This is a genomic window from Methylobacterium sp. WL69 (genome assembly GCF_008039485.1).
Lineage (GTDB): Bacteria > Pseudomonadota > Alphaproteobacteria > Rhizobiales > Beijerinckiaceae > Methylobacterium.
Genome location: NZ_VRUZ01000037.1, coordinates 1 through 41,615, shown reverse-complemented (window position 1 = coordinate 41,615; position 41,615 = coordinate 1). Strand labels below are relative to the sequence as shown.

Genomic DNA, 41,615 nt, shown 5'->3' with positions numbered 1-41,615 from the left:
CCACAGCGAGGTCCGGCGCCGGCAGCCAGCCCACGACCGCAGCCTTCCCGCCCAGATGGCGTGCCCGCACCCAGCCGAACGGGAGGATGCCGCTGAACTGGGGCCCGCCCCGTCCCCTCCCCGCTGCTCGGCGAAGAGTCCCGCCACGGCGCCGTTCGCCACCACCAGGGTCAGGCTTTCGTAGGTGCCCGTGCGGGCCAACGGCTACGCCGCCGCCCCTCCGCACGCGGCGAGCGGGATGGCGAGACCCGTGCCGGAGAGGCGCGCGCCACGGGGGCGGAACCGCCCTGCCCGCTTGGCCACCCCCATATCAGAGGGTCTTCTCCAGGACCTTCACCGCGGCTTCGACCCGGTCCTTGAAGTCGGCGACGTTGGCGAAGGGCCGCCGGTTCACATCAAGGCCGACCGTCGGCTCGGCCCGGGTGCCCGAGGCGGTCAGCGCCGCCAGGACGGCGGCGTCGAGGGCGTGTCGGCGTGAGATCATGCGGTGGTTCCTCGGTGGGATGTGGCGGTCCCGATTGCGGGCCCGGAGTGACGGTTCGATCGAGCGAAGATGGAGGATCAGCCCATCGCCCCGGAGGCGGCCCGCCGGTTCCGGATCATCGCGGCGACCGCCGCGATGATGGTGGCTGCCAGCGACCCGGCGATCACCAGGAGGGTGATCGTGCGGTTCCAGAGCCGGTCCAGGGCGAGGTCCGTGGTGACGCGGTCGGGCCGGGCCGGATCGGCCATCACCCGGATGTTGTAGTTGCCCACATGTACGCCCGTGAACACGGTGTTCACCCGGCGCGCCACGGTGCCCGTGGGGGTCCGCAGATTGAGCGTCATGTCACAGATGTGGAGGACGATCTTGGCGCTGCACTTGCCGTCGGTCACCCGCGCGTCGGCGACGGGGCGTGCCGTGTCGCGGATCTGCCAGTCCGACAACAGGGGCGGGGCCGTGTAGACGGCGCAGGCAACGAGGAGGGCGCCGAGCGCCACGAGGCCGAACAGCGTCCAGAAGGTGTTGCCCCAGCCCTGGCGGGGCGGCGGCAGGCGCAAGGGCTCGGTGCGGTTCGCGGATGCGGTCATGGGGCGGGCCTCACGTGGCTTGGGCGTCATGGCTCTGAGGACGGGGCGGAGGCGCATCGGTCTCGGCCAGGACCCGGCGCGCCTCCGCCGCGTGGCGGTAGCGGCCGATCAGGTCGGCGAAGTCCTGCACCGACATCTTGCGCGGCAGGCCAGCGGTGATGGTGACGATGCGGTGCGGTGCGTCGAGCTTCACCTTACGACCGCCCGGCACCGCTTTCGGAAACGGTGCCTCCGGCGGCAGCAGCAGGCGGGTGACGACGCCGTTCTGCCGCGTTGCCATGTCGAGGTCGGCGACGCTGTCCCAGGGGATCGATCGGTCGAGGCCGGGCACCGCCAGGGCCTCGGGGCTCAGGATCATGGTGGTGCGCTCGCCCCGCCACAGCCGGACGCCGCCGAACCCCGCCAGGACGGCTCCGCACGCCAGCGCCACCGCCACCACGAGCCATGCCTGGTTGGCGGAGAGGCCCGGCAGGCCGGCGACGAGCCACAGGAGAGCCACCCCGATGAAGAAGCCGCCGGCCACCAGGAGCGCGATGGCACCGGGGCGGGTGTTTTCGCGCAGCACCCGTTCCTCGGTGCCGATTTCCGCCACCGTCGCCTCCAGATGCGCGCGGAACGCCGCGTCGCGCGCCCGCACCGCGCCGAGGAAATCGTCCGTCGCGGCCCGGCAGAGCCCGGTGGGATCGGCGAAATAGGCGGCGAGCTGTCCCAGCGCGTGCGGGGGCGGAACGGCGGCGGCGGCGGCCAGGAGCTCTACGTCGAGGGTCCGGCCGAGGGCCGCCACGCGCTCGCGGGTCGGCGGATGCGTGTCGGTGGGGTGGGCCTGCTCCGCCTCGAGATGCGCGGCCGGGTCGTCGAGGCCGCGCGCGATGGTGCGCTCGAGGCTGGCCGCCACGAGATCGGCGGGGGCCGAGCCGGGCGCCCCGGCGGCGGCATCAAGGGTTTCGGCGATGCGTGGGCCCACGGCACCGGTGCGCAGGAGCGCCCGGGCGGCGGCGTCGACGGAGGTGGGTCCGGCACCCGCCGCGTCCGCCGCGAACTCGCGCGCCCGGCTCCAGTGGCGGACGGCGAGGTGGAACCGCTCCATCACGAACACGCCAAGGCGCAGGGATGGGCTCAGCAATCCGAAGGACCCGGCGTGACCCTCCGCCACCGCGTCGAGGGAGCGCCCGACTCCGGCATAGATCGGCAGGAAGCGCTGGCTGTAGACGGTGTCGCCCCCGGCATAGTGGGCGAGCTCGTGGCCGATGATCGCCGCGACCTCGTCGCCGCGCAGGAGGGCGAGGTAGGGCAGCGGCAGGTAGAGGATCCGGCCCGTCAGCCGCGCCCCACCCGGCTCGACGACGGCCGGGCCGGCACTGACGAAGAAGCCCCCGGTGAGGCCGACGACGACGACCTCGGGTTTGAGCGCGCCGAGGCGCTCGGCCAGCCCCTCGGTCAGCCGCCACAGGCCCGGCGCCTCGGCGGGCGAGACCGTCCGGCCGAAGATCGGGAGCGGATCGGGCTCGAAGGCGGAGAGCGCGCGGCGCAACCCGAGCACGGTGGCGCCCGCCGCGAGGAGGACGGCCCCGACGGCGACGGCGGCGATCAGCAGCATCTTGATCTCGCCGCTGCCGAGCCCGGGCCGGGCGAGCAGGCCGGCCTCGAAGATCACGGCGGCGACGAACCCGGCGGTCGTGAGCAGCACCTGGAGGGCGAGGACCGGAGGCAGCAACCGTCGGACCAGGGAGACCCCCCCGACGAGCACGTCCCGCGAGGCCCGGCCCATCCGTCCGAGGGTCGCACCGGCCAGGAGGACGAGGACGGACAGGGCCGCGGCAAAGCCACCCGCCGCGATGACGACGGGCGGCAGCACCCGGCGCCAGTCCATGACCGCAGTGAGGGTCGCGATCTCGTCGCGCGCCGCGCGGGCCTGGGCGAGGGCGAGGGGGCCGCCGTAGGTCTGGCCGTGGCGGCGGAACTGCATGCGGAAATCGATGCGTCCGTCCGGCGGCGCCCGCGCCTCCAGATCCGCGACGATGCGTGTCAGGTGCCGCCGCTCGGCCTCGAGATCGGCCCAGTCGCCGGCGGCGCGATCCTGCTCCCAGACACCCAGCAGCATGACGGCCAGCGGCAACAGGACGGTGGCGGCGATGAGGCGCGTGAGGGAACGCAGACGCGAGGGCGCGCGCGGGATCGTTGCGTCGGGGATGCCTGCCTCCCGGGATGCCGGCGCGCACCGGATATCGTCCCGGTGTGCGGTCCGCTCTAAAGCTCAGAACGGTCGGGACAGCAAGCCGATCGGTGTATCGGGAGAAATTCCGATTTTGCTGGCAGAAGACGATCCCGGATGATCCATGCGAACACCCGTCGATGCCTTCATTCAGGCGCCCCCATGCCGTCGAGATCTGTTGGCGGATGGTTCGTCCACGGGAAAAGGGCGCGCGAAGGACCGGACGTCGATGCGGAACATGCTGGCCTGTGCACGCGCCGTCAGGTCAGCTGGGGGTGAGGGCGCAGGTGGGCCGGCGCCCGGTCCTCCCGGGGGAACACCAGCCTGACGCAGGCCCCGCTGGACGGTCCGGCGACGACCTCCGCATGACCGCCGTGGAGGCGCATGATCCTCTGAACGAGATCGAGGCCGAGGCCGGCGCCCCGGCCGCCCTGCCTCAGTCGATGGAACGGCTCGAAGATCTGATCACGCTGATTCGGCGCGATGCCGTCACCCTCGTCGCAGACTTCGATCCAGCCGGCCCGGGCCACCCGCACCGTGATCGTTCCGCGCCGACCGCCGTGGTCGATGGCGTTCTGTATGAGGTTCGTCAGGGCGCGTTCGAGGGCGGTCTCGTCGCCCGGAACCGCGACGCGTTCGGTCTCGGGCTCGAACGCCATCTCGTAGCCGGCCGCGAAGGCGAGGGGCGCGAGATCGAGGACCGCACGCTCGGCGAGGGCGACGAGATCGACGGTGGCGAAGGAGACCTGCTGCTGGTCGAGCCGCTGCAGATCGAGGAGCTGACCGGTCAGGATGGTCAAGCGGGTGGTATCTTCGAGAAGACGGGTCTTCTCCGGCCCCGGCGGCAGCGCGGAGATGCGCGTCGTCAGGATGGCGATCGGGGTGCCAAGCTCGTGGGCGGCATCGGCCAGGAAACGCTTGTGGCCCTCGTAGCCCCTGTCGAGCCGGGCCAGGGCGTCGTTGACGGCCCTGACCAGGGGCACGATCTCGACGGGCACCGCGTGCACGCTCAGCCGCGCACCGCTGCGGGTGATGTCGATGTGCTCGGCCTCGTCCGCCGCCCGTCCCAGGCCCGCCAACGCCCGCTGGACGACGAACGGCGTGACCAGGAGCGTCGCCAGCGTCATCAGGCCGATGACGAGCAGCGTCAGGAGCAGCATGGGCACGAACACGCCGACGAGGTGCCGCAGCAGGACGCGGCCCTCGGCGCTCGTAAGCATCTGGACCTCGCCCGCCGCCGTATCCACCCATCGCACCACGGCGGCCGGTGGGACGGCGTTGCCGCCGCCATGACTCAGATTGGCGCTCCCGATCCGATCGAGACCGGGCAGGAGCGGCTCCAGATGGGCGGGCACGCTGCCCTCCGTCAGCCGGTGCCCGCCGTTGTCGCGCACGACGAACCAGAACCCCTCGATCTCCGAGCGCAACCGGTCGAGCTCCGGCGTCGGGCGCAGGATCAGTCGGCCCTCCGCGTCCCGCGCGACCGCCGCGGAGAGGGCTTCGATGGTGCCGAGTTCGTACGCGCCCCCGCTGATCAAGCCCCGCATCCAGAGGGCCCCGACCGCGCCGACCAGGGCGAGGCTGAGCAGGGCGAACACCAGACCCTGGGTCGCGGCGACCCGCGTGACGAGCCGCCATTTGAGGGAGCGCGGATGCCGGATGCTCATGGGGTCTCCCGCAGCAGATAGCCGACGCCGCGCACGCCGTTGATGAGGACGCCGCCCTGCGCATCGACGAGCTTGCGGCGCAACCGCGAGACCTGCGTGTCGAGGGCGTTGGGCTGAACCTCGTCGCCCAGGGCGAAGACCGCCTCCATGAGCATGGACCGTGGCACCATGCGTCCGACGCGTCGAAGCAGGGCTTCCAGGACGAGGGTTTCGCGTCGCGTCAGTTCCAGGACGGTGCCGCCGACGCAGGCCTCCCGGTTCGCCAGATCGAAGGACAGGCGCCCCGCGCGCACGACCTCGGACTGCATGTTCGCCGGGCGGCGCAGGAGGGCCCGCAGGCGCGCCAGCAACTCCTCGAAGGCGAAGGGCTTCGCGAGGTAATCGTCCGCCCCGTGATCCAGTCCCGCGACCCGATCCGCGATCTCGCTGCGGACGGTGAGGACGAGCACGGGGACACGATTGCCGCGGGCCCGCAGCTTCGGGATGAGGGTGAGTCCGTCACCGTCGGGCAGTTGGCGATCCAGGACGAGGACGTCGTGCGCGCAGGCCGAAGCGATCTGGTCGGCCTCAACGAGATCGACCGCGTGGTCGACCACCATGTCGTGACGCGCGAGGACCGCGCGCAGGGCGGAGGCCAGCTCGGGTTCGTCCTCGACCAACAGCACGCGCATCGAAGAGCCTCATGAACTGTCCGTAGCCGAAACTACGATCCTGCGGGCGCGGCACTACCGCACCTGTCTGTCGGCAACCTTGCGGGAAAGGCCGACGGGAGCGGTTTGACACAAATATTTCACCGGCCGGCGGACGACAGGTTGCCGACATCGAAGCATGACATCCCTCTCCTTGCGACGCGCGCAAGACTATTTCCGAGTTATTCGTGTCTGTATTGGAGTAATCGTAATGCTCACGAGAATGATGCCTGTTTCGCGTCCCCGCCCCGCACGCCGGAAGGAGGTCGGCGGGGCCACCATCACCGACCTGATGCCGTTCTTTCGCGCGTGGATGCGCAATCCGCGCAGCGTCGCCGCCGTCGCGCCGTCCGGCCGCGCCCTCGCCTCCCTGATCACCCAGGAGATCTCGGCCCGGACCGGCCCCGTCATCGAACTCGGCCCCGGCACGGGAGCCATCACGCAGGCGCTCCTCGAGCGCGGGGTGCGGGAACAGGATCTGACGCTCGTCGAGTACGGTTCCGACTTCGCGCGGCTGCTTCAGGTGCGGTTCCCCGACGCGCGGGTGCTGTGGATGGATGCGGCCGCGCTGAACAGGCATCTGCTCTTCAACGAGGCCCCGGTCGGCGCCGTGGTATGCGGCCTGGGTCTGTTGAACATGGAACAGAAGAAGATCGCGGAGATCCTCCGGGGGGCGTTCCGCTTCCTGCGGCCGGATGGCGCCTTCTTCCTCTACACCTACGGCAAGCGCTGCTCGGTCCCGGAGATGCTCCTCGACGCGCTGGACCTGGAGGCGACCCGCATCGGCCGCACGTTCCGGAACCTCCCGCCGGCCTCGGTCTACCGGATCGTGCGGCGCCAGACGACGGCCGGGTGACGGCGATGGCATCGCAGGATCTCGTCGCGCTCTTCCTCGGTCTCGGCCTGCCGGGACTGTTCGGGATCGCGTTCGCGGAGAAATTCGTCCCCGTCGTCCCGTCCTACGTCATGCTGATGCTGCTCGGCATGACCGTGCCGGACGCCACCGCGCTCCTGCTGGCGCTCCTCGCGACCGCGGCGGGGTCCCTGTGCGCATCCCTGGTCTGGTACGGGATCGGGCGCGGCCTGGGCGAGCGGCGTGTCGCGACCGCGGTCGTGCGGTTCGGAAAATACGTGTTCTTCAGTCCGCGCGCCTATGCCGGCCTCGCCGCCGCTTACCGCCGGAATCACTTCTGGGTCACGCTGATCGGCCAGACGGTCCCCGTCGCGCGGATCTACCTGGCGCTCCCGGCCGGCGTGCTCGGGCTCCGTCCCGCACCGTTCGCGCGAGCCGCCGCCATCGGCATCGCGGTGTGGAACGCGCCGTTCCTGGCCCTCGGATACGCCCTGCGCGAAACCGGTCACACGCCCGTCGATGTCGGCTTCTGGGTCTCGCTCGCCCTCGTCGCAACGGAGGTCGCCGTCGTCGTGGGGATTCGGCTCCTGACCCGCGGACGCCGCACGGGGCCGAGCCCTGACGATGGCCCGTCGGCCGGTCCCTGCGCCCGGGCGGGCGGACCGGCGAGAACCGGAAGGACGAGGGCGAGACGGAGGAATCGGGGTACTTGGGGGCCTTCGAAGGCGGGCCGGTCGGCTTGAGCAGGTTGCGTGAAAGTGGCCACCGGTTCTGCATTGAAACCTGCTTCCCATCGGAGAACCAAGCAGGACGCCCATCGCGGGGAAGACCGGCCTCGTCGTCTCAGGGCTCCGCCGCCGGCACCACCGCGATGCCGGCTTGCGCCGCCCAGGCGGTCAGATCCTGCTTGCGGATCGCCGCGGCCATCAGGTCGGGGAAGAGGTCCGGCGTGCAGGCGAAGGCGGGCACGCCGAGCGCCGCGAGCCGGGCCGCGAGCGCCCGGTCGTAGGCGGGCGCGCCCTCGTCGGAGAGGGCGAGCAGGGCCATCATCTGAACGCCGGAGGCGACGAGGCGCTGCGCCTGCGCGAGGAGCCCCGCCTCGACCCCACCCTCGTAGAGGTCGGAGATCAACACCATGACGGTGTCCTCGGGCCGGGTGATGCGCGCGGCGCAGTAGCTCACCGCCCGGTTGATGTCGGTGCCGCCGCCGAGCTGGACCGAGAACAGCACCTCGACCGGATCGTCCATCGCGTCGGAGAGGTCGACCACCGCGGTGTCGAACACCACGAGCCGGGTCGAGACCGCCGGGAGCGAGGCCATCACGGCGCCGAAGATGCTCGAATAGACCACGGAATTGGCCATCGAGCCGGACTGGTCGATGCACAGGATCATGTCCTTCAGCGAGCCGCGGCTCCGGCGGCCATGGCCGAGCCGCGTCTCCGGGATGATGGTCCGGTACGCGGCCTGATAATGGCGCAGGTTCGCCCGGATGGTGCGGTTCCAGTCGATCTCGGCGTGGCGCGGGCGCCGGTTGATGCTGACGCGGTCGATGGCCCCGGCCACCGCCTGCCGCAGGGGCTCCTCCAGCCGCTTCATCAGGTCGTCCACGACCCTGCCTACCACGAGGCGGGCCGTCTCCCGCGTGCGCCCGCCGAGCAGGCTGCGCATGGAGATCAGGGTCGAGACGAGGTTCACGTCGGGCTGGACCGCCTCCAGCATTTCGGGTTCGGCCAGCATGCGCTTGAGGTCGAGCCGCTCGAAGGCGTCGCGCTGCATCACCTGAACGACGGAGGCCGGGAAACAGTCGCGGATGTCGCCGAGCCAGCGCGGCACCGAGGGTGCCGAGGCGTCCAAGCTTCCCTTGCGGTCCGAATCGTAGAGGGCGCCCATCGCCCGGTCGAGGCGCAGGTCGCGCTCGGAGAGGCGGACCCGCGTCCCCTCGGCCGCGCCCCCGCCCAGCACCAGGCGCCAGCGGCGCAGGCGCTCCGCCTCGCCCACCCGGCCGGTCGCGGGTTCGGTCTCACTCATGCGGTGTCTCCGTTCTGGCCGGCGGGCTCGGGGCCGAGCAGCAGGCGCAGGATCGGCAGCACCCGGGCGGCCCGCGCCGCGTCGAAGATCTCGGGGCCCACCTCCACCCCGACCCCCGCGCCGTCCGGCCGGGCGAGCGCCGCGCCGATGGCCCGGCGCTCGGGCGCAGCAAGGGTCGCGAAGGTGCGGCGAACCAGGGGCAGGAGTTCGGTGAAGGTCTCGGGCGGCAGGTCGCAGAGCCACGTGTCCACCACGCCGAGCAGGCCCTGGCCGTGAATCAGCACCGTGCCGCTGTCCTCCAGGAACCCCTCGATCCAGGCGGCGGCGGACAGGGCGCCGGCGGCCCGCGACAGGGCGCGCCGCATCCGGTCGCCGGCCTCCGCCGCCTCGATCGCTCGCGCGTCGAACAGGAGGCGCGCGGCGCGGCCGACGACGCGGCCGTGGACGTGCTCCTGATCGGCGAGGGCGCGCAGGGCCTCCTGCCAGAGTGCCGCCAGTTCCGGCTCCTCCAGCAGCGCCACCGCGCCCGAGACCGCGACGATCCGAGCCTTGGCGGCGTCGGCCGCGTCGTCGTCGAGACTCTGGCAGGCGGCCACCAGCCCGGCGGCGGCGCGCGGCACCAGCCCTCGCACTACGGCGAGGACCGGTGCGGTGTCGGAGGCACGGACCGAGCCGTAACGGGCGAGTTCGGCGAGCGCCGGCAACGCCTCCATCAGGTCGAACACGTCGGCCGAGACCGCAGCGCGGTCCTCCAGCGCCCGGATCACGTCCCCTGTCGCCGCCGCCAGGTCGGCGTCGAGCAGCGTACCGATCAGGCCGGACAGGTCGGCGACGCGGGTGGCGCTGCGGGACTGCGCGCGCACCCGTCCGGCGGCGGCTTCGGCGATCGTGCCGCCCTCGGCCGAGGCCGCGACCAGCTCCACCACCCATTCGGGCTTCCAGGCGAGGAACCACGCCTCCTTGAACGTGCCGCGCCCGCGTGCCTGCCGCCGCTCGCCCCACGGAATGCCGAGGAGCCGCAGTCGGTTGAGGAAATGGCTGCGGGCCAGATCCGTCTCCTTGCGCAGGTCGAGGGTGACCTCGCCCGCATCCGTGCCGGGCTTCCAGCGCAGGCGCCGGCACTGGGCGGCGAAATCGGCCTCGACCGGTGTGCCGGGGCTGTCCGGCGGGGTGGCGCCGAGGCGCTCGCCGATGACGAGCTTGCGCCGGATCAGCGCCATCGGGGCGTCGTCGGCGAAGCACAGGGTCGCCCGTGCGGCCTCGTCGAGATCCTCGAGGGAGGGCCGTGCCCGGCCGCGGAAGCCCGCCAGCGCCTCGGCGAGGCGGACCGCCTCGATGACGGAGGCCGGCGAGGCGTCGAGGTCCTCCGCCCGCAGCAGGGCGGCGGCGCGGGCGAGCCAGCGTGCGGCGACCCGGTCGCCGTGATGCCACAGGGTGTCGTACCACTCGGGCGAGAGCACCCCGGCGCGGTAGCCGGAGGCGATGGCGAGCCGTTCGTAGGACCAGGGCGCCCAGGCGGCGGCGACCTTCGTCTTCGGCAGGCCCTTGAGGATCGCGGTGTCGGCGCCCGCCTGGCCGCGTGCGTCGTGGCGGGCGAGTGCCGGCACGTGCCACGCGCCGCAGACCACGGCGACCCGCGCGAAGGCCTGCGCGGTTTTTCGGATGGCGGTGCGCATGTGCGCTTCGCGGGCCTCCTCGCGGAACGCCTCGTCCGGGTCGGGCTCGGCCTCCGCACGGAGCGCCGCCATCGCCTCGGCGATGGCGGCGAAGACGTCGCCGTCCGTGCCCGCCCGGCCCTCGATCAGGGCGTCCCACCAGCGCTCGCCGTCCGGATAGCCGGCGGCCGCAGCGAGTTCGCCCAGGGGATCGCGCCGAATCGCGGCGGGGACCGGGGTCGGCTTTTCCCCGGCGGGCGGTTCCGGCGCGGCCTCCGCCGGCGGCCCCCGGTCCGGCGCGCCGAACCCGTCCGCGAGCCGGATCGCCTGCGGCAGATCGATGAAGCGGACCGTCGTGCCGGCGGCGATGCCGTGGCGCATCGCCACCCATTCGGGCGAGAAGGCCGCAAAGGGGAAGAAGGCGCATGTCCGCGGCTGGTCCGGCCGGTAGACCAGGAGCGCGACCGGGGGCGCCATCCCGTCGTGGGCGGCGAGTCCGATCAGCGCGTCCGCGTCCGGCGGTCCCTCGATCAGCAGGCAGTCCGGCCGGAACGCGTCGAGGGCCGCGGCGAGGGAGCGCGCCGAGCCCGGCCCGTGATGGCGGATGCCGAAGAGGCGGATGTCGGACATCGCGGCGCTCCGTCACGCGCCCGCGCGGGCGGCCTTGTAGAAGTCCTTCCAGCCGTCCCGCTCCTTGACCACGGTCTCCAGGTATTCGCGCCAGACGATGGCGTCCTGCACCGGGTCCTTCACCACCGCCCCGGTGATCCCGGAGACGAGGTCCCGGGCCGAGAGGCGGCCGTCGCCGAAATGCGCCGCGAGCGCTAGCCCGCTGCCGACGACGCTGATCGCCTCCGCCGTCGAGAGGGTGCCGGAGGGCTGCTTCACCCGGGCCTTGCCGTCCGCCGTCACGCCTTCGCGCAACTCCCGGAAGATCGTGACCACGCGGCGGATCTCGTCGGCGCCCGGCGGCTCGGCCGGGATCTCGAAGGCGCGGCCGAGGGCCGCCACCCGGCTCTCCACGATCGCGACCTCGGCCTCGATCGTGGCCGGCGGCGGCAGCACCACGGTGTTGAAGCGGCGCTTGAGCGCGCTCGACAGTTCGTTGACGCCGCGGTCCCGGTTGTTCGCCGTGGCGATGAGGTTGAACCCCTTCCGGGCCGAGACCTCCGCGTTGAGTTCCGGGATCGGCAGCGTCTTCTCCGACAGGACGGTGATGAAGCTGTCCTGCGTCTCGGAGGGGATGCGGGTCAGCTCCTCGACGCGGGCGATGCGGCCCTCCTCCATGGCCCGCATGATCGGCGAGGCGACCACCGCCTCGCGGCTCGGGCCCTTGGCGAGCAGGAGGGCGTAGTTCCAGCCGTAGCGGATCGCCTCCTCGCTCGTGCCCGCCGTGCCCTGCACGATGAGGCGCGAGGTGCCGCAGATGGCGGCCGCCAGATGCTCGCTGACCCAGCTCTTGGCGGTACCGGGCACGCCGAGCAGCAGCAGCGCCCGGTCGGTGGCGAGCGTCGCCACCGCGATCTCCATCAGACGCCGGTCGCCGATGTATTTCGGGGTCACGGCGAAGCCGGAATCGAGGATGCCGCCCATGAGGTAGGTGACGACGCCCTGCGGGGACATCCGCCAATTGGGCGGACGCGGCCGGTCGTCGGCCGCTTTCAGGGCCGCGATTTCCTCCGCGAAGGCATCCTCGGCGGCCTGGCGCATCTGCGCGGTCTTGTCTCCGTTGCGCGACGTCATCCTCGGGTACTCTCCCCTGTGGTGGTCACCGGCTGAAAATCGCGTCGCATCGCGGCGCGCAGCGCCAGCGTCTCGGCGAGCGTCGTGAGTTGATTGTGCAGGCGCTCGCCCTCCGCCTCGTCCGAGCGCGCCAGGATGGCGGCGGCGGCGGACGCGGCGGCGTCGCTCGGCGCGAGCCGCTCGGCGAGGCGTTCGACGATCCAGCCCTTGGCGAGATCCTTGCGCAGGCTGTCCGAGCCGCGGCTCACGAGGGCGAGCCAGTCGAGGAGCGCGGCGCTGAACGGCGCGGAGAAGTGCTCCGGCCCGCGGGCGAGCAGGGCCAGCACCGTCTCGATCCGGCGATCCCGGATCTGATCGGCGACCCGCGCTTCCCACTCCGCGCCGGGCAGGAGGTCGAGGGCCTGTGCCCAGAGGCCCAGGAGCGGGTTGGTTCGGCGCACGCCCTTGATCTTCTCGGCATAGGCCTCGGCCAGTACGTCGGCGGCGGCGTGCGTCCAGGCGGGGTCGCGCGTGCGCTGGATCGTCGAGAACAGCCCGTCGACGATGGGCTCCGACCACTCGCTGCGCAGGGCCAGCTCGATCCAGAGGCGTGGCGGATGCTCGGCGAAGGCGTGGAGCGGCGCGCGCGCCAGGATACCCCGCAGCAGGGCCGCCCGGGTGCCGCCGCCGCGGCTTTCCCAGGTGTTCGCCGCCACGCCGTCGCGGGCGAGGTCGGAGCTTTCCTCCGGCAGGGTGACGACGAGGGTGTCCGTCGTACCGCCGAGGAGCCGGCGCTTGCCCTCGATGCGCAGCGCCGCCCGCGCCCGCTCCGCCATGCGGGCGGCGTAGCGCGAACCGGCCAGGCGCGGCAGCAGGCGCTGCGCCGCCAGCCGGACGCCGCCGCCGCGGTCGTCGAGGCAGGCTTCGAGGAAGAGCTCGTCGGCCTGGGACAGCCGGGTCTCCAGGGCTTCCACCAGAGCCTCGCGCAAGTCGGCCTTCTCCTTGCGGAAGTCGGGCTCCAGGGCGGCGCGCGCGGCCTCCGGGTCGTGGGCGCGGAAGGCCGCGAAGGCGGCGCGGCGCTCGCCCAGGGTGCCCTCGGTCCAGTCCGCGGGCCCCTCGGTGGCCTCGGCGGCGCCCTCGCCGCAGGCGCGGGCGAGCCAGGCGAGTTCCGGGCCGGCGACCCGGTCGACCGCCTCGGGCAGGGTGTCGCGGTGTGGGGCCAGGGCCTGAAGCAGCCAGACCGGCGCGCGCATCCCGGCCGCTGCGGCCAGTGCGCACCATTCTTCCAGGCGCCTGCGGGCGGCGTGGCCGCCGACGAGAAAACCGTAGAGCCGCGTTGCGGCGGCGAACGGGCATTCGGGGCCGAAGGCCTCCCGCGGCTCCGTTGTCACCAGCGCCTCCGGTCTCAGTCCCGCCCCGGCGCGGTGGAGGGCGCCGTGCGCCGCGAGCCGCGCCAGCAGGGCGCCGCCCGCATCGGCCTCGGCGATGAAATCCGCCAGGGGCCCGGGCGCGGCGGGCGGTGCGCGCTCGGCCCCGAGCAGGGCGGCGGCGAGCACCGGCTCCCAGCCGTCGCCGGCGGTCAGGGGCGCGGCCTCCGTCATCAGGCCACCGGCAGCAGGATCGGCTGCGGGTCCTGCGCCGGCACCGCGTAGAGCCGGCGCTCCGCCACGAGGGCGAGGGGAACGAGCCCGTCGCCGTCGTAAAGGCCGAACAGGTCGACCGGGCGACCCGCCGCCACGGCGATGAGGCTCGGCAGGCGCGGATCGCCCCGGAGCGCGAGGCAGCCGGTTGCGTCCCCCGCCCCGAAGGCCGTGGTCCCTCCCTGGCTCGCGGAGAGGCGCCCGAGCCGCACGCCCGCGAGCCGGACCGGCCAGCGCTCGGTCCAGGGTGCCCGTGCCAGCACCGCCGCGAAGGCCTCGCGCGCCGCCGCGACGGTTCCCCCGCCCGGCAGGCTCGCCCATGCCGCCGGCCCGGCCCGGCCGTCGCGGAACGTCGCGCGCAGGGGCGGATCGCCCGGCTGGAAGGCGAGCGCACCGGAGAAGTCCTGGCCGGCAGCGGGGGCAGCCGGCAGGGGCGAGCCCGTGGTGCCATGATCGAGCACCTGCGCCAGGGCGCCGGTACCGCGGCCGGCGAGCCAGACCGAGCGGGCGGTGAGCTGGTCTTCCTCCTCGACGCTGTGGGCGAGCACCGCCCAGGCGTCGGCCTGGTCCGGCCGGCCCGCCATCTCCTCGGCGGTGACCGGATAGCCGACCGCCGCACGAACCCCCGCCGCCTGCTCGGGGTCGAGGGCGTCGAGGCGGCGCGCGGCCCGAACCAGCAGGGCGAGCCGGCCGAGGCCGAGGCCGAGAGCCGCCTCGGGTCGCGGCGCTCCGGGCTGGGCCGCGGCGGCGGGGAGGCCCGGCAGGGTCCGAACCCGACGGGCGAGGCCCGGCGCCTGCCCATCCACGAGGCGGCCGGCCATACGGTCCCAGAAGGTGTACGGCTCGCCCCGCGCGCTTGCGAGGCCACGCCGCATCAGGTCACGCAGCCAGAGGTCGAGTTCATCGAGGGCCGCCGCGACCCGGTCTTCGCGGGCCTGCCGGCGCCGGGCCTGGGCCCGCGCGTCGACGGGCTTGGTGGGCCCCTGCGCCCGCGTCTCGGCGGCAGCGCGGCTCTCCCGGCCCTTCGCCCAGGCCTCGACCCAATCGGGCGGGGCGGCCTCGGCGAGCGGGGCGGACGCATCCGCCAGCATCAGCCCGAGGGCGTGCTTGCACGGGAACTTGCGGCTCGGGCAGGTGCATTTCGAGGCCGGCCCGGCGAGGTCCGCCACCGTGCGGTAGGGGCTCGCGCCGCTGCCCTTGATCTCGCCCCAGATCACCATCCCGGCTCGGCCGAGGCCGCTCCACCTGGTCGGCTTCGCCTGATCCTGACCTGCCTTGCGGCTGGACGCGTCGGGGGCGAGATCGAGAATCTGGGCGGCTGTCAAAGTCATGCGTCAGGGCGGCCGATAAGTCATCGATCGAATCTGCAGGTGGCCCAAGCTAGCGACTTTTGCTGGCTGGGCAAGATTGACGACAGGGGATTTATTGGTCCTCCTTATCAATCCCGATTCGGCATGATCATACCGTTCTGTATAGTCATCCTGAGCGAACTTGCTCCTAGCCTCGCGCGTCGGGTCTGATCCTCTCGGTCGATCTCACCTCCGTCAATCTCACTTGGCCTCAATTCACTTTCGGCTCGCTGGGCGGAACAGGTCCGATATTCGGTTGGCAGGAGCGAGGCGGGTGATGTCGCAGTCCGTCCGGCCCAGGGAGGGCATCGCCTTCGTGGCGCCAGCCTGCTTGCGAGAGGCCCCGGCGGCGTATCGACTGCTACGAAAGGCGGCCACGACCGCCTCGTCCTCCGGTGACGGCACCGGCAAACGCGAGCCCGTCGAATCGGTGCGCCGGGCGGCGACCGAGGTGCGCTGCCTGCACCTGCGGGAGCTTGTGCGATACGAAGTTCTTCAAATGCACGCACACGAATAATCCCCGTTTGTCCTACGGGAATCATTCAAGACAAAATCGAAAGCAATGCCGGAGAAGCCGAGCTCTCAGCCGATAAAATCCGGCGTCAGCCGCTCCGAGAGATATCGGCTGATCTTCTTCAAATAGAGCTCCAGGCTCCGCGTCCGGGTTTCTGCCGCTTCCGCTCGGGCGTGAGCACGCTGCGTAGCGAGCTCGGCCTCGCGGCGACTGAGCTCGGCCTCGCGGAGGCGCAGGTTCGCCTTGGCGAACGCCGCCATCGCATCCTCGGCCTGCCGTTGGAAGCTTGCCGCTTCCTCACGCGCACGCCTCAGCTCGGCCTGCATCTGAAGCCGCTCGCGCTGGGTCAGATGGATCAGGTCGAGGGACTGGGCCGAGATGTAGTCCGCGCGGGCGCGCAACGCCCGCATGGAGTCCACGGCGCGCTCGACGAGCTGCAGGGTCCGGGCGCCGTCGCATTCCTGGACATCCTCGAATCCGTAGAGAACCAGCGCCGTCGACGCGTCCGTCTCGCGGATGTCCGGAAGATGGAGGATGGTGCTCTTTTCGGGGATGCTCGGCAAGGCGCGGAGGGCCATGGCGCGGACTATGCGACGGAGGATTGGGTTGGGTCGGGCTGACCGGGCTCCCGCGTCGCCCGTGTGAAGCCCGCCACCACGGCCTCATGCAGGCGGGCGAGCCATTCCTCGGCCTCGCTTGCCCTTTTCTCCGCCAGTTCCGCGCGCGTTTCGGACTTGGCGAGTTTGCCTTCGAGGACCTGCTCCCGCTCGATGGCCTGAGCGACCGTCACGCGCAATTCCTTCTCCAACTCACTCGACCGCTCCTCGCTGATTCGGATCGCGGCGGTGGCCTCGTGGATGAGGTCGAGGGTCGAGGACCAGTTGCGGCGATCGGGGGCTGCCGCCTCGTCGACCTGAGGTGCGTCGGGAACGGGCTTCAAAGGGACCAGGTTCTCAACCGGCACCAGGACGGCGTCCGCCCGTCCCCGCATGAGCCAAGCGGCCGCGGACGTCGTCGGATGATCGCGCAGAGCGTTCTCGGTCATGGCCTTCCTTCCTCAAAATTTCGGTCCCCTGCCCATCCGTGGGATGGGCGGATCCTCTCGACCCGGCGTGAAGCTCAGGTGGTTTTCTCGGCCGGCATGAAGGGTCTGACGTTGCTCGGCTCGGGCGACGGAGCGACCGGTGCCTCGGCCCGAAGGGTCGCCTCGTCGCTCGAGAATGAACGTGCCGTGCGCTTCAGCGCCTCGTGCTGCTTCTGAAGCGAGACGCGGCTCTCCCGTGCGATGTCGAGGGCGCCCTGAGCCATCTTGCGCTCGGATCGCTCGTGCTGGAGTTCCTCGACGAGGCGATGATTGACCGTCTCGAAATCCGCCCGCTCGATCTCCTGCCGGTGGAGGAGTTGCTCAATCCGGTCCGACAGACTGGCGACCCGCCCCGTGGCCTGTTCGAGGGCCGCGTCCTTGGCGGCAATAGCCTTGGAGAACATCTCGCAGCGATGATCCAGTTCCGAGCGCGCGCGCTGCATCTCGAGGAACCGCTCCGTCTGACGAGCGAGGTCGGCCTGCACGCCTTCCAGGCGACGCTCGAGGGTCACCCGCTCGATGGAGGCTTCCTTGAAGCCCCGCTCCGCAGCCCGCCCCGCCTCGTCGCGCTCACGCAGCTGGTTGCGCAGCTGTTGCAGCATCTGGTCCGTTGCCAGGAGCCGTCCCGTGGCCGCCTCGAGCCGCATGGCGAGGCTGGCGCGCTCCGTCCGGTGCGCCACCATCTCCACCTCGGACTGGGCTTCGGCTTTCTGAGCGGCCGAGACGGTGTTCGCCAGTTGCTGCTCGAGGCTCCTCGCCAGGCTGCGGGCCGTATCCGCCTGAGTTTCGTGATCCTGCGAACGGGCCGTCAGCTCCGAGAGCTTGACCGCTTGTTCTTCGCTGAGGATCTGGAGGCGGTGATTGTCCTGCTCCAGAAGACCGCGTGCCTCTCGGACGTCCTGAAGCTCGCTCTCGGACCGAGCCAACGCCTGATCGAGGGACTTCGCCTCGATCCGAAGGGCCTTGCTCTCGCCGAGCAACGCACGGCTCTGCTCCGTCTCGGCAAAGAGCTGTCGTTCGAGATTTTCAGCGACCAGGGTCTTGTCGCGCAGACTGACGCGCAATTCCTCACCGGTCGCATCCCGGTCCTTCAGACTGGCTTCCAGGTGGTGAAGCTGGAGCGTTGTCGCCGAGTAGTCGTTCGAGACCTCTGCCAGGCGCTTCGAGATGTCCGCGAGTTCACGCCGCATGTTGGCGGCGCCTGCCTGCTCCAGGGTCAAAAGCGTCTCGACCTCGGATATCCGAATCTTCGCCTTGGGCAGTTCGTCTGTGATCGCAATGATCGGCTCGATTACGGAGGAGAAATCGCTCTGTAGCGATTTGAGATCCTCCAATCGATCGAGCATTTCGGAGATCCGAAAACGGACGATCTCATTCTGCTGACCAATGGTATCGAGTGAAAAATCTTTGATGCCAGAACTAGTACGAGAGTCGCCGCTGCTTTTGGAGATCAGATCCACAGGCATCGAATCATCGCTCGACGGGGTTCTGTTGGTCATGTCGTAATTCGAAGATTGAAGGCTTTTGGCTTCTTCGGTGGGCCTTGACCTAGTGAAATTAATCCAAGCCATTACACGAATGCCCATCGCTGCAGGTGATAGCAGCACTTCTCATCATCAGGTAATTGCAACGCAGCCATTGCGTCAACATCGATCGGCATTGAAATGCACGAAATCTTAAGCTTTTGTCATTTCGGCATCACCCGTCCTGGCGAGGAGCGCAAAGGGGCAATAACATTTTCGTGATTTGGGGTGTGAGAATCCTTGAATACGCAAGGGCGACATTTTCTGCCGTGCCGCCCGCCCCTGATTCACATGACGCTGCGAGGAAGAGTCTCTCGATCCTTGGTGTCATGTCTTCTGGCCTGCTCCGATCGGGAATTTCACTCCATGGAAGTGCTTCTCGCCGTTGGTCCAGCGGTGACGCGGCTCGGTCGGTCGATGCGCGATATCATTGCGGGCCCCGGCCGATGCCGGACGGTGCAGCGACGAGCACGTCAGGTGCGGGATGGTAGATCTGTGGCACGTAAGGGCCGTCGTCGAGCGGTAGGAGCGTGTGACGCCGCCTGCATCGCCTTCCGCTGACGGGATCGTCGAACCCGGATACTTTCAGCCCATGCGCTGATCGGCGGCCGTGGTCCGCTGCCCGACCTTGGCGACAGTCTTCGGATTGATCCCGTGGCACTTCGAGAGCGCCCTCCAGGCTCGCTTACCTATGTTGGATCGCTTGACGGACCGGTTCAATCTTCGCGGCGCTGCCACGAAGAATTTGGCCCCCAACGCGTCCCTCCCCTCGAACGAAGGGATCGCGGGCCATCAAGCTCTGAAATCAAACATCGAACAAAAAGAAAATTCTTAAGTCTGGAGGTCAGGCGTGGCGCTCCGGACCACCGATCCGGTCTCACGAGAGCGTGTACCGGCAGCGATACGCGCTGCCGATGGCGCTGGCGCCGCCCCATCCCGCGGAAGGATTGGTGAGGTAGAGGTGCGTTCCGCCGAGGGCGGCCGTACGCCGGCGAAGGGCATCCTGGAAATCCTGGTAACCCGAATCCAGCCGGTAGCCGGGCGTGAAGGGGGGAGGCCCGACGGGAGCGACGAACGCGCAGGCTGCCACCGCTGCGAGGTCCGTCACGATGGCCACGGGCGGGGGCTGGTTCTGGCCGGACACGCACCCTCCCAGGACGAAACCGAGGCAGGCAAGGGCCGGACGGCTCAGGCGGCAGTGGGTGGGCTGAGTGGCGAGCATGGTGCGGCGCACGGGGTCTAGCGGAGGGGCGTGTCGCCAGCGCGGGGCGGCGCATCGGACGGGGGAGCGGATGCCATGACGGACGGGCCGGACTCTGTAGGGGTCGCCGGCGAGGACGGCAGCTCGAGCTGCGTGTATTGGGTCGGCGGGGCCGGCGCGGCCAGTTCGGCCTTCGCGCCCACCACGGGGGCGCCCCGATAGCGGTCGATCAGGCTGGTGGAGCTGGCGCTGTTCTTGAACTTCCACAGCTTGCGCTCGGCGCCCTCGATGACCAGCGAGTAGACGGCGAGTTCGATCGCCTCGCGGACGGCGAGCTGCGTCGGCTCGTTGCGCGAGAAGCCGGTCTCGCCTTCGAGGATGCGGTCGAGGGCCACGAATTTGTAGATGTTACCCGACAGCAGGACCGAGTAGATCGTCTTCGTCGTGGTGACGCTGAGCAGAACTTGCCCGCTCTGGACCGAGACCACGCGCATGGCCACGGTGACCATGTCGCGGCGGTACTTGGTGTCGAGGCCGATGCCGAGGTAGCGCGCGCCCAGGCCCCCCGTCACCGTATTGGCATCGTAGGCCAGGATGCCGCCCTCGACGATGAGGCCGGCGAAGCGCAGGGGCGGCAGCGGCTTGGCGTTGGTGCCCTCGAACTCCGTTCGCGTGGCGCGGATGAGCTGGCGCTCCTGAAGCAGCGACTGCAGGCCGCCGCGCTCGACCACGTTGAACCACTTGCCGCCGCCGGCCCTGCGCAGGGCATCGACCGCGAAGGCCGACCCGCCCTGGGTCACCGCACGCGAATACTCGGCGAAGTTGTCGCTCGGCTTGTTCTGACCGGTAAGGTCGGGGAACGCGTAGATGGCGACGTCGATGGCCCGCTCCGGCGGCGGCAAGGTCTCCAGGCCGATGCCGGTGGGCGAGGCGGGCGTGAGGATCGGCGCTTCCGCCAGGGTTTCGCGCTGCCCCAGGGTCGTCTCGCACCCGGCCAGAACCAGGCAGGCCAGACCGGCGGCGAACAGGCGCTGTGGAAACAGGATCATCCGAGGAAACACCGGGAGATTCTTGAGGGGCGGCAGGCCGCTCGGATGGGATCGCGCCGGAGGCCCCACGCGGTCCTACGCTACGACGAGAAGGCGGAATGGCCGGAAAGCCGGGTTTCGCGCGGGTTGGTCCCTTAGAACCCGAGGGGCACCGTCACGGTGGAGACGGTCGCGCCGTCATTGACCGTGATCTGGACGTTGGGACCCGCCTGCTGGAACTGGATCGTCGTGCCCTGGACGACGAAGGTGCCGCTCTGCTGCGCGTTCTCGCCGAAGATCGCGTTGGTGATGCGGTCGGCGACGGCCGCCAGCAGGCGCGCATTGATCACGGCGGCGAAGTTCGAGGCGGTCGAGGGGGTGTTGTTCGCCTGCTGTTGCTGCTGCGCGATCTGCTGGGCCACCGTGTCCGCGAGCTGGCGCTTGCGCACGAAGATGTTCTGCGCCGTCGCCTGCGACTGGAGCCAGTTGCCGTTGAGCGGAGAGCCCCCGAACGACGGATTCACCGGCTGGTAGTTGAGCGGGCTCGCCGAGACGGGCATCGCCAGAGCGCTCAAGCCAAGCAAAGCAAGTGAAGACGGACGCAAAGGCATCGTAACCCCCTCGGACGACCCGCAACGATGACACCGACAGCAGAACTGCCAGCGTTATCGAGCGGACCGTCCTGAGCTTACACTGCTGATCGAAGGCGACAACCCGTTCACAGCCTGTCCCTGGACTGATCCATTACCTATCTGATTAACAGTGATATTTTTATCACCAGCATTCGTGGACGAGACGGTCAGGCCGTAAGAGAGATTCGATCCCGTCTGAGTGTTCGTGATGACGTATCCCGATCCGATCACGGAAATGTTTGCGTCGTTGCTGAAGCCGGATTGCGCGTTGGTGAGCGAATTGCGATCGCCGAGGATTCCGAGGGCCGATCGATTGGACGATCCGTCCTGCGTCTGGGCCGTGATATTGCCGGTGCCCGCGATGGTGGTGCGTGCGTCGTTGCCGCCCCCCGTCTGGACGATCCTGCTTTCGTTGGAGGATCCAAGCTGATTGATCACCGCGATGTTCTGGGTCTGCCCCGGCGTCAGCGTGCCGGACTGGCCGGAGGCGGTGACGATGGCGGACAGGCTGTTGGCGGCGGGCCCGGCGACGGGCAACCCCGTCACGGCCGGGTTTGTGGTGACGAGGAGGGGCTCGACGGAGTTCTGGTTGGTGCTGCGCCGCGGGGGCGCCGCTGCCGTCGGGTCGACTTGCCCGATATAGACGCTCTGCTGGGCGGCGGCGGGGGCCGCCAGGCTGAGCGCGAGGGGCAGGATCGGCAGGATCCGGAAGTGTGTGGAACGGAGAACGATCATGGCTCGGATCCTCACAAGGGGGTCGAGGGGGCGACGCTGGCCTCGCAGCCGATCCGGCGGCCATCGACCTCGAGCGTCAGGGTAGCCTCGAAGCCGGCCTGCGGCTCCAGGCTGAGACGGATTTCGCCAAGTCCGGTCCGGGCGCCGGCCACGGCCTGGAAGCGTCCGCCCTGCTGGAGGCGCGACGTCCCGCCGGGGCCGGTCTTGACCACCAGCAGCGAGTAGGTCCCCGCCGCGTCCGCCCGCGCCAGGGCGATGCCCCGGAGGGTCGTCATCGCACCCGCGGTCTCCCGCTCGATGCGGCAGCGCAAGTCGGCTTCGGCGGAGGTTTCGGGACCCGGCTCCATGCTGATCGCTCCGGTTGCGAGGAGGGGAAGGACGAGGCAGGCAAGCCCTCCGACGCGGCCCATGGCGAGACGACCCATGGCGAGACGGCTCATGACGCCGGGGCTCAGGGCAGGATGGCGACCCGGGTCAGCAGGGCGACGAGCTCGGCCTGCCGCCGGGTCTGCGTCTTGGTGAACACCGCCGACAACTGGGTGCGGAGCGTCGCGTTGCTGAGGCCCATCTTGACGGACGTTTCCGACAACGTCCGGCCCCCGGCGATCTCGATGGCCAGGCGTGCCTCGGCTGGCGTCAGGTCGAACAGCTTCTGCAGGACGCTCGGCGTCGGGCGCGGGCTGTACCGCAGGTCGACCAGGATGATGACCGTGTTCGGCGCGGACGATCCCGGCTCTCCGAGGGGGATCGTATGCAGGACCAGGGGCGCGCCGCACGCGCGCGGGACGGTCACCCAGGATTCGCCGCCGATCCGCAGGCCCTGGCCCGCCTGCGCCAGCAGCCGGCGCAGGGCGCGCCAGTTCTCGATCTGCGGCGGCATCCCGTGGGTTCCGAACCCCTGGTGCTCGCCGTCCTGCCGACCGAGAATGCCGGAGGCCGTGGTATTCAAATCGAACGGCGCCCCGCTTGCGTCGATCATGACGGCACCGCAGCTCATCCTGTCGAGCAATTGCAGCAGGGGATGGCCTGAACTCACGATGACACCACTGCGCTTCCGGAATGCTAAGCATTCCTAGGCAATATCGATTAATTTTTACAACTGCCCCCGAACTGAAATCGCTGCGCCATTCCCGGTGAAAATTGCGGAGACGCTGACGTGCGGACACGATCGATCCGATCACAGCGATCACTTTGCAGTGTAAGCGCCTGAATAACGTCAGGTCGGGGGTCGGAACCTTGCCCATCATGGGGCATCTGCCCAACCGGCCGGGATGCAGTCGCGAATCCAGTCTTCCGCCTCGCCGACGGACGCGAAGATCAGGCCTTCCGCTTCGAATGGGCCAAGCCCGAGCTGCAGGAACCAGCCGCCCTCCGCTTCGACCAGGAGCGCCGCCAGGCGATCGCGGACCCACATGAGATAGGCGCTCTCATGATGACGGCCGGAGGCGGCGCTGATCACTTGAGACGTCACGTGCGGCATGACAGCGGGGCGCCAATCGAGGAGGGCGGGCACGAGCGCCCAATCAAGAATCCACTCGTAGCGCCCAAGGCCTGCGGCGCGCATCATCCATTCGGATGATTAACCCTAATCTGCACAGGCACCGCACGGAATCGATCGAATCTAAACAAATTCTGAATCATCATCCAATTGGATGATGTGATGCTGCCGAGCACTGTGTAGCTAACAAATCGTTAAGGATCGAACGCCCGGCGAGACGGATGCGCAAATCCTTCGACACCAACGGCGGCGCAAGTCCGCTCATCGTCACTTGGGAGGGGGCGCGAGCCTCTACTCCGCACAGGGGTTCAGCCACCATGCACAAGCATCTTCTCGCTCTTTCCATGGGCGTTGCGACGCTCGCTATTTCGACCTCCGCCTACGCGAGAGATTCCTCCTCTTACACAGAGCAGGGTGGAAATTCTAACGAAGTTACCGTCACGCAGACGACCGGCAGTAACAATACGGTCGGCAAAGGAAATGGCACCTCAGCTACGGTTTACTTCCGGCAAGAGAATGGGGCCGGTAGCGGCTCAAACAAGCTTACGATCGAACAGAAGGGCTCGTACAACACCTTTGGTAGCAACGCTAAAGGTCGAGGACAGTCCTATCAATCTGGCACTGCCAATAATGCGACGATTGAGCAGAGTGGATTCAAAAGCAATGTAGATTTGCAGCAGCGTGGGTCAAACAACGGGAGTTTCGGCAGCAACGTTAAGCAGTCAGCCTCCTACAGCGACGTCAACGTTGTCGAGAACGGCAATCAGAACGGCTTCTATGTTGCGCAGAAGGGCGGCAGCTTTTTCGGAGGCAATGCGATCGCCATTACTCAGAATGGCGACAACAATTTCGCTCGGACCTCGCAAGACGGAACCTCTTTGAAGGCAAAATTTGAGCAAACCGGCTACAACAACAACGTCTTTTCTGGCAATGACTACGGAACCGGCCAAACTGGAACTGGTCACATTTTGGACGTGAAGCAGAATAATAACGTCTCGTACTTATCTGGTAGCGTTCTCTACAATACTCAATCCGGCCTAAATCAGTCAGCAACCGTGGATCAGCGCGGCGTTCAGAACAGTGTTACCAACACCCAGTCCGGATTTGAAAACAGCCTCATTGCTACCCAGAACGGCGGCAATTCTTATGGCGGATTTAACAACTCTATTACAAGCACGCAGAAAGGCCTGGGATTCAATTCCGCTGAATTGAATCAGTTTGGCGACAATAACGTCATCACGAGCACTCAGGATGGCTTGCTGCTTAAGGTCGACGCTTTGCAGAACGGCGCATCCAACAAGCTGACCAACAATCAAAGTGGGACCAGGAATGAGATGGTCTCGCGCCAGTATGGCACTGGAAATACGATTTCCAACACACAGTCGGATGGCGGGCTCTTCAGCTTCAATAAAGTCAACTACTACCAGAACGGCACAGGAAACGCGGCAACTGGCGTACAGTCTGACACCAGCAATCAGCTTTCGAGCATCCAGTACGGCAACTCAAACGTAGCTTCTATCACGCAGGCTACCTTCAACAACAGTTCCCTCGTGAGCCAGAACGGCACCGGCAACGTGGCGACGATCAAGCAGTAAGACAAACTTCACGCTGGCCGCATATTAGTGCGGCATCGTCACTCATCGGCTTCGGGGGTTCGCTCCGGAGCCGAACGTGTTTGAAAACGCCAACATATGAATGTTCAGGTATCTAGATCGATGCTGAAGAAGCGGATCGCACCTCCTCGCCGTCCTCGGCAACATCTTGGCCGGTTCGTTGGTAGAGCCGTGCTAGCTGCCCTGCTCAATGCCCCGGCAATCAGCTTCTCTCAGAATTCTGAGCAAAACTCCTTGGCGCCATTGCCGACAACAGCATTGAACGGACCGGATAAACCTCCGATTGCGACCTGTATGGATGATTGCATTCGTGACAACTCGGGTCGAGCAGTCGAATCATGTGCGCCTCGAATTGAGGATGAAGCACCAGGTGACTTCGAATGGCTGCTCAGGCCCTACGGAACGATTTTCCAGGAGGCCAGCCGGCCGGAGGCCAACTCATCCGTGATCCAGTACCGCGGCGACTCTATCCGCTTTCAGAACGCTCAGCGTGAATGGGTCCGCGTCTCTTATGCTTGTGGCTACGATGCTGCGCAGCAGGCCGTTGCGTATGTGCGAGTAAGGCCGGGGCGCCTTAATCAGCCGCAGAAGCCCCCTCCCAGTGCGGGGGTGGGAAGTGCCCAACAAGTCGCGCCAGCGACAGCTCCGCAAAATCCGGCCAAAATCAACACGGTTCAGGCAGCCTCTTCACCTGCTCAGCCAGCCGGCAGCACGAGCAGCAAGCTGAAGATCGGCGAGCCAAGTGACACGGAAGTCCGACAGGTCAGGCCCAAGCCTGGCTCAGTCCAATAAACTGTCCCGAAGCAGATTTTCCTCTACCCATCTGCTGAATCGAATCATTGCATTCATGCAACATTCCGAATGGAAATCGTAGACCTCGACCCGAGATGTGCATTTTCCACGCGTTCAGGTCAGAGCGAGTAGGCTAGCATTATCCTCAAGACGGTTTCGGATACGAGAACGACATCGAACCACCGCTTGGGGTCGGACTAAGTGTCTCTCACAGAACTCCCGCTGCGCTGTCGTGCTCAGGGCGAGAACTGGCGGTGATCGGGAGTTTTGTGAGGCACTCTAAGCGGCAGGCAAGGTGCATCAGTAGGTTTGCCGTGAGATACATGCGTGTGATCGCAGTGGCGTTCGGGATCATAATGGTCGCTGCTGCCGGCTATGCCGCCGAAGGAACGCTATCGGCTCTTGCGATGCGCTCGCCGGCAGCGGCCGCTGAAGCGGACTTGCTCCGGCAGCTTCAGGGGGAACGGACCACGGCACTAGGTTCGCAGTCACTGCGCGTCCAAGAGCCGATCGCGTTCACCACGCCGCCGCTCTTCGCGAAGATGGGCAGAATGTCCTCTGCGCTCCTGGAGTCCCTCACGGAGACCTCCGCCAATCAGCACGGCATCGGGATCGACTTCTTCAAACGCCTGATCCGACAGGAGAGCGGTTACAATCCCAACGCCGTCAGCCGGGCCGGCGCCCAGGGCATCGCCCAGTTCATGCCCGGAACGGCGGCGATGATGGGGCTCGACGATCCGTTCGATCCGGCCAAGGCCCTGCCGAAATCCGCCGAGCTCCTGGCCCTGCTGCACCGGCGCCTCGGCAATCAGGGCCTGGCGGCGGCGGCCTACAATGCCGGCGAGGCCCGGGTGCGGGCCTGGCTGTCGGGCCAAGGCGGGCTGCCCCTCGAGACCCGCAACTACGTCCGGGCGATCACTGGCCGGGACGCCCACGAATGGGCGCCGGCGGGCCTCGCCGCGGCCCTGATGCCCGGCCCGCTCGCGCCGAGCCGCGCCCCCGCCTTCACCGGCCTGTCGGCCCGCATCTCCCCGGAATGGGCCTTCGCCCTGACGATCCTTCCCCGCGCGAGCGGGCCGGCGCCCCTCGCCGCGGCCATCCCCGCCCGGAAGCCCGAGGCCGCCCAGGCGTCGGTGCGCGCGGAGCGGCGCGGCGCGCGTCCACCCTCCGGGGAGAGCAGCCTGTGCGAGAGCATGCGCAGCACGGGTTGTATCGTCGCGGCGGTGTACTGAAGCTGCGATCGGTTCGGCGAAGTCAGGTCGCGTTACGACAAGGGGTTGGAGACGGCCTTAGCGCTGGACCGCCCGCAGGACGTTGCCCTGCCCGACCTGGACGGCGGACATCTGATTGCCGAACCCCGATTGCAGCGCCACGATGGACTGGCCGGATCCGACCTGCTGCAGGGCCAGGCTGTTCTGAGCCCCCTGCATCGTGACCGCGATGCTGTTGGTGTCGCCATCCTGGAGGACCGTGGCACTGTGGCCGCTCCCCTCCTGCAGGAGGGTCAGACGGTTCAGGGAGCCGGTCTGCCGCACGTCGAGCCGATGGGGGTCGACGCCCTGCAACGGGTTCAGCGGACCCGCCAGGCCGGTGACGGACGTCTCCGTCGCGCCGGACTGCGGGGCCGGCGCCGGAACCATGGACGCGTCACCGGCGGGCAGCGCACGACGCGCCGACGGGACCGCGGCGATCTGGCCGACCCAGACGTCGCCCGCCCCGGCCGGGACAGCGCTCCCGAGCAGAAGGGTGATGCCGACGAGGTTACGACGGGCAGAGCGCGAAAAGGTTTGCATTGTCTCCGATCCGGACAGCGCCTAGACTCCGACGATTAAAGACGTCGCTCCCTTTCCGGCGGATTAAGTTCGGCTCGCGATTTGTCCCCATCCCGCATTCGGCGCATGTCCTGACGCGATGACTTTCACATCCCGCTCCCTCTGGCTCGCGGCCGCTGCCCTGGTGCTGCCCTACCCACACGCCTGGGGGCAGGGCGCCGGAAACGTCAACGAGTGCACGCTGATCCAGGACCCGACGGAGCTGCGCAACTGCATCCTGCGCTTCGAAGGGCAGCGCACGCCGTTGCCGACCACCCTGGAAAGCGGGACGGAGGCGAATGGTCAGCCCATTCCCGCTGGCGACGGCACCGCGCCGGCTACCGTCGCATCGCCCCCACCCCCGACAAAAGGCGAGAAGCGACACCCCCTCAAGCTCGCGTCGCCACCGATGAAACCAAGGTCTTCCGACCCTGGCGTGACGCCGAGCAAGGGCGATTCGAGGCGCCCATCGAGTACCGATAGCGTCTGGGTCGAGCAGATCCAGCTTCCCAAGGTCCGTTAGCCGCTGTAGGGCGCGAGAGCGTGGGATTGCAGGATCCCCAACGTTACGCCAGCGGGTGCGCACCGGCTTTGTGCGGACCTTCGACAGGGAAATCCGGATGCGGTGGAGGCGGCGCTTCTATGAAACCACCATGGCTATATGAACTCGCCCGCTCCGGTCGGATGCAACTGCAACAAGTGTGGCCTCAAAGGCGTGACGCCGGCCATGGCAGGATGGTCATGATCGCCGATCTGCGGCAGCTCGATATTCCGGAATTTGGACGAACCCTGCGAGATGAAGACCCGAATTTGCAGCCCCAGAACGAAGAAGCCCCGGATCAGCGATCCAGGGCTTCTCGGCTAAGTCAATCTGTTGACTTAGGAAACTTGGTAGCGAGGGAGAGATTTGAACTCCCGACACAAGGATTATGATTCCTCTGCTCTAACCAACTGAGCTACCCCGCCATGTCGTCGCCGCTGCGGATGGACCGGAGCAGCGGCGAGATCGGCGGAATAAGGAATCCGCCTTGCGGTGTCAACGGGATTTTGGCGGCCGCGGCACCCGAGCTCGTCACTCAGAGCTGCGTGCCGAGGATTTCGGCCACCTGCGGGATGTCCTTGTCGCCCCGGCCCGAGAGGTTGAGCACCATGAGGTGGTCGGCCGGCTTCGTAGGCGCGATCTCGAACACCTTGGCGAGGGCGTGGGCGGGCTCCAGGGCCGGGATGATGCCCTCTAGCAGGGAGCACAGCTTGAACGCCTCCAGGGTCTCCGCATCCGTCGCGGAGAGGTAGGTGACGCGCTTGGCCTCGTGCAGCCAAGCGTGCTCGGGGCCGATGCCCGGATAGTCGAGGCCCGCCGAGATGGAATGGGCGTCGGCGATTTGGCCGTCGCCGTCTTGGAGGAGGTAGGTGCGGTTGCCGTGGAGCACGCCGGGCTTGCCGCCCGACAGGGAGGCGGCATGCAACCCCGAGGCGATGCCGTGGCCGGCGGCCTCGACCCCGTAGATCTCGACGCTCGAATCGTCGAGGAACGGGTGGAACAGACCCATGGCGTTGGAGCCGCCGCCGATGCAGGCGATGAGCGAATCGGGCAGGCGCCCCTCCATCGCCAGCATCTGCTCCTTGGTCTCGCGACCGATGATCGACTGGAAGTCGCGTACCATGGCCGGGTACGGGTGCGGGCCGGCCACGGTGCCGATGCAGTAGAACGTGTCGGCGACGTTGGTGACCCAGTCGCGCAGGGCCTCGTTCATGGCGTCCTTGAGGGTCTTCGTCCCGGACTGGACCGGGATCACCTCGGCGCCGAGCATCTTCATGCGAAACACGTTGGGGGCCTGACGCGCCACGTCGACGGCGCCCATGTAGACCACGCACTTCAGGCCGAACCGGGCGCACAGGGTGGCGGTGGCGACACCGTGCTGGCCGGCGCCCGTCTCGGCGATGATGCGCGGCTTGCCCATGCGGCGCGCCAGCATGATCTGGCCGAGCACGTTGTTCACCTTGTGCGAGCCGGTGTGGTTCAGTTCCTCGCGCTTGAAGAACACCCGGGCGCCGTGGCCGGGGGCCGCCTTGGCGCGCAGGTGCTCGGTGAGGCGCTCGGCCTCGTAGAGCGGGCTCGGGCGGCCGACGTAGTGGGTCAGGTGGCTGTCCATCTCAGCCTGGAAGGCCGGGTCGGCCTTGGCGGCTTCGTAGGCCGCCTCCAGGTCGAGGATCAGCGGCATCAGGGTCTCGGCCACGAAGCGTCCGCCGAAGAGGCCGAAGCGCCCGCGGGCGTCCGGGCCGTTGCGGAACGAGTTCGGAGGGGGAGCGAGGGTCACGGGCGGCGTCCTTGGATGATCTGGCATGCGGCCTGGGGTTGGGCGGCCTGGGCAGATGCGGCGACGGGACGGTCCGCCCTGCGGGGCGGTCTCGGCCATGCCGTTCGCCTGCGGTGAGACAAGGGCCTGATCTAGACCCGCATGCGGGGGGCGACAATGCGGCCAACCCGCCGTTTCCCGAATTCGGGCGTCGGATGTCAGGCCGCCGCCACCGTACGGTTGGCCCGCGCTGCCGCGATGAAGGCGGCGATCCGGCTGGAATCCTTCTCTCCGGGGCGGCTCTCGACACCAGACGACACGTCGACGGCCCGCAGGCCCGTGCGGGCGAGGGCATCGCCGACGGTCTCCGGGGTGAGGCCACCCGACAGCATGGTGCCCTCCGGCAGATCCGCCCCGGCGAGAAGCGCCCAATCGAAGGCGTGGCCGTTACCGCCCGGCAGGGCCGCGCCGGGCGGCGCCTTGGCGTCGAGGAGGATGCGGTCGGCCGCGTGCGCGTAGGCCTGGATCGAGGCGAGGTCGGCCCGTGTCGCGATGCCGAGCGCCTTCAACACCGGACGCCCGATCAGGCGGCGGATGGCGGCGATGCGCTCCGGCGTTTCGCACCCGTGGAGCTGGACCCAGTCGGGGTCGGTGGCGGCGATCACCGATGCGAGGAGGGCGTCGTCGGGATCGACGAGGAGGACGACGCGCCCCGCCCTGCCCCGGGCCTGCTCCGACAGGAGTCCGGCCAAGGGAAGATCGACGTGGCGCGGGCTCTTCGGGAAATGCACGAAGCCGACGAGATCGGCCCCGGCGTCGAGGGCCGCCGCGAGGGTCGGCCCGGTGCTCAGTCCGCAGATCTTGACGGCGATGGCGGACATCGGTGTTTCAGCGCGGGGCCGGCAGGGCGACGCGGTCGGACGGACCGCGCGACAGGCCGTGAAGTCCGTCGCCCGTCGGATTCGGCACGGCGGTGCGCAGGCGGGCGGTCTCGCCCTCGAGGCGGCGGATTTCGCGGCGGCGCTCGGCGCTGGTGCGACGGGTGCCGGACTGGCCGAGCCAAGCGCCGCAGCCACCGAGCAGCACACCGGCGCCGACGGCGATAAACAGGATCGCGTAGAGCGGCAGGGTCACGCTGAAGACCGGAAGGTCGGGCGAGAACGGGTCGAACGACAGGCGCACCGCGTCCCGGTTCGCCACCGCCAGGGCGACGACGACGACCGCCACGGGGAGCAGGACCAAACCCTTGAAGAAGCGGATCATCGAAGCACTCCGATCGAATCTGTGGTCTCGCGGCTCACGAAGCGGCGGCGGTGGCGGTCTCTTCCGCACCGATGCCGGCTTCGTTGAGACGCAGGCGCATCTCCTTGCCGGTCTTGAACACCGGGATGGCCTTCTCGGAAACGGCAACGGCCGCACCCGTGCGCGGGTTGCGCCCGCGCCGCGCATCCCGCCGCTTCACCGAGAAGGCGCCAAAGCCCCGCAACTCGACCCGGTCGCCCCGGGCCAAAGCGTCCGCGATGGTGTCGAGGATCGCGTTGACCAGGGTCTCGACGTCGCGCTGGTAGAGATGGGGGTTCTGCTCGGCGATCCTGAGCACGAGCTCCGACTTGATCATGCTGCGGCCTTCACGACGTCATGAACAGGTTTCAGCGGGTAGCATCGGCGGGACCGGGCCGCCAGACGGCCAGGAGACCGCCCTGAGCCGCGTTCGCCGTCTCGTCGCCGACTTGGCGCAGGCGGACCGCGAGGCCGTCCAGACCCACGAGGTCGGCGCCGAGGCCGAGGGCCGACCAGAGCTGGAAATCGCTCTTGGCTTTCGGCTTCCAGTCGAGGACCGGCAGGTTCTTGGCGACGCCGCGCTCGGATTCGAGCCAAGCGATGGCCTGCCGCTCGCCGCCGACGCCGTCGATGAGCTTGAGGGGCACGCTCTGGCGGCCACTGAACACCCGCCCGTCGGAGACGGTGGCGAGCTCCTTGTCGGTCATCTTGCGGCGCTCGGAGACGAGGCCCTTGAACCAGGCATAGGTGTCGCCGACGACGGCGGCGAGGGCCGCGCGCGCCTCCGGCGAGGTCGGCGTGAAACCCGACGGCTCGGCCTTGAGGGGGGCGGATTTGACCGATTCGACCTTCACCCCGACCTTGTCGAGGAGGCCGGACAGGTCGGGATACTGGAACAGCACGCCGATGGAGCCGACGAGCGCCGTCTCGCGGGCGACGATGTGGTCGGCTGCGATGGCGGCGATGTAGGCACCCGACGCGGCGGTGCCGTCGACGAAGGCCACCATGGGCTTCTTCTCGGCGAGCGCCCTGAGGTTGCGATAGAGCTCTTCGGAGCCCGTAGTGGTACCGCCGGGCGACGAGATCGAGACCACGACACCCTGGACGGCACCGGCGTCGCGGACACGCTCGATGAGCTTGGTGGTAGCCTCGGCGCCGGCGATGAATCCGCCGATGGAGATCCGGGCGATCTGCGGTTTGACCGCCCCGAAGCCGAGGGGCTCGGTGCCGCTGCGGACCCGCAGACCCACGGCGCCGACGGCGAGAACGAGACCGCCGATTCCCACCACCCGCCACAGGGAGAGCTTGCGGCGCAGGCGCCGGCGATCGATCAGGAGTTCGGCGTCAGCGGCCATGCGATGGTTCGCTCCCTCGCGCACCGACCGTTCCCGGCCGTGATGGGTTGTCCGGGCTGCGCGCAGCCCGGCTTCACCGCGGTTCGCGGCGGTTCCCGAACCCTGTGCCACCCGTCGCCGGATGGCCTCAAGCCCTTGCCCCGCCTCACATCCTCGGCGTGGGTGTTCTAGCCTTGCCCGCCGGGGACCGGCAAGGGGGCACGAAGGGGGCAGGCCGGAAGAATTCCCAAGTCTTCGCATCGCAGCGCGACAGTCCTCTGGGGAATGCGGCACTGCAAGACGTGAAAACGCCCGCGTGGGGTGAGTCCCCGCGCGGGCGTTTTCAGTTCTGGCCCTCGGGATCCGTGAAGAATCCCGAGGTCGTTGCGTCGCGAGGATTGTTAGTCCTGGGCGTCGTCCTTGTCGTCGCTGGTGCGGGCCTTCTTGAAGGCCGCGCCCAGGATCTCGCCGAGCGAGGCACCGGAATCGGCGGAGCCGAACTGGGCCATCGCCTCCTTCTCCTCGGCCATTTCGAGGGCCTTGATGGAGAGCTGGACCCGGCGCGCCTTGCGGTCGAACTGGATCACGCGGGCGTCGAACTTCTCGCCGGCGGCGAAGCGCTCGGGGCGCTGGTCGCCACGGTCGCGGGCGAGCTCGGCCCGGCGGATGAAGGTGGTGAGGTCGGTGTCGACGATCTTCACGTCGACGCCCGAATCCTTCACTTCCGTCACTTCGCAGGTCACGATCTGACCCTTCTTGAGCTCGCCGGCCTCCGTGAAGGGGTCGCCGCCGAGCTGCTTCACGCCGAGCGAGATGCGCTCCTTCTCGACATCGACGTCGAGGACCTGGGCGCGCAGCATGTCGCCCTTCTTGAACTCCTCGATGACCTGCTCGCCGGGACGGTTCCAGTCGAGATCCGACAGGTGGACCATGCCGTCGACATCGCCGTCGAGACCGATGAACAGGCCGAACTCGGTCTTGTTCTTGACCTCGCCCTCGACCTCGGAGCCGACCGGATGCTGCTCGGCGAAGGCCTCCCAGGGGTTCTGGAGGGTCTGCTTGAGGCCGAGCGAGATGCGGCGCTTGACGGGATCGACCTCGAGGATCTGCACTTCCACTTCCTGCGAAGTGGAGACGATCTTGCCCGGGTGGACGTTCTTCTTCGTCCAGGACATCTCGGAGACGTGGATCAGGCCCTCGATCCCCGGCTCCAGCTCCACGAAGGCGCCGTAATCGGTGATGTTGGTGACACGGCCCTTGAGCTTGGCGTCGACGGGGTAGCGCTGGGCGATGCCCTCCCACGGATCGGCGAGCAGCTGCTTGATGCCGAGCGAGATGCGGTGGGTCTCGTGGTTGATCTTGATGATCTTGACCTTGACCGTCTGGCCGATGGTCACGACCTCGGACGGATGGTTCACGCGGCGCCACGCCATGTCGGTGACGTGGAGCAGGCCGTCGATGCCGCCGAGATCGACAAAGGCGCCGTACTCGGTGATGTTCTTGACGACGCCGTCGATGACCTGACCCTCTTCGAGGTTGGCCACGAGCTCGGAGCGCTGCTCGGCACGGCTCTCTTCGAGGACGGTGCGGCGCGACACGACGATGTTGCCGCGACGGCGATCCATCTTGAGGATCTGGAACGGCTGGGGCGTGCCGAGCAGGGGCGTGACGTCGCGCACGGGACGGATGTCGACCTGGGAGCGCGGCAGGAACGCCACGGCGCCGTCGAGGTCGACGGTGTAGCCGCCCTTAACCTGGTTGAAGATCGCGCCGGTGACCCGCTCGTTGGCCTCGAAGGCCTTCTCGAGCTTGACCCAGCTCTCTTCGCGGCGCGCCTTGTCGCGCGAGATGACGGCCTCGCCGAGCGCATTCTCGATGCGGTCGACATAAACCTCGACCTCGTCGCCGACGGCGAGATCGCCTTCGCGGCCCGGGCCGTTGAATTCCTTGAGGGCGACACGGCCTTCCGTCTTGGCGCCGATGTCGATGACGGCCACGTCCTTCTCGATCGCGACGACGCGACCCTTGACGACGGAGCCTTCGGTGATCTCGTGCTCGAGGAAGCTTTCCTCGAGGAGAGCCGCGAAATCGTCGCGGCTCGGGTTACGCTGCAGGGCGCTACCAGCGGTCATTCTGTCTCCTGACAGGCCTCATCGGAGGCCGGCGTCGGCGGTTCGTGTGACGGGGCACCCTCGGCGATCGCCGCCCGCGATCCCTTGAGGACCGGACGGGCTCACCCCCCTGGGGAGGGCCGACGCATTCTGAAACAATGGTCGAGGGCCATTCCCCAATGGGCCGAAGCGGTGCGAAAACACGCCCGCGCCTCGTCGATTCCAATCGGAGAACGGCGGTTGCATACCGGATCGCGCCGCTCACGGCAAGACTGAGCGTCCGCAAGATCGGGCATCCGCAAGGCCGAGCGTCCGTCCCGAAGGAGGGTGGCGACGCTCACGTCGGGGCCCGGCCCGGCCGGCGCGTGTTGCGCAGCCAGACGGCGGAGGCCACGGCCAGGGGTTCGAGGGGCAGCATCACCGGTCCGTGCCGCTTGCCGAGCAGTTCGATGCCGGTGAAGCGCACCTCGCGGATGGTGAGCCAGGCTCCGAACGGAAAGGTGGCGTCTGTCCCTTCCAGGGGGCCGAAGCAGTCCTCGAACGCGAGGGGATCGACCATGATCTGGTCGTAGCGCGACAGGTGGTCCGCCATGGAGACCTTGGAGCGGAACAGCACCCGATCCCGGTGGAACGAGGAGAAGCACGGCTCGAATTCGGTCAGGGTCACCCAGAGCTTGCCGCCGATGCGCAGGTAGGGTGGATTCGGGCCGGCGGCCCCGAAGTTCGCCGGGCTCCACCCCGCATCCGCCATCAGGGACTCGGCCAGGGTCAACGGTTCGGAGGCAATGGCATCGGCAGCCGGTCCGGCGTCGTCCGAAGACAGATCGAAACCCGGGATATCGCGCGGATCGGGCGCGGTTCCCATCTCCTGTCCGGTGCCCTGCGCGGTCATCGTATGCCCTGAAAATCCGCCCTCGCCCATCGCGGGGAGGCAATATTGCGCATTTTTTCAAGGTTGGCGACCGCGGATCGAGGGCGATCTTTCACTATCGTGCCGTTCGGCGGCGTCGGAAGGGTAGAAGCGGCAGGGATCGAAACAGAAGATCCGCGCCGAAGCTCCGGCGCGGATCGGGGCGGCCGAGGGAGAGACTCAATCCTCGTCGTCGTCCTCGTCGGTGTTGCGCATGCCCTTGAGCTTGGCGAAGACTGAATCGGCGTTGAGCTTCTCGTCGCGCACGGAGCGGTGATGCTCGTCGGTCTCGGTGTAGTCCGTGGCCGTGGAGACCTCCGTCGGCAGGAGGGTGGCGCCGCCATCGGCGGGAAGCGCGGCGGGCCGGTCCTTGGCCGAGCGCTGGACCTCGAAGTCCAGGTCGATCTGCGTGCAAAGGCCGAGCGTCACCGGGTCCATGGGCTGGAGCGAGGCCGAGTTCCAGTGGGTGCGCTCGCGGATCTGCTGAATCGTCGACTTGGTGGTGCCGACGAGCCGGATGACCTGCGCATCCTTGAGCTCGGGGTGATTGCGCAGGAGCCAGAGGATGGCGTTGGGCCGATCCTGGCGGCGCGACAGCGGGGTGTAGCGCGGGCCCTTCGTGGTCCGCTTGACCTCGGGCAGCTTCACCTTCGAAACGGCGACCTTGAGCTTGTAGTTCGGCACCTTCTGGGCGCGCTCGATCTCGTCGCGGGTGAGCTGGCCCGTGGTGATCGGGTCCAGGCCCTTGATCCCGGCCGCGACCTCGCCGTCGGCAATGCCTTTCACTTCCAGGGGGTGCAGCTTGCAGAACTCGGCGATCTGCTCGAAGGCCAGCGAGGTGTTCTCCACCAGCCAGACGGCGGTGGCCTTCGGCATCAACGGGCCTTGGGTCATCGGGCAACTCCAACGGTTGGGGCGGGACGGGCGTCGGGGCGCCGCCGACGTGGCGCCGCTCGCTCCGGCCTGGGACTGGCCGGCAGCATCCCGTCTCAACGCTGCAATAGGGGAGTTGCGTCTATACAGGCTGCGGAGGGGAATGCGCAATTGCGATCACTCGCCTGGCGCCCCTCCCCGCCCGGTCTTTCAGGTGAACAGGCTCGACACGCTCGATTCGGTCGCCGTCCGGCCTATGGCCTCGCCCAGCAGCGGCGCGATGGTGGCCACCCGGATGTTGCGGGCGAGCTTGACGGCCTGCGTCGGCTGGATCGAGTCGGTGATGACCAGCTCCTTCATCCGCGAGGCGGCGATGCGCGAGACCGCGCCACCCGAGAGTACCCCGTGGGTGATGTAGGCCGAGACGTCCTTGGCGCCGGCATTGAGCAGGGCTTCGGCCGCGTTCACCAGGGTGCCGCCGGAATCGACGATGTCGTCGACGAGGATGCAGGAGCGGCCCTCGACCTCGCCGATGATGTTCATCACCTCCGATTCGCCGGGGCGCTCGCGGCGCTTGTCGACGATGGCGAGCGTCGCGTCGATGCGCTTGGCGATGGCGCGGGCGCGCACAACGCCGCCCACATCCGGCGAGACCACCATCCAGTCCTTGGGGTCGAGCCGTTCCTTGATGTCGCGCACCTTCACGGGGGCGGCGAACAGGTTGTCGGTGGGGATGTCGAAGAAGCCCTGGATCTGGCCGGCGTGGAGATCGAGGGTCATCACCCGGTCGGCGCCGGCCTCGGTGATGAGGTTGGCAACCAGCTTGGCCGAGATCGGGGTCCGGCCGGACGTGCGCCGATCCTGCCTCGCATAGCCGAAATACGGGATCACGGCGGTGATGCGCCGGGCCGACGAGCGCCGGGCCGCGTCGATCATGATGAGCAGTTCCATCAGGTGATCGTTGGCGGGAAACGAGGTCGACTGCACGATGAAGACATCCTCGCCGCGGACGTTCTCCTGCAGTTCGACGAAGATTTCCATGTCGGCGAAGCGCCGGACCATGCACTTGGCCAGCGGCAGTTCGAGATAGGCCGCGATGGCCTCGGCCAGGGGGCGGCTGGCATTGCCGGCAATGATCTTGATCGAGGATTTCATGCCGAGGCCTTCATCTCGCGATCCTTCGCCCACCGAGCCCGTTGAACCAGGGTCACAAACCAAATTGTTGAAATCGGGAGCCGTTTGCTGGCGCGGTCCATACCAGTCGACGGGGGGGCGTCACAATGCCTTCACGCACTCTGCCCCCCACGCCCTGCACAGATCAGGGCTCGAGCAGGCGGTGCAGGTGCACGATGAAGTAGCGCGTCTGGGCGCTGTCGACCGTGGATTGCGCCTTCGATTTCCAGGCGATCTGAGCCGAGGCGTAGTCAGGAAAGATGCCGACGATGTCGAGGCCCTTCACGTCGCGAAAATTCACGCCGTCGAGGCTCTCTAGTTCGCCGCCGAAGACGAGGTGGAGCTTCTGGGGGCTGTCGATCGTCGTGGTCATCGCGGCTCCTTCGCGTCTGGCGACCTGCCTCAGGCATGGGCCGTGCCGCGGTTCGCAAACGCCGCCCGGTTCGTCAACCCACGGGCGGGCATGAGCTCACGGGCGTCCATGACCTCACGGGCGTCCATGACCTCGCGGGTGTGCATGTCCCCGTGGGTGTCCATGGCCGTGTCGCGCCGACGGGCGCCTCATCCCTCGAACAGGGAACCCTGGACGACGGGCTTTACTGCGGGCTTGGCCGCGGGCTTTCGCGGCGCACGCTTGGCGCGCGCCGGGGGCTGAGCGCCCTCCCCGCCGCCCGGCGCGGCGTCGGCGGTCTCGGCCCGTGCCGCCAGGGTGCCGTCGGCGAATTCGAGGGTGAAGCGCCCGGCCCCCGAGGCGGCGGCCATGGAGCGGAGGGCCGCGCCGGACCCATCGCGGACCAGGGCGAAGCCGCGTGCCAGCACGGCACGGTAGCTCAGAGAGCCGAGAAGGCTCGTCAGGGTCGCGAGGCGGTCGCGGCGGCGCTCGGTCAGACGGGCCCCGGCACGGTCCAGGCGATCGCGGAGGGCGACGAGGCGGTCACGCCCCCTCGCCTGCTCCGCACCCGCCCGTGCCAGGGTGGCATCCCGGGCGACGACGAGCCGGCGGCCGAGATAGACCAGGGACTCGGCTTTGCGGGTGGTGCCGTGGCGCAAGGCCGCGCCGGGCCGGTCCCCGAGGCGGGCGAGGCGCCCGCGTGCCGTCGCCAGGGCCAGGGTCGGCGGATGGCGCACGAAGCGCTCCACGAGGCGCGAGACCCGGAGACGGTGGACCCGGGCGTTGCCGGCGAGCGCTGGCCCCAGGCGGGCCTCGGCCAGATCCAGGCGCTGGCGCTTGCCCGCCAGGAAGGCATCGACGCCCGGCATCGCCCTGACAAGGGCGCGCAGGTCGCTGCCCTCCCGATCGAGCTTGCGCTCCACGGCCTCGCGCTGGCGCCGGCCGAGGTCGGCGACTTCGGAGAGAAGGTCGGCGCGGACCGGCACCGCCATCTCGGCGGCCCCCGTGGGGGTGGGGGCCCGGCGGTCGGAGACGAAATCGATGAGGGTGGTGTCGGTCTCGTGGCCCACCGCCGAGATCAAGGGAATCGTCGAAGCGGCGGCGGCGCGCACCACTGCCTCCTCGTTGAAGGTCCACAGGTCCTCGATGGAGCCGCCGCCGCGCGCCACGATGAGCAGGTCGGGGCGCGGGATCGCGCCGCCGGGGGGCAGCGCGTCGAAACCCCGGATGGCGGCGGCGATCTCGTCGGCCGCCCCCTCCCCCTGGACTCGGACGGGCCAGACCAGGACGGGCCTGGGAAACCGGGCGGCGAGGCGGTGGAGGATGTCGCGGATGACGGCGCCCGTGGGCGAGGTCACGATGCCGATCACGCGCGGCAGGTAGGGGATCGGACGCTTGCGCTCGGGCGCGAACAGACCTTCGGCGGCGAGTACGCGCTTGCGCTCCTCCAGCAGCGCCATCCAGGCGCCGATGCCGGCGGGCTCCAGGGTCTCGATGACGATCTGGTACGAGGATTTTCCGGGGAACGTCGTGATCCGGCCGGTTGCGACGACCTCCAGACCCTCCTGCGGCTTCTGACGCAGGCGCGCGAAGGTGCCTTTCCACACCACGGCGTCGATGCGGGCGGTCCCGTCCTTGAGGGAGAAGTAGGCGTGGCCCGATCCGTGCTGACCGCGAAAACCCGAGATCTCGCCGCGCAGACGGACATGCCCGAACGCGTCTTCCAACGTCCGCTTCAAGGCGGAGGCGAGGTCGCCGACGGACCATTCGGGAACGTTCGACACCGGCACGGAGCCGGTCTTCATAGTGGCGGAAGGCGGAGGAGGTACGGCCATGGCGCCGGACGCTAGTGCCGGGCGCCGGGGAGGTAAAGGGCGCGCGGTGAACCGGCCCTACAGCAGGACCGACAGGAGCAGCGCGACGCAAAATGTCGGAAGCGCACCGACCGCCACCGCCCAATACCAAGCTGGTGCGTGGTGCGGTCGGGCATTGTCGTTGCTGGCCCGCATCGGCACGCGCCCGCGGACGACGTACTTCGCGGCGCCGATACCCCGAAGCCCGGGGGAGGCCGCCGAATACGAAACGGATTTGCGACAGCCTGGCATGATCCCGTTGTAACGCGTTGACTGGCGATTTGTTCCCGGGGGTTCGGCATGACACGCACCCCAGCTTCGCGTGGTGCGGCCGTCCCGTGCAAAGCCGGTCGCTGCACCGGATTATGCCTTTTCAAGACCGGTGTTTTGGGGAAGAGCTTGAGCCCATGAACATCCTCCTCATCGGCTCCGGGGGGCGCGAGCATGCCCTCGCCTACGCGCTGACCAAGAGCCCGCTCTGCGACCGCCTGTTTTCCGCGCCGGGCAACCCCGGGACGGCGGCCTTCGGCGAGAATCGGCCGGACCTCCACGTGGCCGACCCTGCGGCGGTCTGTGAGTTCTGCACCGTCCATGCCATCGGCCTCGTGGTGATCGGGCCGGAGGTGCCCCTGGTGGCCGGGCTCGTCGACGAACTCACGGCGACGGGTATCCGCGCGTTCGGGCCGACGAAGGCCGCAGCGCGGCTCGAAGGCTCGAAGGGCTTCACCAAGGACCTGTGCGCCGAGTACGGCATCCCCACCGCCGCCTTTGCGCGCTTCACCGAACTCGCACCGGCCCTGGCCTACCTTGAGGAGCGCGGCGCGCCCATCGTGGTGAAGGCCGACGGCCTGGCCGCCGGCAAGGGCGTGGTGGTGGCCGAGACCCTCGATCAGGCGCGGGCCGCCGTGCGGGCCATGTTGGACGAGCCCGGCGCCGAGATCGTCATCGAGGAATGCCTGTTCGGCGAGGAGGCGAGCTTCTTCGCCCTGTGCGACGGCACCCGCGCGGTGCCCGTGGGCACGGCCCAGGACCACAAGCGCGTGTTCGACGGGGATCGCGGTCCCAACACCGGCGGCATGGGAGCGTATTCGCCGGCCACCATCCTGACCCCGGCCCTGGAGCGGACGGTGATGGAAACCATCATCGCTCCGACGCTCGCCGGCATGCGCGCGCGGGGCACGCCCTTCACCGGCATCCTCTATGCCGGCCTCATGCTCACGGCAGACGGTCCCAAGCTCATCGAATACAACACCCGCTTCGGCGATCCGGAGGCTCAGGTGTTGATGCCGCGTCTGGTCGGCGACCTCGTCCCGGCCCTCATCGCGGCCTGCGACGGCGACGTGTCCGGGGTCGAGATACCGTTCGACGAGGGCCGCGCGGCGCTCACCGTGGTGATGGCGGCGGCGGGCTATCCCAGCGCGGTGATGCGCGGCTCGGTGATCCGGGGCGTCGCCGAGGCGGCCGCCGACGCCGACGTGATCGTGTTCCAGGCCGGCACCCGCGCCGAGAACGGGCAGTTGCTCGCCGATGGCGGCCGGGTGCTCACGGTGACGGCGCTCGGCGCCAGCATGATGGAGGCCCAGGCCCGGGCCTACGCCGCCATCGCCCGGATCGACTGGCCGGAGGGCTTCTGCCGCCGGGACATCGGTCGGCGCGCCGTGGCCCGGGAGGTCGCCGGCGGGGGCATCTAGAGCCGCGCCCGATTCAGCCAATTTCGGGACGGCACGATCTTTCCAGCCAATCGGCGGATGGGCCGAGCGCCGCCGGCCGCGCCCTTGGAATGGCGAACGGGTACGCGGCTTCCGAGTGAGGGGCTTGTTCCGAACGAGCGGCTTGGCGCCCTCCAGACGTGGCGACACCCCGAGGATGTCTCCTCGGGGTGCGCTTCGACGAAAGCGGCCAGGTGATCGGGGCTGGGGACGCTCAGGCCGAACCTAAAAGCCCCGCAGGTCCTAGTACGAGCCGAACTTGTAGTTCAGGCCGGCGCGGACGACGGCGAACTCGGTGTCGCGGACCTGACGGCCACCGCTGGCCAGGACGACGCCCGGGCTGTTGGTGAAGATGGTCGCGCCGGC

Annotated in this window: 39 protein-coding genes, 1 tRNA gene and 1 pseudogene; 6 read left to right on the top strand and 35 right to left on the bottom strand. The window is 68.7% G+C overall.

What is annotated here, in order from left to right; all coding sequences use genetic code 11:
• Nucleotides 1–310: 310 nt before the first annotated feature.
• The 5 genes from FV218_RS22760 to FV218_RS12250 all read right to left on the bottom strand — a co-directional run bounded on the left by FV218_RS22760 (nt 311) and on the right by FV218_RS12250 (nt 5,621).
• Nucleotides 311–484, bottom strand: a complete 174-nt coding sequence (locus FV218_RS22760; protein ID WP_157085550.1) for a hypothetical protein — start codon at nt 482–484, stop codon at nt 311–313.
• 77 nt (nt 485–561) lie between these two features.
• Nucleotides 562–1,071, bottom strand: coding sequence for a hypothetical protein (locus tag FV218_RS12265; RefSeq protein WP_056092003.1), 510 nt, complete (start codon nt 1,069–1,071; stop codon nt 562–564).
• Nucleotides 1,072–1,081: 10 nt separating this feature from the next.
• Nucleotides 1,082–3,172: a M48 family metalloprotease gene (locus FV218_RS12260; RefSeq protein WP_147709919.1), complete on the bottom strand. Its 2,091-nt coding sequence runs from the start codon at nt 3,170–3,172 to the stop codon at nt 1,082–1,084.
• Nucleotides 3,173–3,543: 371 nt separating this feature from the next.
• Entirely contained in the window at nt 3,544–4,950 is a 1,407-nt protein-coding gene (locus FV218_RS12255) for a HAMP domain-containing sensor histidine kinase (RefSeq protein ID WP_147709917.1), read from the bottom strand.
• Nucleotides 4,947–5,621, bottom strand: a complete 675-nt coding sequence (locus FV218_RS12250) for a response regulator transcription factor (RefSeq protein WP_147709916.1) — start codon at nt 5,619–5,621, stop codon at nt 4,947–4,949. The genes FV218_RS12255 and FV218_RS12250 overlap by 4 nt, the downstream gene beginning before the upstream one ends.
• A 244-nt stretch (nt 5,622–5,865) precedes the next feature.
• On the opposite strand from FV218_RS12250, the gene FV218_RS12245 reads away from it, so the two are divergent.
• Both FV218_RS12245 and FV218_RS12240 read left to right on the top strand, forming a co-directional pair.
• The gene (locus FV218_RS12245) at nt 5,866–6,495 is read left to right on the top strand and encodes a methyltransferase domain-containing protein (RefSeq protein ID WP_147709918.1); all 630 of its coding nucleotides are present in this window, start codon (nt 5,866–5,868) and stop codon (nt 6,493–6,495) included.
• 5 nt (nt 6,496–6,500) lie between these two features.
• Nucleotides 6,501–7,235 carry a VTT domain-containing protein gene (locus tag FV218_RS12240; RefSeq protein WP_246685092.1) on the top strand — a complete coding sequence of 245 codons (735 nt, stop codon included), beginning with the start codon at nt 6,501–6,503 and terminating at the stop codon, nt 7,233–7,235.
• Between the two features lie 100 nt (nt 7,236–7,335).
• Here the strand turns inward: FV218_RS12240 and FV218_RS12235 are convergent, their stop codons facing one another.
• The 15 genes from FV218_RS12235 to FV218_RS12165 all read right to left on the bottom strand — a co-directional run bounded on the left by FV218_RS12235 (nt 7,336) and on the right by FV218_RS12165 (nt 23,170).
• Nucleotides 7,336–8,520, bottom strand: a complete 1,185-nt coding sequence (locus FV218_RS12235; RefSeq protein ID WP_147709914.1) for a VWA domain-containing protein — start codon at nt 8,518–8,520, stop codon at nt 7,336–7,338.
• Nucleotides 8,517–10,805: a DUF5682 family protein gene (locus FV218_RS12230; RefSeq protein WP_147709913.1), complete on the bottom strand. Its 2,289-nt coding sequence runs from the start codon at nt 10,803–10,805 to the stop codon at nt 8,517–8,519. The genes FV218_RS12235 and FV218_RS12230 overlap by 4 nt, the downstream gene beginning before the upstream one ends.
• A 12-nt stretch (nt 10,806–10,817) precedes the next feature.
• On the bottom strand, nt 10,818–11,918 hold the full coding sequence (locus tag FV218_RS12225; RefSeq protein ID WP_147709912.1) for an AAA family ATPase: 1,101 nt from the start codon (nt 11,916–11,918) through the stop codon (nt 10,818–10,820).
• Entirely contained in the window at nt 11,915–13,498 is a 1,584-nt protein-coding gene (locus tag FV218_RS12220) for a DUF5691 domain-containing protein (protein ID WP_147709911.1), read from the bottom strand. The genes FV218_RS12225 and FV218_RS12220 overlap by 4 nt, the downstream gene beginning before the upstream one ends.
• On the bottom strand, nt 13,498–14,868 hold the full coding sequence (locus FV218_RS12215) for an SWIM zinc finger family protein (RefSeq protein WP_147709910.1): 1,371 nt from the start codon (nt 14,866–14,868) through the stop codon (nt 13,498–13,500). The genes FV218_RS12220 and FV218_RS12215 overlap by 1 nt, the downstream gene beginning before the upstream one ends.
• Before the next feature lie 600 nt (nt 14,869–15,468).
• Nucleotides 15,469–15,978: a hypothetical protein gene (locus FV218_RS12210; protein ID WP_147709909.1), complete on the bottom strand. Its 510-nt coding sequence runs from the start codon at nt 15,976–15,978 to the stop codon at nt 15,469–15,471.
• Between the two features lie 8 nt (nt 15,979–15,986).
• A complete protein-coding gene (locus FV218_RS12205; RefSeq protein ID WP_147709908.1) occupies nt 15,987–16,445 on the bottom strand; it encodes a hypothetical protein in 459 nt (152 codons plus the stop codon).
• A gap of 74 nt (nt 16,446–16,519) precedes the next feature.
• The gene (locus FV218_RS12200; RefSeq protein ID WP_147709907.1) at nt 16,520–17,983 is read right to left on the bottom strand and encodes a chromosome partitioning protein ParA; all 1,464 of its coding nucleotides are present in this window, start codon (nt 17,981–17,983) and stop codon (nt 16,520–16,522) included.
• A gap of 901 nt (nt 17,984–18,884) precedes the next feature.
• Nucleotides 18,885–19,229: a hypothetical protein gene (locus FV218_RS12195; RefSeq protein ID WP_147709906.1), complete on the bottom strand. Its 345-nt coding sequence runs from the start codon at nt 19,227–19,229 to the stop codon at nt 18,885–18,887.
• A 17-nt stretch (nt 19,230–19,246) separates the two neighbouring features.
• On the bottom strand, nt 19,247–20,257 hold the full coding sequence (locus FV218_RS12190) for a CsgG/HfaB family protein (RefSeq protein ID WP_147709905.1): 1,011 nt from the start codon (nt 20,255–20,257) through the stop codon (nt 19,247–19,249).
• 134 nt (nt 20,258–20,391) lie between these two features.
• Nucleotides 20,392–20,847, bottom strand: a complete 456-nt coding sequence (locus tag FV218_RS12185) for a curli assembly protein CsgF (RefSeq protein ID WP_147709904.1) — start codon at nt 20,845–20,847, stop codon at nt 20,392–20,394.
• Nucleotides 20,848–20,901: 54 nt separating this feature from the next.
• Nucleotides 20,902–21,603: a hypothetical protein gene (locus FV218_RS12180; RefSeq protein WP_147709903.1), complete on the bottom strand. Its 702-nt coding sequence runs from the start codon at nt 21,601–21,603 to the stop codon at nt 20,902–20,904.
• An 11-nt stretch (nt 21,604–21,614) separates the two neighbouring features.
• Nucleotides 21,615–22,043 (bottom strand): curli-like amyloid fiber formation chaperone CsgH, encoded by a 429-nt coding sequence (gene csgH / locus FV218_RS12175; protein ID WP_147709902.1) that lies wholly within the window; start codon nt 22,041–22,043, stop codon nt 21,615–21,617.
• Nucleotides 22,044–22,054: 11 nt separating this feature from the next.
• Nucleotides 22,055–22,582: a helix-turn-helix transcriptional regulator gene (locus FV218_RS12170; protein WP_187273037.1), complete on the bottom strand. Its 528-nt coding sequence runs from the start codon at nt 22,580–22,582 to the stop codon at nt 22,055–22,057.
• 264 nt (nt 22,583–22,846) lie between these two features.
• On the bottom strand, nt 22,847–23,170 hold the full coding sequence (locus FV218_RS12165) for a hypothetical protein (RefSeq protein WP_187273036.1): 324 nt from the start codon (nt 23,168–23,170) through the stop codon (nt 22,847–22,849).
• A gap of 152 nt (nt 23,171–23,322) precedes the next feature.
• Here FV218_RS12165 and FV218_RS12160 point away from each other — a divergent pair, with 152 nt between their 5' ends.
• Complete coding sequence (locus FV218_RS12160; RefSeq protein ID WP_147709899.1) at nt 23,323–24,696, top strand: hypothetical protein; 1,374 nt, start codon at nt 23,323–23,325, stop codon at nt 24,694–24,696.
• A gap of 1,361 nt (nt 24,697–26,057) precedes the next feature.
• Nucleotides 26,058–26,738 carry a lytic transglycosylase domain-containing protein gene (locus tag FV218_RS23440; RefSeq protein WP_281407816.1) on the top strand — a complete coding sequence of 227 codons (681 nt, stop codon included), beginning with the start codon at nt 26,058–26,060 and terminating at the stop codon, nt 26,736–26,738.
• A 57-nt stretch (nt 26,739–26,795) separates the two neighbouring features.
• Here the strand turns inward: FV218_RS23440 and FV218_RS12150 are convergent, their stop codons facing one another.
• A complete protein-coding gene (locus tag FV218_RS12150) occupies nt 26,796–27,299 on the bottom strand; it encodes a hypothetical protein (RefSeq protein WP_147709897.1) in 504 nt (167 codons plus the stop codon).
• Between the two features lie 118 nt (nt 27,300–27,417).
• Here FV218_RS12150 and FV218_RS12145 point away from each other — a divergent pair, with 118 nt between their 5' ends.
• On the top strand, nt 27,418–27,840 hold the full coding sequence (locus FV218_RS12145) for a hypothetical protein (protein WP_147709896.1): 423 nt from the start codon (nt 27,418–27,420) through the stop codon (nt 27,838–27,840).
• Between the two features lie 366 nt (nt 27,841–28,206).
• Here FV218_RS12145 and FV218_RS12140 read toward each other — a convergent pair.
• The 13 genes from FV218_RS12140 to xseA form a co-directional block, all read right to left on the bottom strand.
• Nucleotides 28,207–28,283, bottom strand: a tRNA-Met gene (locus FV218_RS12140).
• A 110-nt stretch (nt 28,284–28,393) separates the two neighbouring features.
• Complete coding sequence (gene trpB, locus FV218_RS12135; RefSeq protein ID WP_147709895.1) at nt 28,394–29,635, bottom strand: tryptophan synthase subunit beta; 1,242 nt, start codon at nt 29,633–29,635, stop codon at nt 28,394–28,396.
• A 197-nt stretch (nt 29,636–29,832) separates the two neighbouring features.
• Nucleotides 29,833–30,495, bottom strand: coding sequence for a phosphoribosylanthranilate isomerase (locus FV218_RS12130; protein WP_147709894.1), 663 nt, complete (start codon nt 30,493–30,495; stop codon nt 29,833–29,835).
• Nucleotides 30,496–30,502: 7 nt separating this feature from the next.
• A complete protein-coding gene (locus FV218_RS12125) occupies nt 30,503–30,877 on the bottom strand; it encodes a LapA family protein (protein WP_056097096.1) in 375 nt (124 codons plus the stop codon).
• Between the two features lie 34 nt (nt 30,878–30,911).
• Nucleotides 30,912–31,232, bottom strand: coding sequence for an integration host factor subunit beta (gene ihfB, locus FV218_RS12120; protein WP_056097099.1), 321 nt, complete (start codon nt 31,230–31,232; stop codon nt 30,912–30,914).
• A 31-nt stretch (nt 31,233–31,263) separates the two neighbouring features.
• Nucleotides 31,264–32,250: a signal peptide peptidase SppA gene (gene sppA / locus FV218_RS12115; protein ID WP_056097102.1), complete on the bottom strand. Its 987-nt coding sequence runs from the start codon at nt 32,248–32,250 to the stop codon at nt 31,264–31,266.
• A 380-nt stretch (nt 32,251–32,630) separates the two neighbouring features.
• Nucleotides 32,631–34,361, bottom strand: a complete 1,731-nt coding sequence (gene rpsA, locus FV218_RS12110) for a 30S ribosomal protein S1 (RefSeq protein WP_056097109.1) — start codon at nt 34,359–34,361, stop codon at nt 32,631–32,633.
• A gap of 316 nt (nt 34,362–34,677) precedes the next feature.
• Nucleotides 34,678–35,205 carry a hypothetical protein gene (locus tag FV218_RS12105; protein WP_246685090.1) on the bottom strand — a complete coding sequence of 176 codons (528 nt, stop codon included), beginning with the start codon at nt 35,203–35,205 and terminating at the stop codon, nt 34,678–34,680.
• Between the two features lie 225 nt (nt 35,206–35,430).
• Entirely contained in the window at nt 35,431–36,144 is a 714-nt protein-coding gene (locus FV218_RS12100; RefSeq protein WP_147709893.1) for a DUF1013 domain-containing protein, read from the bottom strand.
• 189 nt (nt 36,145–36,333) lie between these two features.
• Complete coding sequence (locus FV218_RS12095) at nt 36,334–37,278, bottom strand: ribose-phosphate pyrophosphokinase (RefSeq protein ID WP_056097113.1); 945 nt, start codon at nt 37,276–37,278, stop codon at nt 36,334–36,336.
• 163 nt (nt 37,279–37,441) lie between these two features.
• Nucleotides 37,442–37,669: a DUF4170 domain-containing protein gene (locus FV218_RS12090; RefSeq protein ID WP_056097114.1), complete on the bottom strand. Its 228-nt coding sequence runs from the start codon at nt 37,667–37,669 to the stop codon at nt 37,442–37,444.
• 29 nt (nt 37,670–37,698) lie between these two features.
• Nucleotides 37,699–37,833, bottom strand: coding sequence for a hypothetical protein (locus tag FV218_RS23435; protein ID WP_274533145.1), 135 nt, complete (start codon nt 37,831–37,833; stop codon nt 37,699–37,701).
• Nucleotides 37,834–37,857: 24 nt separating this feature from the next.
• On the bottom strand, nt 37,858–39,522 hold the full coding sequence (xseA, locus tag FV218_RS12085; RefSeq protein WP_147709892.1) for an exodeoxyribonuclease VII large subunit: 1,665 nt from the start codon (nt 39,520–39,522) through the stop codon (nt 37,858–37,860).
• Between the two features lie 425 nt (nt 39,523–39,947).
• On the opposite strand from xseA, the gene purD reads away from it, so the two are divergent.
• Complete coding sequence (gene purD / locus FV218_RS12080; protein ID WP_147709891.1) at nt 39,948–41,231, top strand: phosphoribosylamine--glycine ligase; 1,284 nt, start codon at nt 39,948–39,950, stop codon at nt 41,229–41,231.
• A gap of 261 nt (nt 41,232–41,492) precedes the next feature.
• Here purD and FV218_RS23195 read toward each other — a convergent pair.
• Nucleotides 41,493–41,615 (bottom strand): annotated as a pseudogene (locus FV218_RS23195) (porin family protein); the annotation flags it as partial.

Bases quoted from the DNA above. Each gene is read 5' to 3' on its own strand.
- rpsA (WP_056097109.1), bottom strand. From the start codon at position 34,361: ATGACCGCTGGTAGCGCCCTGCAGCGTAACCCGAGCCGCGACGATTTC.
- FV218_RS12250 (WP_147709916.1), bottom strand. From the start codon at position 5,621: ATGCGCGTGCTGTTGGTCGAGGACGAACCCGAGCTGGCCTCCGCCCTG.
- FV218_RS12225 (WP_147709912.1), bottom strand. From the start codon at position 11,918: ATGACGTCGCGCAACGGAGACAAGACCGCGCAGATGCGCCAGGCCGCC.
- FV218_RS12130 (WP_147709894.1), bottom strand. From the start codon at position 30,495: ATGTCCGCCATCGCCGTCAAGATCTGCGGACTGAGCACCGGGCCGACC.
- FV218_RS12160 (WP_147709899.1), top strand. From the start codon at position 23,323: ATGCGCAAATCCTTCGACACCAACGGCGGCGCAAGTCCGCTCATCGTC.
- FV218_RS12240 (WP_246685092.1), top strand. From the start codon at position 6,501: ATGGCATCGCAGGATCTCGTCGCGCTCTTCCTCGGTCTCGGCCTGCCG.
- FV218_RS12205 (WP_147709908.1), bottom strand. From the start codon at position 16,445: ATGACCGAGAACGCTCTGCGCGATCATCCGACGACGTCCGCGGCCGCT.
- FV218_RS12095 (WP_056097113.1), bottom strand. From the start codon at position 37,278: ATGAAATCCTCGATCAAGATCATTGCCGGCAATGCCAGCCGCCCCCTG.
- FV218_RS12090 (WP_056097114.1), bottom strand. From the start codon at position 37,669: ATGACCACGACGATCGACAGCCCCCAGAAGCTCCACCTCGTCTTCGGC.
- FV218_RS23435 (WP_274533145.1), bottom strand. From the start codon at position 37,833: ATGGACACCCACGGGGACATGCACACCCGCGAGGTCATGGACGCCCGT.
- FV218_RS12180 (WP_147709903.1), bottom strand. From the start codon at position 21,603: ATGATCGTTCTCCGTTCCACACACTTCCGGATCCTGCCGATCCTGCCC.
- FV218_RS12245 (WP_147709918.1), top strand. From the start codon at position 5,866: ATGCCTGTTTCGCGTCCCCGCCCCGCACGCCGGAAGGAGGTCGGCGGG.
- FV218_RS12235 (WP_147709914.1), bottom strand. From the start codon at position 8,520: ATGAGTGAGACCGAACCCGCGACCGGCCGGGTGGGCGAGGCGGAGCGC.
- FV218_RS12220 (WP_147709911.1), bottom strand. From the start codon at position 13,498: ATGACGGAGGCCGCGCCCCTGACCGCCGGCGACGGCTGGGAGCCGGTG.
- FV218_RS12170 (WP_187273037.1), bottom strand. From the start codon at position 22,582: ATGATCGACGCAAGCGGGGCGCCGTTCGATTTGAATACCACGGCCTCC.
- sppA (WP_056097102.1), bottom strand. From the start codon at position 32,250: ATGGCCGCTGACGCCGAACTCCTGATCGATCGCCGGCGCCTGCGCCGC.
- FV218_RS23440 (WP_281407816.1), top strand. From the start codon at position 26,058: ATGTCCTCTGCGCTCCTGGAGTCCCTCACGGAGACCTCCGCCAATCAG.
- FV218_RS12125 (WP_056097096.1), bottom strand. From the start codon at position 30,877: ATGATCCGCTTCTTCAAGGGTTTGGTCCTGCTCCCCGTGGCGGTCGTC.
- FV218_RS12210 (WP_147709909.1), bottom strand. From the start codon at position 15,978: ATGGCCCTCCGCGCCTTGCCGAGCATCCCCGAAAAGAGCACCATCCTC.
- FV218_RS12260 (WP_147709919.1), bottom strand. From the start codon at position 3,172: ATGCTGCTGGGTGTCTGGGAGCAGGATCGCGCCGCCGGCGACTGGGCC.
- FV218_RS12105 (WP_246685090.1), bottom strand. From the start codon at position 35,205: ATGGGAACCGCGCCCGATCCGCGCGATATCCCGGGTTTCGATCTGTCT.
- ihfB (WP_056097099.1), bottom strand. From the start codon at position 31,232: ATGATCAAGTCGGAGCTCGTGCTCAGGATCGCCGAGCAGAACCCCCAT.
- FV218_RS12145 (WP_147709896.1), top strand. From the start codon at position 27,418: ATGACTTTCACATCCCGCTCCCTCTGGCTCGCGGCCGCTGCCCTGGTG.
- FV218_RS12265 (WP_056092003.1), bottom strand. From the start codon at position 1,071: ATGACCGCATCCGCGAACCGCACCGAGCCCTTGCGCCTGCCGCCGCCC.
- xseA (WP_147709892.1), bottom strand. From the start codon at position 39,522: ATGGCCGTACCTCCTCCGCCTTCCGCCACTATGAAGACCGGCTCCGTG.
- FV218_RS12215 (WP_147709910.1), bottom strand. From the start codon at position 14,868: ATGACTTTGACAGCCGCCCAGATTCTCGATCTCGCCCCCGACGCGTCC.
- FV218_RS12100 (WP_147709893.1), bottom strand. From the start codon at position 36,144: ATGACCCAAGGCCCGTTGATGCCGAAGGCCACCGCCGTCTGGCTGGTG.
- FV218_RS22760 (WP_157085550.1), bottom strand. From the start codon at position 484: ATGATCTCACGCCGACACGCCCTCGACGCCGCCGTCCTGGCGGCGCTG.
- csgH (WP_147709902.1), bottom strand. From the start codon at position 22,043: ATGAGCCGTCTCGCCATGGGTCGTCTCGCCATGGGCCGCGTCGGAGGG.
- FV218_RS12165 (WP_187273036.1), bottom strand. From the start codon at position 23,170: ATGATGCGCGCCGCAGGCCTTGGGCGCTACGAGTGGATTCTTGATTGG.
- FV218_RS12230 (WP_147709913.1), bottom strand. From the start codon at position 10,805: ATGTCCGACATCCGCCTCTTCGGCATCCGCCATCACGGGCCGGGCTCG.
- FV218_RS12255 (WP_147709917.1), bottom strand. From the start codon at position 4,950: ATGAGCATCCGGCATCCGCGCTCCCTCAAATGGCGGCTCGTCACGCGG.
- FV218_RS12185 (WP_147709904.1), bottom strand. From the start codon at position 20,847: ATGCCTTTGCGTCCGTCTTCACTTGCTTTGCTTGGCTTGAGCGCTCTG.
- FV218_RS12190 (WP_147709905.1), bottom strand. From the start codon at position 20,257: ATGATCCTGTTTCCACAGCGCCTGTTCGCCGCCGGTCTGGCCTGCCTG.
- purD (WP_147709891.1), top strand. From the start codon at position 39,948: ATGAACATCCTCCTCATCGGCTCCGGGGGGCGCGAGCATGCCCTCGCC.
- FV218_RS12150 (WP_147709897.1), bottom strand. From the start codon at position 27,299: ATGCAAACCTTTTCGCGCTCTGCCCGTCGTAACCTCGTCGGCATCACC.
- FV218_RS12200 (WP_147709907.1), bottom strand. From the start codon at position 17,983: ATGACCAACAGAACCCCGTCGAGCGATGATTCGATGCCTGTGGATCTG.
- FV218_RS12195 (WP_147709906.1), bottom strand. From the start codon at position 19,229: ATGCTCGCCACTCAGCCCACCCACTGCCGCCTGAGCCGTCCGGCCCTT.